We start from the raw sequence: 50,601 nt of genomic DNA on the forward strand, positions 1-50,601 counted from the left end.
GCTGGGGTTTTAGGGCCGAAGTCCTATTCGGCGCCTAGTGCACCACCCCCGCCCCCGCGCGCGGGAGTGGGGTTGGGGTGAGGGGAAGCTCTAAGCAAGCAATCCCGCACTAAACACCCAAATCAGAACGTAAACCGCACCCGCCCATACCAATAAGCACCATTGCTGCCAATCGGCGACAACACGTCATACGGCAGGTTGCCGAAGTAGTAGATGTCTTCGTTCGACTTGTCCGGGTAGTTGTCGGTGAGGTTCTGCCCGCCGATCGCCACGCTCCACTGCGGCGTGATGCGGTACTCGACTTCCGCATCCAACTGCCATTCGGCCTGGTAGGTCTGGGTCGGGACGTAGCCGCCACCAAAATCGAACACGCGCTTGGCGCTGCCATGACGGCTGACGCGGCTGCTCAGCGACCAGCTGTCATTGGCCCAGCTGGCGGCGAACTGCGCGCGGGTGCGCGGTGCGGCGTCGGTCAGCGTATTGCTCTCCTCCACGCCGAACAGCACGTAGTCCGGGTTCAGTGCCAGCAGCTGCGAAGGCGTGGCGACGACGTTCTTCAATTCGGTCTTGGCGTAGCTCCAAGTGCCGGTCAACAGCAGCTCGCCGTCACCCAGCGACTGCCGCCAGTTGCCGACGAACTCGGCGCCGCGGGTGCGGGTATCTGCGGCGTTGACGAAGTAATGCGCGCTTTCCAGCCCACCGATGCCGAACTGCTGCTGTACGAAATCGGTCAATGCATCGCCGGTGATGCTTTCCGACAGCGCGATACGGTCATCGATATCGATCTGGAACAGGTCCAGCGACAGGTCGAAGTGGCTGCCGATCTGGCTGGTGAAGCCGAGGCTGTAGTTGATCGACTTTTCCGGCTTCAGGTCAGTAGCGCCCAAGGCACGTGCGATCGGATTGTTCACCGACAGCAGACGGCCCTGCACCAGCTGGCCACCGGCGGTGTAACCGGTCGAGGTGGACTCGTAGCCGATCTGGCTCAGCGACGGCGCGTGGAAGTTGTTGGAGACCGAACCACGCAGCGCGAATGCCGGTGCGAAGGCATAGCGCGCACCGATCTTGCCGGTCAGTTCGCCGCCGAAATCTTCGTAATGCTCATAGCGGGCGGCGATATCGGTGGAGAACTTCTCGCCGAAGGTCGAGGACAGGCTGGTGTAGGCACTGATCACATCGCGCGACAGATCGGCCTCGTCCTGCGGGGTCAGGCCACCGCCGGCCTGCGAGCCGGTCGGGCGGTCGGTATACGGGCCGGCGGCATAGCTGGCCGGGTCGCCGGCGCCGGTTTCATAGCGCTCGTGACGGCCTTCGATGCCGAAGCCAAGGCTGTGGGTGTCATTGCTGCGTACGAAGAGGCGGCCGAAATCGAGGTTGGCCACGGTCTGCGTGAAGCTGAAATCGGCGGTCTTGAAGCTGGTCGGGCTGGTCGGTCCGAGCGAGGCGTTGAGTGAGTTGCGCAGGCGATAGGTGAACTCGTTGCGGCCGTGGTCAAGGCTGGCGTCGTAGTTCCAGTCGCCCAGCTCGCCGCGAGCACCGGCCACCAGCTGCACATCCAGGTTCTCGCCTTCGGAGATCGGGCGGTAGCCGTTCGGGTACAGCTCCTTCCAGTTGGCCTCGCCATCAGGGTAACGGAAGTAATTGGCGCCTTCGGTATCGCGCTGGTTGTAGGTGCCGAAGGCGTAGGCCTTGGAGGCGGCGCCGAACGGGATTTCGGCATTGAACCAGGCGTTGAGGTCCTTGCTGGCGCCATCGCCAAGTGAGTAATTGCGCTTGCCGGCCAGGGCCAGATTGTCCGGGGTCTGCGCTTCCCACGGCGGGATCTGGTCGAAGCCGGCACGGTTGGTGGCTTCGCGGTTTTTCAGTTCCAGGCCGACGCGCAGGAAGCCGCCGTCGTCGGTCAGCGCGGTGCCGACCTTGGCGCTGAAGAAGCTGGTCTGGCCATCGGTCAGGGTGCGGTCGATCGGCTTCAGGTCGGTGTGGTGCGCGCCGAAGCTGGCCTCAATGGCGCCGCCTTCCGGCGCGTCGTCGAGGATCACGTTGATCACGCCGGCCACCGCATCGGAGCCATACAGCGCGCCGGCGCCGTCACGCAGCACCTCGATGCGCTTGATTGCGCTGACCGGGATGGCATTGAAGTCGACCGGCGTGGTGCCCTTGCCGATCTTGCTGTCGGTATTGACCAGGGCGCTGTTATGGCGGCGCTTGCCGTTGATCAGCACCAGCACATGGTCGGGTGACAGGCCGCGCAGCTGGGCGGCGCGGATGTGGTCGGCACCGCCGGAGTTGGACTGGCGCGGGAAGTTGAACGAGGGCAGCAGCGCCTGCAGCGCGCTGCCCAGCTCACCGTTGACCACGCCGGCCTTGCGGATGTCCTCGGCGCTGAGCACGTCCACCGGCGAGGTGGACTCCAGCACGGTGCGGTCCACGGCGCGGGTGCCGGTGACGATCACCGTATCCAGATTGGTCGCCTGCTGGGCGTCCTGGGCAAAAGCGGGGGAAGACAGCGCCAGCGCGATGGCCAGGCCGAGCGGGGCCGAGGTGGGGCGGGACATGGGAACTCCAGAAACTGTGGGGAAAGCGGGACGTGGGGAGGTGCGGATGGTGGAAAGGTTTCAGGTAACACTTACATCCATCCGGATGAAGCGATATATTATCTTCGCGTTAACGGCGGCCGCGATGCAAGTCCTGCTGGCAATTGGCTGATAACCAAACGCGATATCCCCTGCGGTGCCTTGGATGCCACCGTGTCGTTCCTGTCCGGAGGTTTTCCATGAAGTTGCACGCTGTCCTGTTGCCCCTGTTGTTTGCCGTTGCCGCAAGTGCCCACGCCGCTCCGCCTGCAGCCGAAACCGCGCCCAGCGCCCAGCTGCACGGTGATGCCGCGCGACCGGCCGAAGCCGGTGGCTGGGTGCGCAGCGAGCTGTACTTCGGCGTTGGCGAGGAAACTGGCCCGTCGGCACGTGAGCAGACCGATGTGATCAGCGATGCGCAGTGGCGCGCCTTCCTCGACAAGGAAGTCACCCCGCGATTCCCCGATGGCCTGACCGTGTTCGATGCCTACGGCCAGTGGTTGTTCCGCGGTGCCCCGGAGCCTAACCGGCTGCGCACCAAGGTACTGGTGATCCTGCATGAGGACAGCCCGCAGCGCCGCAACGACATCGAAGCCATCCGCCTGGCGTGGAAGCAGGCAACCAGGCACCAGTCGGTGCTGTGGTCGCGGCAGCCGGTCGAGGTTTCGTTCTGATCCGCACTGGATCGGCTAGCCTGCGGGCAGCCTCCAACCGCAGATGAGCTTCTCGATGATGTCCCTGATATCCACGTCCCGCTGCCGTTTTGCCACGCGCGGCTTGCTGATTGCAGCGGTTTCGCTGCTGGCAGCGCCGGCATTCGCGGCAGATGACAGCGAGATCCGCTTCGAGGTCGCTGCCGGCGTCAGCGCGCATGCGCGCTTGCTCGGCGACGGCAGCGTGGAGGTGGGCACCAGCCGCTCACCGGCCCGGCAGGTGCTGCCTGCGTCCACGAACGAGGAAGGCGGCGGCACGCGGCTGGGTCACGCCGACTACAACTTCGACGGTTACCAGGATCTGGACACCAGTGCGACGCTGGGCCAGGTCAACGAATCGGTCACGGTTTACCTGTACGAGCCGGGCAGTGGCCAGTTCCGCGCATTGGCCGCACCCGAGGGCCCGGAAATCAGCTGCGAAGGCTTCTGGTCGCTGACCCCGGACCCGGCCACACGCACCTTGAGCAGCAGCTGCCGCAGTGGGCCCATGTGGTACAGCGATATCTACCGCTTTGCGGGCGACAAGGTCTACCTGTACCGCTCGATGCGCAACGCCTTCCTCGACACCGAAGCGCTCGCGCAGGTGTTGGCGCTGGCCGAAGTGGAAGATGCGGAGATCCTCACGGTGTGGAGCACCTGGGATGCCGCAGGCAAGCGGCTCGAGACCGCCATCTGGAATGCCTTCGATCCGCCGCTGAAGGACGCCCCGATGCCGGGCCGCAGCGCATCGGTGGTGCCGGACAAGCTGCTGCTGTACAGCCGGGCCGGTGACACCTCGACCAAGCGCTACCTGCTCAAGGGCGACCGCGTCGAGCTGCTGGACGAAGCCGACGGCTGGTTGCAGCTGCGCTACCGCAATCCCAGCCGTGGCCCGGTGCTGGGCTGGGTGAAACTGCCCACGAACGAATGATCTGTTCCACTCGCACGCATTTTCCCGGCGTTACCATCGCTCCGCATTCCTGACGATATCCCCCATGAATTCTTCTGCATCCGCATCCCGCCCACGTTGGTTCGTCGCCGGCGATCTCAATGGCTTCTTTGGCCTGGTGGTCGACAACCTGTCGATCCTCGGCTTCATCGCGATGGCGCTGGTCGGCATCTTCCAGTTCCCGGCCGATGTGGTGTTCGGCCGCATGTTCCCGGGCACCGCCTTCGGCGTGTTGATCGGCAACCTGATGTATACCGTGATGGCGCGCCGCCTGGCTGCCCGCACTGGCCGCGATGATGTCACCGCGATGCCGCTGGGGCTGGACGCGCCTACCAGCATCGGCATGGCGCTGCTGGTGCTGGGCCCGGCCTTCGTCGGCTTCAAGCAGCTCGGCATGGACCCGCAGGCCGCGGCGATGGCGACCTGGAAGCTGGGCATGGCCTCGCTGGTGGTGATGGGCCTGCTCAAGCTGGTGCTGTCCTTCGTCGGCGATGCGGTTACCCGCCACGTGCCGCGTGCGGCGCTGCTCGGCTCCATCGGTGGTGCAGCGCTGACCCTGCTCGGCTTCCTGCCGCTGATCGAGAGCATGCGCCAGCCGTTGGTCGGTCTGGTCACGCTGGGTGTGTTGCTTTATGTGTTGGTTGCGCGTGGCGTGGTGCCGCTGCGTTTGCCGGGCGTGCTGTTCGCGCTGCTGGTTGGTGTGGTGCTGTATTACGGGCTGGGTGCGGCGGGCGCACTGACCGGCTTCCAGTGGCCGCCGGCCATCTCCTTCGCCGTGGCCTTGCCGCTGCCGACGCTGGGCTTCGTCGAAGGCCTGCCGTTGACCGTGCCGTACCTGTCGCTGCTGCTGCCTTTCGGCCTGCTGATGGTGGTGGGCGGTATCAACGTAGCGGAGAGCGCACGCGCCGCCGGTGACGACTACCGCACCCGCGACATCCTGCTGGTCGAGGCCATTGCCACGCTGATCGCCGGCGTCTGCGGCGGTGTCGCACAGACCACGCCGTACATCGGCCAGCCGGCCTACAAGCGTCTGGGGGCACGCACCGGCTACACGCTGCTGACCGGCCTGTTCATCGGCATCGGCGGCATGCTCGGCGTGGTTGCGGGGTTGGTGCAGTGGCTGCCGGTGGCGGTGCTGGCACCAATCATCGTCTTCGTCGGCCTGGACATCACCGTACAGGCCTTCCAGCAGACCAAACGTGAGCATGCGATCGCGGTCGCGTTGGCCTTCCTGCCGGCCATTGCCTACCTGATCAACATCAAGTTCGGCACCTGGGTGGCGCCGGATGCGGCCGCAGCACTGTATGCGGCGGTCGACGGCCACGGCCTGTCGGATGTGGCCACGCTGCAGCTGCTGGGCAATGGTTTCATCATCTCCGCGATGATCTGGGCGGCAGCACTGGTGGCCTTGATCGAGCGGCGCGCTGGCGTGGCGGTAAGCCTGCTGTTCGTGGCTGCCGCGTTGAGTGCGTTCGGCGTGATCCATTCCACCGATCCGCGCGGCGGCATCTACCTGCCGTGGCAGCTGGACGGCCTGCGCCAGGCCATCACCTTGCAGGTGAGCGCTGCCTACGCTGTGCTGGCGGTCGTGATCGGCCTGATGTCGCTGCAGAAACAGCGTTGATGCATGAGGCTTGAACCGCAGGGGAACCCGGCGGGATAAACAGGGTCACACCATCACATGCAATAAAGGTGCAAGTGATGCAGAAGCGCAAAGCAGTGTGGCCCTGGGCCGTGGTTGGCGTCGTCGCGGTTGGCGGCATTGGCTGGTGGTTGTTCCGTGATGACGTGGCGCAGCTGCGGCAGGCAACGCCAACCATTGCTCCGCTGGTGGATAGCCCAGCTACACCGGCCATCCAACCGCCGGCTACGTCCGAACCAGTGGCCGAGCCGAAATATCCGCTTGAGGTGGCTGCCGACCCGGCCTTGCCGGCCCTGGCCGACAGTGATGCCTCCGGCTGGCAGGCCTTGAACGGTTTGTTCCCCGCAGATGCCTTGGCCGTGCTGCTGCGCGAGCAGCTGATCCCGCGCGTGGTGGTGCACGTGGACAACCTGACGCAGCCCAGCCTGCCAGGGGCGGCGATGGCCGTGCGGCCGTTGCCAGGCGCGCTGCAGGTGGAGCAGGGCGGTGCTGGAGGTGAGCAGTTGGCAGCCGCCAATGCCGCGCGCTACGCGCCTTACGTGGATGCCTTTACCCGTGCCGATGCAGGCGCGGTCGCGGCTGCTTACAAGCGCTTCTATCCCTTGCTGCAGCAGGCCTACCGCGATATCGGCCACCCCGACGGCCATTTCAACGACAGGCTGGTGGCGGTGATCGACCATCTGTTGCAGACCCCCGAGCCGGCCCGCCCGCTGGCGGTGGAGCCTGACGGCAAGGGCCGCTATCGCTTCGTCGACCCGGCCCTGCAGTCGCTGTCGATCGGGCAGAAAGCCCTGCTGCGCATGGATGCCAGCCAGCAACAGGCGGTGAAGCAGCAGCTGCGGGCGCTGCGCGCGGCGATCACGCGCGGCTGAGCCGCGCTGCCGCTTGCGTTGGATCAAGGTTGCGGTGACGGCAGCTGGTGATACTGGAGCGGGATTGCGATTTCAGCTGAACAAGGGCGGTATTCACCCTTGAATCACGCCGTTGCAACCGCATCTGAACCAGTATCGCCAGCACTGCTGGCCTCCCAACTTTGAGGAAGAAGACCCATGCGGATGGACAAGCTCACCTCCAACTTCCAGAAGGCGCTGTCCGACGCGCAGTCCCTGGCGGTCGGTCGCGACAACAACATCATCGAACCGGTACATGTGCTCAGCGCGCTGCTCGATCAGCCCGGTGGCAGCAGCCGGCCCTTGCTGGCCCAGGCCGGCGTCAACGTGCCGGTGCTGCGCGAGCGGCTGACCGAGGCGCTCGATGCACTGCCCAAGGTGTCCGGCCAGGCCGGCAGCCTGTCGATGGGCAACGATCTCAATCGCCTGCTCAACAACACCGACAAACTGGCCCAGCAGCACAACGACCAGTTCATCGCCAGCGAGTGGTTCCTGCTGGCGGCAGTGGACGATGGCGGCCCGGCCGGCATGGCCCTGCGTGCGGCTGGTGCCGACAAGAACAAAGTGAAAGCCGCGATCGACAAGCTGCGCGGTGGAGAAACCGTGCAGAGCGAAAATGCCGAAGAGCAGCGCCAGGCGCTGGAAAAATACACCATCGACCTGACCGCACGTGCCGAGAGCGGCAAGCTCGACCCGGTGATTGGCCGCGACGAGGAGATCCGCCGTACCATCCAGGTGCTGCAGCGCCGTACCAAGAACAACCCGGTGTTGATCGGTGAACCCGGCGTGGGCAAGACCGCCATTGTCGAAGGCCTGGCCCAGCGCATCATCAACGACGAAGTGCCCGAGGGCCTGCGCGGCAAGCGCGTGCTCTCGCTGGACATGGGCGCGCTGATTGCCGGTGCCAAGTTCCGCGGCGAGTTCGAAGAGCGGCTGAAGGCCGTGCTCAATGACCTGTCCAAGAACGAAGGCCAGATCATCCTGTTCATCGACGAACTGCACACCATGGTCGGCGCCGGCAAGGGTGACGGTGCGATGGATGCGGGCAACATGCTCAAGCCCGCGCTTGCGCGTGGCGAACTGCATTGCATCGGCGCCACCACGCTGGACGAATACCGCCAGTACATCGAGAAGGATGCCGCGCTGGAGCGCCGCTTCCAGAAGGTATTTGTCGGTGAGCCGACGGTAGAGGACACCATCGCCATCCTGCGTGGCCTGAAGGAACGTTACGCGGTGCACCACGGTGTGGAGATCACCGACCCGGCCGTGGTTGCGGCGGCGACCTTGTCGAACCGCTACATCACCGACCGGCAGCTGCCGGACAAGGCCATCGACCTGATGGACGAGGCCGCCTCGCGCATCCGCATGGAGATCGACTCCAAGCCGGAGGAGCTTGATCGTCTGGAACGCCGTCTGATCCAGCTCAAGATCCAGCGCGAAATGCTGAAGAAAGAGAAGGACGACGCCTCGCGCAAGCGCCTGGCCGATCTGGAAGCCGACATCGACACACTGGAGCGTGAGTTCTCCGACCTCAACGAAATCTGGAAGTCGGAGAAGGCCGCGCTGCAGGGCGCGACCAAGATCAAGGAGCAGGTCGAGAAGGCAAAACTTGATCTGGAAGCCGCACAGCGCCGCCAGGATTTCGCAAAGATGAGCGAGATCCAATACGGCCTGCTGCCGAACCTGGAGAAGCAGCTGCAAGCCGCGCAGGAGATGGAGCGCAAGGATTTCAAGCTGGTGCAGGACAAGGTCACCGACGAGGAAATCGCCGAGGTCGTCTCGCGCTGGACTGGTATCCCTGTCAGCAAGATGCTCGAAGGCGAGCGCGACAAGCTGCTGCGCATGGAAAACATGCTGCACAACCGCGTGGTTGGCCAGGAAGAAGCGATCCGCGTGGTCTCCGACGCGGTGCGGCGCTCGCGCGCCGGCCTGTCGGACCCGAATCGTCCGAGTGGCTCGTTCCTGTTCCTGGGCCCGACCGGCGTCGGCAAGACCGAGCTGACCAAGGCGCTGGCCGACTTCCTGTTCGATTCGCCCGACGCGATGGTGCGCATCGACATGAGTGAGTTCATGGAGAAGCACAGCGTGTCGCGCCTGATCGGTGCGCCCCCGGGTTATGTGGGCTACGAAGAAGGTGGCTACCTGACCGAGGCGGTGCGTCGTCGCCCGTACAGCGTGATCCTGCTGGACGAAGTGGAGAAGGCGCATCCGGATGTGTTCAACATCCTGCTGCAGGTGCTGGACGACGGTCGTCTGACCGACGGCCAGGGCCGCACCGTGGACTTCCGCAACACCGTCATCGTGATGACCTCGAACCTGGGTTCGCACCAGATCCAGGACATGAGCGGCGACGACAGCCCGGAAGCCTATACGCAGATGAAGGCGGCGGTGATGGGCGTGGTGCAGGCGCACTTCCGTCCGGAGTTCATCAACCGCCTGGACGACATCGTCGTGTTCCACCCGCTGGACAAGCAGCAGATCAAGCAGATCGCACGCATCCAGATGCGTGGACTGGAGAAGCGCCTGGGCGAGCGTGGTTTGCGCCTGGAGGTGTCGGATTCGGCCTTCGATGTGCTGGGCAATGTCGGCTTCGACCCGATCTATGGCGCGCGCCCCTTGAAGCGTGCGATCCAGGCCCAGCTGGAAAATCCGCTGGCGCAGAAGATCCTGGCCGGCGAGTTCGCCAGCGGCGACACCATCAAGGTGGAAGCTGGCGGTGGCGGCCAGTTGCAGTTTGGCAAGAGCTGAAAGCCGGAGCCAACGCTTCAAAAGCTTTAAGAGCTGCCCTCACCCCAACCCCTCTCCCGCACGCGGGAGAGGGGCTAGTGCAGGGGCAGCTGACGCGATCCGAGCCCCTCTCCCGTTTACGGGAGAGGGGTTGGGGTGAGGGGAAGCTTCCAGCTAGGGATGCGGGCTTTTTGAAAATGCATCAGCACATAACGCCCCCTCACAAGTAACCCCTGCAACCGTCCACCGGTTGCCATCCATCCTCGGCTATCGTCAGCGGTCACTCCTTAGCGAGCACTCCGATGACCGATCCGCAGTGGAAGCCTGAAACCATCGCCGTGCACGGCGGCTATTCCCCCGATCCGACCACCCGCGCAGTCGCGGTGCCGATCTACCAGACCGTTGCCTACGCCTTCGACGACACCCAGCACGGTGCTGATCTGTTCGACCTCAAGGTCCAGGGCAATATCTATACCCGCATCATGAATCCCACCACCGATGTGCTGGAAAAGCGCATCGCGGCCTTGGAAGGCGGCATCGGTGCGTTGGCGCTGGCCTCGGGCCAGGCCGCGATCACCTACGCCATCCAGACCATTGCCGAGGCCGGCGACAATATCCTGGCTTCCAGCGCGCTGTACGGCGGCACCTACAACCTGTTCGCGCATACGCTGCCGCAGTTTGGCATCCAGACCCGCTTTGCCGATTACCGCGATCCGCAGGCCTTCGCAGCCTTGATCGACGAGCGCACCAAGGCGGTGTTCGTCGAATCCATCGGCAACCCGCGCGGCAACGTCACCGATATCGAAGCCATCGCCAAGATCGCGCATGCGCATGGTGTGCCGGTGATCGTCGACAACACTGTCGCCACGCCGTACCTGCAGCGTTCCTTCGATTTCGGCGCGGATATCGTGGTGCATTCCTTGACCAAGTATCTCGGCGGCCACGGCACCAGCCTTGGCGGTGCCATCGTCGATTCCGGTCGCTTCCCGTGGGCCGAGCACAAGGAACGCTTCCCGCGCCTCAATACGCCGGATGTGAGTTACCACGGCGTGGTCTATACCGAAGCACTGGGCCCGGCGGCCTTCATTGGCCGTGCCCGCGTGGTGCCGTTGCGCAACATGGGCGCGGCGATTTCACCGTTCAACGCGTTCCAGATCCTGCAGGGCATCGAGACGCTGGCGCTGCGCATGGACCGGATCAACAGCAATACGCTGGCGGTGGCCAATTACCTGCAGAAGCACGCGAAGGTCGCGTGGGTGAACTACGCTGCATTGCCTGATCATCCGGAGCATGCGCTGGTGCAGAAGTACCTGCGCGGGCAGGGCTCTGGCGTGCTGACGTTTGGCCTGCCGGGTGGGCGTGAGGCCGGGGCGCGCTTCCTGGATGCGCTGCAGCTGTTCACGCGGCTGGTGAATCTTGGTGATGCCAAGTCCTTGGCGACGCATCCGGCGTCCACCACGCATCGGCAGTTGGATGCGGCGGAATTGGAGAAGGCCGGGGTGACGCTGGATACCGTGCGCCTGTCGGTGGGCATCGAACATATCGATGACTTGCTGGCGGATCTGGAGCAGGCCTTGGCTGGGGCTTGAGATGCGGCTCGGACGCTGCAGAGGAAAGTCAGGAGCTGGGTCTGCTTGCTAGAAGCTGCCCTCACCCCAACCCCTCTCCCGCGCGCGGGAGAGGGGCTAGTGGACTACGAGCGCCAGCAATGCGAGCCCCTCTCCCGTTTACGGGAGAGGGGTTGGGGTGAGGGGGAGCTTCTAGCGCAAGAAACTCACCAGGCAACCGTAAACCGCTGGCCAACATGCTTCGGCGCGTCCAGCTCATCCACCACCGCCACTGCCAGATCCGCTGCACTGATCGTGCCCGGGCCGTCGCCGGTGCTCAGCGGGGTCTCGCCGCCAACCCGGTACGTGCCGGTGCGCTCGGTCGCGCTGCCCGGATGGAAGGCAACCGGCGGGCTCAGCTGGGTCCAGTCCAACGACGTCTCGTTGCGCAGCTCGGTCAGCGCATCACGCGCCGCGCTGGCGCCGGGATAGATCGCGGCCGGGAAGCTGGGCGAGTCCACAAGCTGGCTGCCGTCCGCTGCGTACAGGCTGCCGGCACCGCCAATCACGATGTAACGCTTCACGCCTGCAGCCTTGGTGCCGGCGACGATTGCACGGGTGCCTTGAAGGAACTCATTGTACAGGTCCGGGTTGGCCCAGCCTGCGTTGTAGGCGCTGATCACGGCATCGGTACCGGCAACGGCGGCGTGCACTTCATCGGCATTGCGCACATCGGCCTTGGTCACCTGCAAGTGCGGGCGGGCTTCCAGCTTGGCCGGGTCGCGGACCAGCGCGGTCACGTCATGGCCGCGGGCCAGCAGTTCGTCGAGTACGGCCTTGCCGACAAAGCCGGTGGCACCGATCAGGGCAACTTTCATGGGAACGTCCTTGGGGTGGGGAATGACGCCAGTGTCCCCCCAAGTCGGCGTCGGCGGCAGTCGCAAAAAATCACAATCACCTTGAAGCTGTGCTTCACAATGGCGGCACGGAGGTGGCCGATGGACAGTGTCAAACGGATGGCCTTGTTCGCCCAGGTGGTGCAGCACGGTTCGATGAGTGCGGCGGCGCGGGCGCTGGGCATGAGTACCTCGGCGGTCAGTCAGCAGGTACGCGCGTTGGAGCAGGACGCTGGTGTGGCCCTGTTGCACCGCTCGACGCGGCGTCTGGCGCTGACCGATGTAGGCAGCCGCTACTACGCCGCCTGTGCGCGCCTGCTGGATGCAGCGGGCGAGGCGGAGGCCGAACTGTCGGCCGCCCGGCAGGCGCCCAGCGGTGAGCTGCGGTTGTCTGCGCCGCTGGGCATGGCCGCGCACATCGGCCCAGCCTTGGGCGGCTGGCTGCAGGACAACCCACAGCTGCGCCTGCACCTGTTCTTCGACGATGGTTGGACCGATCTGCTGCAGGCGCGCATTGATCTTGCGCTGCGCTTCGGCCAGTTGCCGGACAGTGACTGGATGGCGCAACGCCTGGGCAGCCTGCAGCGCTGGCCGTGCGCGGCGCCGGCCTGGCTGCAGCGGCACGGCGTTCCCGACGATCCGCTACAGGTGCCGGCGGCGGAATGGTTGGGCATGCCGCAGGTGCCCGGCCTGGTCTGGCGACTTCGCGAAAGCAGCGAGGAGCGCCTGGTGCCTGCGCACCCGCGTATCGCCAGCCAGAACCAACCGGCGGTACTGCGCCTGTGCGAAGCCGGATTGGGAGTGGCGGTGCTGACCAGTCTGGATGCGGCGCCGCTGCTGGAATCCGGCAGCCTGCAGCGCTTGTTGCCGGAGTGGGAGGTGCCGCCGTTGCCGGTGTGGGCGGTCACTCCGCATCGGCAGACCCAGCCGGCCAAGGTGCGCCAGGCCATCGTGTTGCTGCAGGATCATCTGGCGGGTCTGCCCGGTGCGGATGCCGGGTTTGCGCAAGATCGGAAACGCCGCCGCTGAGCAGGCGCGCTGCAATAGCTCCACCAGCCAACGGAGATGCCGCAATGAAAGCCAATGTCGCGCAGTTGCCACGCCTGGACCGGGTCATCGCTTGCCTGCAGCAAAGCATCGATGTTGGCGGGCCATTGCCGGATCTGGATGCACTGGCGGCCATTGCCCATTACTCGCCGTTCCACTTCCACCGCGTGTATCGCGCGCTGACTGGCGAAACCATTGGCCGCACCGTGCAGCGGCTGCGCGTGGTCAAGGCCTTGCAGCGCCTGGCGCATAGCGATGCCAGTGTCACCGAGATCGCGCTGTTGGCGGGCTACGACACCCCGCAAGCCCTGGCGCGGGTGCTGCGCGAAACCGTGGATGCCAGCGCCAGCGAGCTGCGGGAAGATCCCAGGCGTTTGGCCGCCAGTATCGAGCAGCTGTCACGGCCATTGCCGCCAGCCGAAAAGCCCGCCCCGCTGAGTGTGGAAGTCGTCACCCTGGAACCCTTCGAAGTGGTGGCACTGCGCGCGCGCGGGGCCTTCGATGACCTGGATGGCGTGTTCGGCGAACTGTTCGGCTGGGCCGCGGAGCAGGGCCTGGTCGAGCAGCTGCAGCAGCTGATCGGCGTGCCGCTGGGCGATCACCGCGAGCTGCCCGCCGAGGAGCTGCTGTTCGATTGCGCGCTTGCGCTGGATGCGGAACTGCCGGCGTTGCCGGAATCGCTGCAGCGCCTGGTTCTTGGCGGCGGCCGCGTGGCGCGGCTGCGCCACGTCGGCAGCTACTCGCTGCTGGAAGATGCCACCGACCAGCTGCTGCGTGACTGGTTGCCGGGCAGCGGTCATGCTCTGCGCGATGCACCGCTGCATTACCACTTCCTCGACGACCCGGAAGAGGTCCCCGAGGCCATCCTGCGTGCCGATATCTACGTGCCGCTGGCCGCCGGCTGAGGCATGCCCGGGCGCAGGCTGCGGTAGGGCGGGGTGGACATGATCATCTCCGCCAGCGAATAGGCCAGCTCGCGCTCGGCCATCACCGTGCCATCGGCGCCGTGGTCGAGCAGGTGCTTGACCTCGGCATCGCTGTGGGCGCGCGCGAGCAGGGTCAGGTTGGGGTTGATGGCGCGCAGCTTGGCCAGCACTTCACCCGATTCCAGTGGCTGCGGAATCGCCAGCACTGCAATCGTCGCGCGCTCGGGATGCGCCTCGGCCAGCACCTTGTCCGAGGCGGCACTGCCACGAATGCCGGGAATACCGGCAGCGTGCGCACGTTCCACATGCTCGCGGTTGTCATCGATCACCAAAACCGGCACACCGCGGTCACGCAGCACCTGCGCCAGCTCGCTGCCAACCCGGCCATAGCCGACCACGATGGCGTGGTCCTGCAGGTCCAGCGACGGGCCTGGCGGGATGTCCGGCACTTCCGGCACCGGCGTGGTTTCCTTGTGGCGCGCCTGCCAGCGGTCGAGCAGGCCGAACACCACCGGATTGAGCATGATCGACACCAGCGCGCCGGCCAGTACCAGCGATTGCCCGGCCGGCGGCAGGATCTTCAATGCCACACCGAGGCCGGCAATGATGAAGGCAAACTCGCCGATCTGTGCCAGCGAGGCGGAAATGGTCAGCGCGGTGCTCTTGGAATGGCCGAAGGCGCGCACGATGAAGAAGGCCGCGGCCGACTTGCCGACCATGATGATCAGCACCGTCGCCAGCACCTGCCATGGGTGCTCGACGATGATCATCGGGTTGAACAACATGCCCACGGAGACAAAGAACAGCACCGCGAACGCATCGCGCAGCGGCAGTGAATCGTGTGCGGCCTTGTGGCTGAGCTCGGACTCGTTAAGCATCATGCCGGCGAAGAACGCACCCAGCGCGAACGACACGCCGAACAAGGCAGCAGCGCCGAACGCCACACCCAGGGCAATCGCCAGCACGCACAGGGTGAACAGTTCGCGCGAACCAGTGCCGGCCACTTTCTCCAGCACCCACGGAATGACGCGGCGGCCGACCACCAGCATCACCGCTACGAACAGGCCCAACTGCACGAAGGTCCAGCCAATCGAAGCCAGCAGCCCGCCGATGGACAGCTCCTTGCCGTTGGCCTCGGGGCCGAACACGTCGGCGATCACCGGCATCATCACCAGTGCCAGCACACAGGCCAGGTCCTCCACGATCAACCAGCCGACCGCGATCTTGCCGCGCGTGGTTTCCAGCAGGCGGCGTTCTTCCATTGCCCGCAGCAGCACCACGGTGGAGGCGGTGGCCAGTGAGAAACCGAAGATCACGCCATGCAGCACCGGCCAGCCCATCAGCGTGGCCACGCCCCAGCCGAGCAGGGTGGCGACCAGGATCTGGCCAATCGCGCCGGGGATGGCGATGGCCTTGACCGCCATCAAGTCCTTTAGCGAGAAGTGCAGGCCTACCCCGAACATCAGCAGCATCACGCCGATCTCGGCCAGCTGGTTGGCCAGCGCCTGGTCGGCGACAAAGCCCGGCGTGAACGGCCCCACGATGACACCGGCCACCAGATAGCCCACCAGCGGCGACAGCCGCAGTTTGTTGGCCAGGGCACCAAGGACGAAGGCCAGGCCCAAACCGATGGCAATCATGTTGATCAGGGCGGTGTCATGGTGCATCAGGGCTCGCTGGGTCGGGTGGGGGTGGTTTGATTCTAAAGGGGCTGGTGGCTTGGGTGCGGGGAAATATATGAAAAATCTGGGTTTTTATGTCCCAAGGAATTGGATCGGTGGGATTTGGGGCTGGCCAGATCAAGCGCGAAGGCAAGGGCACCCCTCCCCGGGGGCGCCCCCGCGGCGGGGGGCGCGGGGGGGGCGGGGGGGGGGGGCGGGGGGGTGGGGGGGGGGGGGGGGGGGGAGGAGCCGCCGAGCCGGGGGGGGGAGTGGGGGCGGGCCAGATCACGCGCGAAGGCCAGGGCACCCCTCCCCGACCCTCCCCTTGCCTGCCGCAAAGGGAGGGGGCGGTCCGCGCGAACGGTTGGATTGCCAGCTTTGCCGTTAACTCCCTCCCTTTGCCGCAGGCAAGGGGAGGGTCGGGGAGGGGTAACGCCTTGCTCCAGCTCAGTAAAGATGCCGCGGTCTCCCGGGGCATCTTCCTTCAGGACCCGCGGCAGGTCCCAGAACAGCTGGCGTTGCTCGCGATGCTTTTGTCGCTTGTGCCGGGGAAACCATGCCGCCTTGCGGCCCATACCAGGGCCAGGGTCGCCACCAGCAACCCCAGTAGAGCGGGAGCAAATGCGCCGACGCCCCAGCGCCCGAGCAGTGCGCCGCCGATGATGCCGCCGCCGGCGATTGCCGCGTTCCAGGCGGTGACCAACATGGATTGAGCGACATCGGCGGCGTCTCCGGCAGTCTTTGCCAGCGCCGTCTGGAACAGGGTTGCGGCGCCGCCGAAAGCAAGCCCCCACACTGCCACTGCCGCGTGGACCACCAGTGGTGCCTCATTGGACAGTCCCAGTGCCAACGCGGCCGCGCCGAACAGTACGGTGCTGGCAAGCGTCAAGCGGCGCAGGTGCTGGTCGACCAGCACACCGACGATCCAGATGCCCAACAGTGAGGTCATGCCGAACACCAGCAGCACCAGGTCGGTGCGCTCGCCCAGGCCGGCGGCAGTCATGAATGGCGCGATGTAGGTATAGAGGATGTTGTGTGCCAGGACGAAGCCCAGCACCACCAACAGCACCGGGCGCACGCCGGCAATGGAGAGCACCTGCCGCAATGGCATGCGCTGGTTCGCCGGCTGGCCGGCGAAGTCCGGCACCTTGAACCGTACCCATAGCATCAGCACCAGCGCCAACAGGCTCATCGCGCCAAAGCAGATCCGCCAGCCCAGCAGGTTGCCGAACAAGGTGCCGGCTGGCACGCCCAGCGACAATGCCAGTGGCGTGCCGACCATCGCGATGGCAATCGCCTTGCCTTGTTGATGTGCCGGCACCATGCGCGCTGCATAGCCTGCCAACAGGGCCCACAGCAGGCCGGCGGAAACACCTGCGAGGAAGCGCGCCAGCATTGTCAGCGCGTAGCTGCTGGAGAAGGTGGTGACGGTATTGGCGATGGCGAAGCCGGCGATCGCCGCCAGCAGCAATGGGCGACGGCGCATGCCTTGGGTCGCGCTGGTCAGTGGAATCGCCGCCAGCAGCGAGCCGATGGCGTAGATCGTCACGGTCTGCCCGATCCATGCTTCGGACACGCCGAGCCCAACTGCCATCTGTGGCAGCAGACCGGCCGGCAGTGCTTCGGTGAGGATGGTGATGAAGCCGGCCATCGCCAGCGCCAGCAATGCGCCAAATGGCAGGCGTGCAGAGTTTGCGGCACACATCAACGCGACTCCACTGCAGCATAAACCGCATCGCGCAGATCAGTGACGAAGCGACCGGACATGCCTTCGTACAAGGTGTTGGTGAAGGCCACCACACTCAGGCCCTGTGTTCGGTCCACGAACCAAGAATGGCCGTAGGCACCGCCCCAGCGCCAGGTGCCAGGTGATTCCGGTGTAGCAGCCAGCGCCGGGTCGCGCAGCACCGAGAAGCCGAGGCCGAAGCCGAAGCCCGGTGCGCTGGGCAGTTCCAGGCCGTTGGTCTGGTCGCGGCCCATTTCAGCGATCAGTTCGTCGGGCAACATGTTGTCGCCACCAATGCGCAGTGTTTCCAGCAGGCGCAACAGATCGCCGGCGGTGCCTGCCATGCCGGCGCCCGCAGACGGGAAGGCCTGCGCGTCGAAGATACGTGCCGGGCTGTAGGTGATGCCGATGGCGCCATCGAAGGGCGAAACAATCTCACCTTCGGCCAGCAGGTGTGGCTGCGGGGCGTCGCTTACATAGGCCATTGCCACGCGTTGCGGGTCGGCGGCGACGAAGCCGGTATCGCCCATGCCCAGCGGACCGGTCAGCAACTGCTGCACGGCCTGCTGCAGCGGTGTGCCATGGATGCGTTCGATCAAGGCACCCAGCACATCGGTTGCCAGCGAGTAGCCCCAGGCGCTGCCGGGCTCGTATGACAGCGGTACTTCGGCGATGCGACGCAGGTTGTCCTGCAGGCTGATGGCGGAGGCATCCATGCCATCGGAGACGCCGGCCCGTGCATACGGACCGTCCGCATCGGCTTCGAAAAAGCGGTAGCCCAGACCGGCGGTATGGCTCAGCAGCTGCCGCGCGCTGATTCGTGCCGGGCGGCCGTCGGCCAATCGCGGCTGGAATTCCGGCAGCCAGCGTTCGATGCCGGCATCCAGCTCGAGTTTGCCCTGTGCCACCAACACCATGGCCGCAGCGGAAACGATGGGCTTGCTGACCGAAGCCAGCCGGAACACGGTGTCCACGCGCATCGGGCGCGCGCTGGCACGGTCGGCGAGGCCGCTGGCCTGGCGGTGGATCAGCGCACCATTACGGGCGACCAGCACCACGGCACCGACCAGGCGTTGTTCGTCCAGTGCCTGCTGCACGACGGTCTGGATGGAAGCCAAAACCGGGTCAGGCACGGCACTTGAAGGTTGGGGGAACGCGGGGGTCGTCATTGCGGCTGGCTCGAAGAAAAGGGCAGGCGGTGACGATAGGAATCCCCCGATTGAAGAAAAAGCAGGCTGCAGTTCCGTGATGCGCGGAATAAACTGTCCGCAATCAAACGGGCGGCGGATCATGGACAGCCTCAATGGCTTCGTGGTGTTTGTGCAGGTGGCCGAGACGCGCAGCTTCGTCGCGGCCGGGCGTGAGCTCGGGGTGTCGGCCTCGGCGATCGGCAAGAGCGTGGCGCGGCTGGAAGAGAAGCTGGGTGTGCGCCTGTTCCATCGCAGCACCCGCAGCGTGACCCTCACCGCCGAAGGCACGCTGTTCCTGGAACGCAGCCGCCGCATCCTGGCCGAGATTGATGCCGCCGAGCTGGAGCTCTCGCAGGCCAGCGCGGCGCCACGCGGACGCCTGCGGGTGAGCCTGCCGTTGGTGAGCTCGCTGATGCTGCCGGTGCTGGGGGAGTTCATGCGTGCGTATCCACAGATCGAGCTGGACCTGGACTTCACCGACCGCATGGTCGATGTCATCGAGGAAGGCTTCGATGCGGTGGTGCGTACCGGCGAACCAGCCGACTCACGTCTGTCGGCGCGTCGCCTGGGCAGCTTCCATATGCGGCTGGTTGCTTCGCCGGAGTACCTGGCACGTTCTGGTGTGCCCCGGGCGCCAGCCGATCTGGAGCAGCACAGTTGCCTGCACTATCGCTTCCCCAACAGCGGCAAGCTGGAGGCCTGGGCGCTGCGGCGCGCAGCGGGCGAGGCCGAGCTGCAACTGCCGACTTCGATGATCTGCAACAACATCGAGACGCGCGTGTGCTTCGCATTGCGCGGGCTGGGGATTGCCTACCTGCCGGATTTCGCCATCCGCGAACCGCTGGCTGCTGGGCTGCTGCAGCCGCTCCTGGTTGATCAAGTGGGCGGGGACGGTGTTTTCAACGTGTTGTGGCCGGCCAGCAAGTACCCGTCGCCGAAGGTGCGGGCACTGGTGGACTTCCTCTGCGCGAAGGTGTTTCCGCAAGCTGCTTGAGGCTGTCGTCCGCGCGCATCGAGTTGCCGTCTGGCAACGTCCCGACGGCACAAAGAAAAATGCCCCGGTTTCCCAGGGCATCTTCCTTTCACGACATCAAACCGGGCACAACATCAAACCGGTATTACCAGGTGTAGCTGATACGGCCATAGACGTAGGCGCCGTTGAAACCATACGGGGAGTAGTTGCTGTACGGCAGCATGCCCCAGGTCGAGTTCTGCAGGTCGGCGGTGCGGTCCGGATACTGGTCCAGCAGGTTGTCCGCACCCAGGGTCAGCTTCCAGTTTTCGCTGGGCTTGAAGCTGGCCGAGGCATCCACTACCCAGCTGGCGTCATAGGTCTGGTCGCGGGCAGCAGTGGCCGAGTTGCGCACGGTGAAGCTGCCATAGCGGGTCGCCGACAGACCCAGCTCCCAGCGGTCCGAGCGCCAGGTGCCGCTGACGATGGCCTTGTCACGCGGGAAGCTGTCCTCGATGCGGCCGATCTCGTCGCGGCCGATCAGCGACTGGGTGATGCCCAGGCTGCCGAACACCGCCGGCGAGGCGATGAACTTCTTCACCTCGGTCTCGTTGTAGCTGTAGGCCGCGGTCAGTTCCAGGCTGCTGGCAGCAAACGGGATGGTGTAGCTGGACACCGCATCGACACCGCGGGTGCGGGTGTCCACGCCATTGGTGAAGTAGGAGAACGCGGTGACCTGCGGCAGCCCCAGCCCGGCCAACAGCGCGTTGGCGGCGGCATTGGTGGTGATGTTGGTGGACAGCACGATGCGGTCGTCGATATCGATCTGGTAGGCATCGACGGTCAGGTAAAGGCGATCAACCGGCTGCAGTACCAGGCCAAGGCTATAGGACGTGGAGCTTTCGGCCTTGAGCGGGCTGGCACCCAGCGCCTGTGCGGCAGCGCTGGTGGTCGGGAAGGTGCCGCGGTCGACGAAGCTGCCGTTGATGATGGTGCTGGTGACTGCCTGGTAGCTCTGCTGGGCCAGCGAAGGTGCGCGGAAGCCACTGGACGCGGTGGCGCGCAGCGCAACCTTGTCGGTGAAGGCGTAGCGCGCCGACAGCTTGCCGGAGAACTTGTCGCCGAAGTCCGAGTAGTCCTCGTAGCGACCGGTCAGGCCGGCGGAGAACTTCTCGGTCAGGTCGGCTTCGAGCCCGGCATAGACAGCGTAGTTGTGGCGATCGTTGTGCACTTCGTTGGTCGGGGTGAAACCACCGAAGCCCTGCGCGCCGCTACCGGTATAGGAGTTCAGCTCACCGGCGTTCTGCTCCCACTTCTCACGGCGGTACTCACCACCGAAGGACAGCGTGACCGGGTAGGCCAGGCCCCAATCCAGCGACTTGGTGATGTCGGCGTTGAAGATGTCCTGCTGGTACTTCAGGGTGCCGTCGTAGAACGAGGTCGGGCTGTTGACGCCCAGGCTGTAGTTGATGCTGTTGCGGGTGTGGAAATCCAGGGTGTTTTCACCGTGGTTGACGCTGACGTCCCAGGTCCAGCCGCTCTCGGTATTGCCCTTGACGCCAGCTACCAGCGAGCGGTCCTTGGAGTACTGGTTGATCTGCGGCACGAAGCCGTCCGGGTAGACCTGCGCCAGCAGCGCGGTCTGCCCGCTGTGGTTGGGCGAGCGGTAGAACGCGAACGAAGTGATGTCGCGGTTGCTCAGCAGGGCGCTGGCGTAGGCGCTGACGTTGTCGCTGAAGTTGAAGCTGGCGTTGGCCGAGGCAGCGGTGGCATCCACGCGCGGGTCGCCGACCACGAAGGTCTTTTCACCGATGGACGGGAAGTTGCCGGTATTCGGGGTGGTGCCCTGATAAGGGCCTGCGCGGTTGCTTTCGTCCTGCTGGCTGACCTGGCCGGCGAAATGCACGCTGCCACGGCCATCGGCGAAGCTGACGCCGGTGTCGCCGGAGAGCTGGTACTTGTTGCCGTCACCGGCCGAGTACTGGCCGTAATCCACCGCCAGGCTGCCGCCCTTGCCGCTGCCCTTGAGCACGATGTTGACCACGCCGGCGATGGCATCGGAGCCGTACTGGGCCGAGGCGCCGTCGCGCAGTACTTCGACGCGTTCGATGGCGGCGATCGGAATCGCGTTGATGTCCACCGCGGAGGAGCCACGGCCGATGCTGCCGTTGACGTTGATCATCGCCGAGGTGTGGCGGCGCTTGCCGTTGACCAGCACCAGCACCTGGTCAGGCGACAGCCCGCGCAGCTGCGCCGGGCGGATGCCGCTGGTGCCGTCGGTCAGGGCCGGGCGCGGGAAGTTCAGCGAGGGCAGGGCGCGCGACAGCGCGGTGGCCAACTCGCCGGTGCCGGTGGACTGCAGGGCTTCCGGGGTGATGATGTCGATCGGTGACTGCGACTCGGCCACGGTGCGGTCGGCCACGCGGGTACCGGTAACGATCACGGTATCCAGGGTATTGGCGCTGGACTGGGCCAGGGCGGGGAGGGCCGGTGCGCCAAGGGCGATGGCAATGGCGACGGCGAGGGTGCTGGACTTGCGGTTCATCAGGTTGCAGCTCCGGTATTGAGTGGCGGCATCGGCGGCGCGTGGGGTTCGCGGCTGTTGCGGTGCGCCATCAACGAATTAATGGAATTTTTACCTCGTGTCAAACCGGACGGTTCAGCTAAATTGTTGCTTTTGAAAGCTTTTTCAGTTCAGCAAGGGCGATTTGGCTATGCGAGTACTTGGCCCTTGTCAGGCAACGCCGTTCAGGCGCGTGCGATATCAGGACGTGAGTCAAGTATTGGTTAACGTTAGAATCACGTCGCAGGAATGCTGCTCACATGCTCATTCCTTTTCGTTATAACGGACCCATTCATGATTTCCCTTCGTAATTTCGCCCTTCGCCGGGGCGAGCGCCTGCTGTTGTCCAACGTAGACCTCACCCTGCATGCCGGCTATCGCGTAGGCGTGGTGGGCCGTAATGGCGCAGGTAAATCCAGCCTGTTTGCGGCCGTGCGCGGTGAGCTGGAAGCCGACAAGGGCGACGTGTCGCTGCCCGGCAAGATCCGTATCGCCGACGTGGCCCAGGAAACCCCGGCGCTGCCCGACCGCGCCATCGACTTCGTGCTTGGCGGTGATGACGTGGTCGCCGCGGTGCTGCAGGAAGAAGCCGCAGCGGCTGAGCGCGAGGATTGGGAAGCGGTTGCCAACGCGCACCAGAAGATGGCCGAACTGGGCGCCTATGACGCCGAGGCGCGCGCTGGCAAGCTGCTGCATGGCCTGGGCTTCCCGGCTGAGACGCATGATCGTCCGGTGTCGGCGTTCTCCGGTGGCTGGCGCGCACGCTTGAACCTTGCCCGCGCGCTGATGATGCCCAGCGACCTGTTGCTGCTCGACGAACCGACCAACCACCTGGATCTGGACGCGGTGTACTGGCTGGAGCAATGGCTGCTGAAGTATCCGGGCACCTTGCTGCTGATCTCGCATGACCGCGAGTTCCTGGACAACGTGGCTACCCACACCCTGCATCTGCACGGCGGCGGTGCCAAGCTGTATCCGGGCGGCTATACCGATTTCGAGCGCCAACGTGCCGAGCACCTGCGCCAGCAGCAGATCGCGCACGAGAAGGAACAGGCCGAGCGCGCGCATCTGCAGAGCTTCATCGACCGCTTCAAGGCGCAGGCCAGCAAGGCCACCCAGGCGCAGAGCCGGATGAAGCGCCTGGCCAAGATGGCCGGTACCGAGGCGGTGCGCGCCGAGCGCGAGTTCCGCATCGAGTTCTCGCCGCCGGCCAAGCTGCCGTTCTCGCTGATCCGCCTCAACGACGTTACCGCCGGTTACGGCCCGGACGCGGTGATCCTGGACAACGTCGGCTTCGGCCTGGAAGCCGGCCAGCGCGTCGGTCTGCTCGGGCCGAACGGTGCGGGTAAAACCACGCTGGTGAAATCACTCGTCGGCGACCTGCCATTGCTTGGCGGTGACCGCATGGCCCATCCAGACCTGCAGATCGGTTACTTCGCCCAGCACACGGTGGAATCGCTGCACGCCGGCATGACGCCGATGGATCACTTCCGCGAAATCTCGCCGGATGGCGTCAACCAGTCGTTCCGCGACTTCCTCGGCAAGTGGAACTTCCCGGGTGACCGCGCGTTCGAGACCGTGGATGGTTTCTCCGGTGGCGAGCGTGCGCGTCTGGCGCTGGCCCTGATCGCCTGGCAACAGCCGAACGTGCTGCTGCTCGACGAACCGACCAACCACCTTGACCTGGAAATGCGCGAAGCATTGGCCGAGGCGCTGGCGCTGTTCGAAGGTGCGATCGTGATGGTGTCGCATGACCGCCATCTGATCGGACTGGTCTGCGATACGTTCTGGCGTGTCGCCGACGGTGTGGTCGAGCCGTTTGCCGGTGACCTGGACGAGTACGCGCAGTGGCTGCGTACCCGCGCCAGCGCGCAGGGTTCACGCAACAAGAGTGATCGCCAGGAAAAGCCTGCAGCTGCACCGGTTGCGCAGGTTGCCCCGGCCAAGCCGGCTTCCAACAAGAAGCCGGTCAACCCGCACAAGCTGGAAGCAGCCGAGAAGAAGGTCGAGCAGTTGGGTGCAGCGCTGGCTGAGGTGGATGCGCAGCTGGCCGATTCCGGCAACTACGCCGACGCGGCCAAGATGGCCAAGCTGGGCGGCGAGCGCGAAGTGCTGGTGCAGCAGCTGGAGCAGGCTGAGGCGGCGTGGATGGAGATGTTGGAGGACTGAGCCCGGGCTCAGTCTTGCTTGTGGGAGCGGCGTCAGCCGCGAAGCTGGCAATGCCTGAAATGCCACTGTAGAGCCGAGCCATGCTCGGCTGAGGCTTTACCGGTAACGCTCCTGCCGAGCATGGCTCGGCACTACTAAAGCTCCTGCCGAGCATGGCTCGGCACTACAGGTGACGCCTCTGCCGAGCATGGCTCGGCACTACAGGTGACGCCTCTGCCGAGCATGGCTCGGCACTACAGGTCCAATTGTCCCTGCGCCTGCAACCATAGCCGGAAGCGTCGCAGCGGCTCGCGCTCCTGTCGCGAGCGCAATCGCGTCAGCCAATACCTGCCCAACGACAAGGTCTGTGCGAAGGGCTGCAGCAGTCGTCCTTCGGCCAGGTCCTGCTCGAACATGCGCAGTGGCAGCAGCGCCACGCCGGCACCCGCGGCTGCGGCACTGGCCAGGGTTAAGGATGAATCGAACACTGCACCACGCGCTTCCACACCGCTGACACCCGCTTGCTGCAACCAGCGCGGCCATTCGTCGTTGCGGTAGGAACGCAGCAGCGCCACGTTGCCAAGATCACGCGGTTTCCGCAGTTTCCGCGCCACCGCCGGCGCGCACAGCGGCGCGAACAAGGTGTCGACGATCGGCGTGCAATCCTGCCCCTGCCAGTCGCCATCGCCGAAGCGGATCGCCAGATCCAATCCTTCCCCAGCCAGATCGATGCGGTTGTTGTGGGTCTGCACCCGCAGCTCGATATCCGGATGCGCAGCCTCGAAGTCAGGCAGCCGCGGCAACAGCCAGCCGGTCGCGAAGGTGCCGACCACCCCCACGGTCAGCACCTCGCGGAAACGGCCACCGGTGAAACGGTCCAGCGCGATCGCCATGCGGTCGAAACTCTCGGTGAGCACCGGATACAACGCCGCACCCTCGTCGGTGAGGGCCACGCCGCGCGGCAGCCGATGGAACAGGCTGACCTGCAGGCGGTCCTCCAATCCACGGATCTGGTGACTCAAGGCGGCCTGGCTGACGCAAAGCTCCAGCGCGGCGCGGGTGAAGTTCAGATGGCGTGCGGCGGCTTCGAAGGCGCGCAGGGCGTTGAGCGGCAACTGGGGTCGGATCATGGCGGAGTCATGACGAAACTTGATGGTCGGTCGCATTATTCCGCGTCCCGTGACCGAATTTTCGCCTTAGCTGCAAATTTAACTAATGGCTTGCGATGATTATTCGCGATGGTCGCAGGCCGCAGCGGCGGGCAAGATCAGCCCGATCACGCCAAAGGAGAGTTCCCATGCTTGCTCGTCGTCAGTTCCTCACGCTTGGCGGTGCCGCCTTGGCCAGCGCCTTGATACCGGCCGCGTTTGCGCGCGCTGGTGGCGCTGCAATCACGGTGCCGGTGGCAGTCAGTGACGCTGACTTCGCCGCACTTGAGAAAGCCAGTGGCGGCCGGCTGGGGGTCTGCCTCTGGAACCCGGCCAGTGGCGCCCGCTACGGACACCGCATCGACGAACGCTTCCCGATGTGCAGCACGGTCAAGTTTCCCTTGGCCGCAGCGGTCCTGCGCCGCGCGGATGCCGGCCAGTTGTCGCTGGACCAGCGCGTGCCGGTGCGGGCGAGCGACATCCTCGACCATTCGCCGTTCACCGAGCGCCACGTCGGCAAGAGCATGACCGTGCGCGATCTGTGCCGGGCGACGATGATCGTCAGTGACAACGCGGCGGCGAACCTGTTGCTGCCGCTGGTTGGCGGCCCGGCCGGGCTTACCGCCTTCCTGCGCGAGCACGGTGACCGCGTCACCGTGAGTGCGCGCAATGAGCCCGAGCTCAACCGGTTTGCCACCGGTGACCCGCGCGATACGACCAGCCCAGCGGCGATGGCCGGCAACCTGCAGCGCTTCCTGCTTGGCGACGTGCTCGGCGAGGCCTCGCGCCAGCAACTGGCCGATTGGCTGATCGACAACCAGACCGGCGATGCACGCCTGCGCGCAGGTCTGCCACAGGACTGGCGGGTAGGCGACAAGACCGGCAGCAACGGCAGCGACACCAGCAACGACATTGCCGTACTGTGGCCGTTGGCCGGTGGCACACCATGGCTGCTGAGCAGCTACCTGCAGGGTTCTGCACTGGATGATGACGGCAGGAATGGCATCCTGCGCCAGGTAGGGGAGCTGGCTGGCGCCCGCCTGCGCTGACGGCTCCACCGTTGGCGCGGTGGTGGCCGGTGGGCGTGACCCCGCGTAACCGGTCACAGGAAACAGGCGTCATGAGCAAGGAAGTAATCTATCTGTTGTTGATTTTCGCGTTGCTGGTCATCCCGCGCGCGTTGCAGCGTTTCAATATTCCCGCGCCATTGACCTGCCTGGTGTTCGGCATCAGCGCGATGCTGTGGCTGGGTGACGGATCGCACGATCCGGTGGTCAACCTGCTGGCCACCCTGGGTATTTCCTCGTTGTTCCTGTTTGCTGGCCTGGAAGTGGATCTGGCCGACCTGCGCAAGGGCATGTGGCCGCTGCTGACTCATCTGCTGATCCGCAGCGCCACGCTCACCGGCGTCGCCTGGTTGGCATGGCATTACGCCGGCTTGCCCTGGCAGGCGGCGGCCTTGCTGGCGCTGGCACTGCTCACGCCCTCCACCGGCTTCATCATGGATTCGCTGTCCCAGCTCGGCCTGGATGATGCCGAGCGGTTCTGGGTCAGCAGCAAGGCCATTGCCGGCGAGTTGTTGGCGCTGGCTGCGTTGTTCGTGGTGTTGCAGGCCGGCGATCCGGTGCATATGGCACTGTCGAGCATGGCCTTGCTGGCGATGATGGTCGGCCTGCCGTTGCTGTTCATCGGGCTCGGCCGCTGGGTGGCGCCGCACGCACCGGGCTCGGAGTTCTCGCTGCTGGTGATGGTCGGCATGCTGGCGGCCTACATCACCTATGCATTGGGCGTGTACTACCTGGTGGGTGCGTTCATCGCCGGCCTGGTCGCGCGCCTGCTGCAGCAGCGCATGCCGTCGCTGGCCTCGCATGAGAACCTGCATGCGCTGCGTCTGTTCGCATCGTTCTTCGTACCGTTCTATTTCTTCAACTCGGGTACCAAGGTGCCAGCCGAAGCGCTGAGCTTCGAAGCGTTGGGTCTTGGCCTGCTCATCACCCTGGTGGTGCTGCCGCTGCGTATCGCGGTGATCTGGCTGCAGCGGCGGGTGCTGTTCGGTGAGAGTTTCCGCACCAGCCTGCGGGTGGCGCTGGCGCTGTCGCCGACACTCATCTTCACCCTGGTGCTGGCGGCGATCATGCGCGAGCGCTTTGCGATCTCGCCGGTGTTGTTTGGTGCGCTGCTGTTGTATGCCGCGCTGACCACACTGTTGCCATCGCTGGTGTTCCGGCGGCCGATGGACGTGGATCCGCTCAGCAATGAAGCTGCCGAAACTGCGGATGCAGAGATCGTAAGAGAGGCCGTGCTTGATTCGGACTCGCCTTCAGCCCCCAACTCTTACGTACCGGAGCGTTGAGCGCCGCTTATCATTCCCAGGGCAACGTCGGCTTCGCAATGAAGCGGGCGGCTGGCACAGGGGGTATAGGTGGATCGGGATAGTTGGCAACAGGTGCGCGAGCTGTTCGACGCAGTGTGTGAACTGCATCCGTCGCAATGGCGGAGCGAACTCGCGCGGCTGAGCGCTGATCCCGCCGTCGTGGCCGAAACACTGGAGCTGCTCGAAGCGCAGACCAGCGAGCTCGGCCGTGCGCTCGAGCCGATGCAGCAGTTGATGGTCGCGGCGATTCCTTCCGAATTGAGTGAAGGCGATGTCATCGGGCCTTGGCGCCTGTACGAACGGCTGGCCAGCGGCGGCATGGGGATGGTGTTCCGTGCCGAGCGTGCTGATGGCCTGTATGCGCAGGAGGTGGCGATCAAGGTGCTGCAGGGCAAGCCCGGTGCACGTGTCGCTGAGCGCCTGGCCGCCGAGCGGCGCATTCTGGCCAGCCTGCAGCATCCCAACATCGCCCGCCTGTACGACGGTGGTACTACCCCGGGCGGGCATCCCTATCTGGTGATGGAATATGTGCGTGGTGAGCCGCTGGATGTTTACTGCGCGCGCCACCAGCTTGACCTGCGCCAGCGCCTGCAGCTGTTCCTGAAAGTGTGCAGCGCGGTGCAGGCCGCACACGCGCGGCTGGTACTGCATTGCGACCTGAAGCCGTCCAATATCCTGGTACGTGAGGATGGCGAACCGGTGTTGTTGGACTTCGGTGTGTCTCGCGTGCTGGGCGACGAGGCCAACGACCCGGCTGCGCAGTTCTTTACGCCTGCATACGCGGCGCCAGAGCTGCAGTCAGGAAGCCTGGTGGGTGTCAGCAGTGATGTCTTCAGCCTGGCTGCGGTATTGAGCGAGCTGTTGGCAGGCAAGCGCGGCAGGCGCGGCGCAGGTGACAGCGCTGCCGCGGTGGCGGCGCCCAGCGGGTTGGCAGGAAGCGATTGTCGCTGGGCGCGATCCTTGCGCGGTGATCTGGACGCCATCGTGGTGCGGGCGGGGGCCTTGGCGCCCGGGCAGCGCTATCCGTCGGTGGAGGCGATGGCCGCGGACGTGCAGCGCTATCTGCAGCATCGGCCGGTGCAGGCACGCAATGGTGGCCGGTTCTATCGCGGTGGGCGTTGGCTGCGACGCAACTGGAAGGGGGCTGCCTTGCTGTTGCTGGTGCTGCTGCTTGCAGCCTGGTTTGTGTGGCGCCTGGCCGCCGAACGCGCCGCCGCCGAGCGCGAGGCAACGATCGCCGAGCAGGTCAGCGGGTTCCTCGTGGAAATGTTCCAGGCGGCCGATCCACGCGAGAAAGGCGTGCGCGGCGGTGAGGACATCAGTGCACGCGAAGTGCTGGATCGGGCAGCATCGCGCATCGACGAGGATCTGGATGCATCGCCGGAAGTACAGGCGCGCTTGAAGGGCGTGATCGGCCTGGCTTACCGCAATGCGGGTGATCTGCGTCGTGCCGACCCGATGATGCTGCAGGCCGCCGAAGCGCTGGCCGCCGCTGGTGGCGACAAGAACCTGGACGAAGCCGCGCGCCTGTTCAACCTGCTGGCGGGAACCTATGCCAACAACCGCAAGGGCGTGGAAGGTGCCGCCATGGCGCGGCGGGCGCTGGCGCTGCTGGGCAGGCAGCCAGCAGACAGCTTCCGTGTTGCCCAGTCCTACAATTCGTTGGGACTGTCGTTGTTGTCCGAGCAGCGCTATGACGATGCCGAGGCTGCTTTCAAGCAGGCACTGCAGCGTCACCAGGCCGGCAAACGCGAGCAGTACATCGGCGTGACATTGGACAACCTGGGCATGATGTACCGGCGCAAGGGCGATCTGGTCGCCTCGGCCGCGGCGTTCGACCAGTCAACGCCGATGTTCCTGCGCAGCCTGGGGGAGATGTCGTATGACTACTGGGCCAGCAATACCGAACGTAACTTGATGGTGATGGATCGCGGTGAGCTGGATGTGGCCATCGCCGCGTTCGAGGCCAATCTGGCGCGCGCACCAACGATATTCGGACAGCGCAGCGTCTATGTGATCAGCGAGAACAACCGCCTGGCGCAGGCACTGATACGCAAAGGCGACCATGCGCGTGCACGGCCCTATGTCGAAACCGCCCTGCGGCTGTCAGCCCAGGTGCTGGGCAAGGACAGTTACAACTATTCGGTCGTCACCGAAACCGCCGCGCAGCTTGCCCAGGCGCAGGGCGAGAGCGCCGCCGCCGAAACCAGTTACCGCGAGGCGTTGGCGGTACGCACGGCGGCGATTGGCGGCGACCATCCGGACAGCCTGGATCTGGAACTGCAGCTTGGGCTGCTGTTGGCAGCCCAAGGCAATGCTGACGGCGATGCAATGGTGCAGCGGGCGCATGACCTGTGGCTGCCGCGTATCCCAGCCGGCAGCGCCAACGGTATTCGTCTGCAGCAGGGCTGGGCCGAATGGCTGATCGCCAAGCACCGACTGGATGAGGCTGCGCAGACCTTGGAAACCGTGCAGCCGCTGCTGCTCGATAGTCCTTATTCGGCGGTGCGCCAACAGGTATTGGGTGCGCGTCTGGCTGAGCAGCGCGGCAATCGCAGCGAAGCCGTGCAGTATTGGCAGGCCGCCGTCGCCGCCGCCGAGCCCTTGTACGGCAAGACATCGGCGGTGACCTTGCAGTGGCGCGGTGCCCTGCAGGCGGCGCGAGATCATGTACAAGGCGGTGGCGCGTTGCCTTGAACGGGCGCGTAGGCGAGGATCGGGGCATGAAAACCTTCTCCTTCTCGAATCTGATCTGCGTTCTGGCCCTGGCCGGCACTGCCGTCCTTCCTGTTCCGGCAATCGCTGCCAGCACCTCCCCAAAGGCAACGGCAGCGGTCGCGCCGGCCGACCAGTTCCTCGCCGATCTGGCGCGCTACTGCGGGCAGGCCTTTGCTGGCCGCATCATCGCCAACCAGCCGCAGTCCAGTGCGCCGGACCCATTCGATGGCAAGACCCTGGTGATGCATGTGCGTGGCTGTGACAGTCCGCGGCAGGAACTGCGGGTGCCGTTCCATGTGGGTGATGACCATTCACGCACCTGGGTGATCAGCCGTACCGATAGCGGCCTGCGCTTGAAGCACGACCACCGTCATGCCGATGGCAGCGCGGATGCGGTGACCATGTACGGCGGTGATGCCGTCCAGGCCGGCAGCGCGGGGCGGCAGGAGTTTCCGGTCGATGCCCAATCGGTGGCGATGTTCACCGCAAATGGCATGACCGCCTCGCTGCGCAACACCTGGGCGATGGAGCTGGAGCCGGGCAAGCGCTTCGTCTACGAGCTGGCGCGCCCGGATGGGCGTTTGTTCCAGGTCGAGTTTGACCTTGGCACGCCGGTGGAACTGCCGCCGGCGCCTTGGGGCAGCGAGGCCTGACATAAGGAGGGCGCCGTTGCCGGCGCCCTCTGATCCTTCGGGCGGGAAACTCAGCGGGCGCCGAAGCGGGCGCGGCAACCGCCGTTGACCCAGATGCTGTTGCCGTTGAAGCCCCAGTTGCGGCCTTCCACGCAGCGCGTATCCGAGGCCTGCTGGACGATGACCGGGCGCCCCTGGCGGCGATCCCAGGCGCAGGTGTTCAGGCGGTTGCTGTTGCTGTGGCAATCCACGAAGTAGTTGTTGCCACCCCAGCCGCCGCCATTGCCCCAGCCGCCACCACGGCCTTCGGCGAATTCACCACGGCAGCCGCCATTGACCCAGACCGTGCCATTGCTGCTGCCCCAGTTGCGGCCTTCCACGCAGCGCGTATCGGAAACCTGGCGGACCAGCACCGCGCTGCGCCAGCCGGTATTGCAGACCACATGACGGTTGCTGTTGCTGTCGCAGCGGATGGTCTGGTTGCCGTTTCCGTGGCCCGGGCCGCCGCCCCAGCCGCCACCGCGACCTTCGGCAAATTCGGCGCGGCAACCACCGCTGACCCAGACACTGCCGTTGTTGCTGCCCCAGTTGCGGCCTTCGGTGCAGCGGGTGTCGGAGACCTGGCGGACCAGCACTGCGCTGCGCCAGCCGGTGTTGCAGACCTGCTGGCGGTTGTTGTTGCTGTCGCAGCGGATGGTGCGGCCGTTGTTGTTGCCGGCGCCGCCGCCCCAGCCGCCGCCGCGGCCTTCGGCGAATTCGGCGCGGCAGCCGCCGTTGACCCAGACGCTGCCGTTGTTGCTGCCCCAGTTGCGACCTTCGATGCAGCGCGTATCGGAAACCTGGCGGACCAGTACCGCGCTGCGCCAGCCGGTGTTGCAGACCTGTTGGCGATTGCTGTTGCTGTCGCAGCGGATGGTGTTGCCCTGGCCGCCCGGATAGCCGGATTGGGCCGAAGCGGGGGACGGGCTCATCGCCAGCCCAAGCAGGGCAGCCAGGCCGGCGAGCAGGAGGGGACGGTTCATGGCGGCTTCCCTGTTCAGGTTGGGTGGCCGAACTATAGGCGCAGTCCCACTTAAGGCCGCGTGACTGATCGCCGGATTTGCTCCTGCACCCGCTGAGCGCCAAAATACGGGGCTACCCGGCACCGTTTCGTACCGGGCCCCCTGCGGAGCTTTCCATGCGTACCCATTTCTGCGGCCTGGTCGACGAGACCCTGATCGGCCAAACCGTGACCCTCGCCGGCTGGACCGACGTTGCCCGTAACCTCGGCGGTGTCTGCTTCATCGATCTGCGCGACCACGAAGGCATCGTCCAGGTCACCGTCGAGCCCGACAACGCCGAAGTGTTCGCCGTCGCCGCCAGCCTCGGTTACGAGGACGTGTTGCAGGTCGAAGGCGTGGTGCGTGCGCGTCATGCGGTCAACGACAAGATCCGCAGCGGCAAGGTGGAAGTGATCGCCACCCGCATCAGCATCCTCAACAAGGCCGCGCCGCTGCCGTTCCATGCGCACGAGAACCCGGGCGAGGAAACCCGCCTGAAGTACCGTTACCTGGACCTGCGTCGCCCGGAAATGCAGCGCATGCAGCGCACCCGCATCAAGCTGGTGCAGGCGCTGCGCCGCCATCTGGATGCACGCAACTTCCAGGACATCGAAACCCCGATCCTGACCAAGGCCACCCCGGAAGGCGCGCGCGACTTCCTGGTGCCGGCACGCATGCACCCGGGCGAGTTCTACGCCCTGCCGCAGAGCCCGCAGCTGTTCAAGCAGATCCTGATGGTGGCCGGCTTCGACCGCTACTACCAGATTGCCCGCTGTTTCCGCGATGAAGCCCTGCGTGCCGACCGCCAGCTGGAATTCACCCAGCTGGACATGGAGTTCGCCTTCGTGCGCGAGCGCGACGTGCAGGATTTCGTCGAGGACATGATCCGCTCGATCTTCAAGGAAGTGGTTGACGTCGACCTCGACGCCAGCTTCCCGCGCATGACCTGGGCCGAGGCGATGCGTCGCTACGGTTCGGACAAGCCGGACCTGCGCATCGCGCTGGAGCTGGTGGACGTGGCCGAGCTGGTCAAGGCCAGCGAGTTCCCGGTGTTCACCGCTGCCGCCAATGACGCCGACGGCCGCGTGGCCGCGCTGCGCATTCCCGGCGGTGCCAGCCTCAGCCGCAAGCAGATCGACGAATATGCCGCCCATGCCGCCAAATACGGCGCCAAGGGCCTGGCTTACATCAAGATTGCCGAGAACGGCGAGATCAGCTCGCCGATCCAGAAGTTCTTCGCCGAAGACGCCTTCGCTGCGCTGCTCAAGCAGGTTGGTGCCGGCAATGGCGACATCGTGTTCTTCGGTGCAGGCGGTTACAACAAGGTCTCCGACTTCATGGGTGCGCTGCGCCTGAAGGCCGGCAAGGACTTCAACCTGGTTGCCGACGGCTGGGCACCGCTGTGGGTCACCGACTTCCCGATGTTCGAGTGGGACGAGGAAGAGCAGCGTTACGTTGCCCTGCATCACCCCTTCACCGCACCGGCGGTGGACGATGTGGCCGAGTTGCGCGCACACGCCAAGACCGCTGTTTCGCGCGGTTATGACATGGTGCTCAACGGCAACGAGATCGGTGGCGGTTCCATCCGTATCCATCGCCCGGAAATGCAGAGCGCGGTGTTCGAGCTGCTCGGCATCGGTGCCGAAGAGGCGCGCGCCAAGTTCGGCTTCCTGCTGGATGCGCTGAACTTCGGTGCCCCGCCGCACGGTGGCATCGCTTTCGGTATCGACCGCATTGCCGCGCTGATGGCCGGTACCGAGTCCATCCGCGACGTGATCCCGTTCCCGAAGACCACCGGCGCACAGTGCCTGATGACCGATGCGCCGTCGCCGATCGCCGACGCGCAGCTGGCCGAAGTGCACGTGCAGGTGCGTCCGCGCGCCGACAAGGCCTGAGCCTTGGCAGCGAACGCCAGCATCCGTCGCGCCACGCCCGATGATGCTGGCGTGTTGTGTGCACTGGCCGAACGTACCTTCGTGGAGACGTTCGGCCACCTGTACCCAGCGCAGGACCTGGCCGATTACCTGGCCACGGCGTACCCGGTCGAACTACAGCGGCAACAGCTGCAGTCCGGAGATTACGCGGCGTGGTTGCTGGACGTGGCAGGCGAGGCCGTTGGCTTCGCCTTTGCCGGTCCCTGCGGTTTACCGCACGCGGATGCCAGCGCAGCCGACGGCGAGCTGAAACGCCTGTACGTGCTGGGCCAGTACCAGGGCGGCGGTCGTGGCGGCCTGTTGTTCGATGCGGCCCTGCAGTGGCTGCAGACGCCGGGGCGTACGTTGTGGATTGGCGTGTGGTCGGAGAATTTCGGCGCGCAACGCTTCTATGCACGGCATGGCTTCGAGCACGTCGGGGCCTATGAATTCCCGGTCGGCAGCGTGCGCGACAATGAGTTCATCCTGCGGCGGCTTGCTGGCTGATTGACGCTCGGCAATGCCGATTTCAGGCGTCGCCGGGAGTGCGCTCTGCCGAGCATGGCTCGGCACTACAGTTGTGTGCCTGCATTTGTGGGAGCGGCGTTAGCCGCGACGCTGGTAATCCAGCAGTTTGCCGATAGCCTCTCTGCATGCATCAAAGTGTGCGCTGCATCGCTGCGGCCATGCTTGGCCGCTGCGTCTACACAGGAAAGGGGGGCTGCGTGCGCATACGCGCGTCCTCCCGAACACCGGACCTGATCGCTGCGCCTTGTTGCTGCGGCCACGGTGCGGAATGTCTGGGCGTGGATACGGACGGCAATACTGGCGTTGGATGCCGGTGCCGGCAAGGCGAAGCAAACATGAGAAAGCAATTTGACGAGGCTCAGGTGATCGGCTTCCTGCGCGAGCTTGATGCCGGCCAAACCCTGCAGGTGCTCTGCAGGAAGCATGGTTTCAGTGATGCGTCGCGTGTGCTGTTGCGGCGTACCTGCGCTGGCCTGCGCGTGCCCCGCGCAAGCCACCTGCGGCGCTTGCAGCTGGAGAACCAGCGGCTCAAGGGTTTGTTGCGCCTGCAGGTGCTGGAGCGCGAGCGGATCAGGCAGGCCTTGCTTCAGCCATTGTGAGGCGTCACAGCGCGCCGCAGGAAGCCCGCGGCGCGCGGCGATCAACGGCTGAGCTCGGTCTCGCCTGCGGCATTGGTATGTGCCGAAACCTTGTGCAAGGCGCTCAAGGCTTCAACGAAGCCGCTGCTGTCATTGCTGCGGAACACCCCGGAAACGCGCAGTTCCCCCAGCGCTGCATCCTTGATCCGCAACGGACTGCCGCCATAGCGGTTGAACTCGTCTACCGCCGCCCGCAGTGGCATGTCTGCAAACACCAGCTGGCCCTCGATCCATGCCGGTGCGCTGCCGCCGTGGGAGCTCTGTACCTGTGGAGCCTTGCCGGCGGCCATGTGCGCGCGCTGCCCGGGAGTAAGCGTGGCCACGGCTGCGGCATGGTCGTCGGCCGCGGCGGCGCGCAGCTGTACCTTGCCTTCGAACAGGGTTACATCAAGGCCATCGTCCAGGCGATACACCTCGAACTGGGTGCCGACCGCACGCACGCTGCCTTGTGCTGTATCCACGGTCAGTGGGCGCGCGGTGTCGGCGGCAACCTTGAAGAAGGCGCGGCCCTGGTCCAGGGCGATGCGACGCTGCTGCCTGCTGTAGCGCACGCGCAGCGTGGTGCCGGTATCGAGATCAACCTGCGTGCCATCGTCGAGGGTGATGCTGCGCTGCTCGCCGATCGCGCTGGCATAGCGTTGTTCGCTGATTGGGGCCGGGGCAAGGACGCGCCAGCCAATGACAACCGCAGTCAACGCCGCCGCGCAGGCCGCCAGCCATTGCAGGCGGCGCGGCCTGCGCTGCAGCTGCGGCTGGGTTCGCGCCGGAACTGCTGCAGGGATCGCCGCCAGCCGCTGGCTGATCTCGGGCGCGGCGGAGAAATCGCCCAGCATCGTCCACATGCGCTCGACGCGCTCGTAGGCAAGCCGATGCGCGGGCTCGGCATCCAGCCAGAGCTGGTGTTCGGCCAGCTCATCTTCACTCACTTCGTCGGCGTGCAGGCGTGCAAGCCAGGCCGCAGCCTGGGTGCGGATGGGATCAGCGTCTGCAACGACTTCAAGCTTGGTTTCTTTCATGGCTGCTCCAAACGCGTGCCGAAGTGCAGCAGGGCGCGCATCATCTGTTTCTCCACGGCACTGACACTGATGCCCAGTTGGCTGGCGATGGCGGCATAGGTCATGCCTTCATAGCGATGCAGCAGGAATACCTGCTGGCAGCGCGGTGGTAAATCATCCAGCACCTTCAAGAACAGCTGCAGGCGTTCGCGGTCCTGGTAGACGCGCTCACCACATACGGTTTCGGTGGGCCAGCCCTCGGTGTTCTCATCGATGGGTACATGTTGTCCAACATGGCGGGTACGGTCGCGACGGTAACGGTCGCGCAGCAGGTTGCCCGCAATCGTCATCAAATAGGCCTCGACGTTGTTGACCTTGTCCGCCTGCGGATCGCGCATCATCCGCACCAGGGTTTCCTGGGTGAGATCTTCCGCGTCTTCCACCGTACCCAGGTGGTTCCTGAAGTAGCGCATCAGGCGTGGACGGTACTGTTGCGCCATGGCGCCCGTGTCCCGGAGGCTGTCGGGCGGGGGCTGGATGGGCGGCAGGGCGGCGGTCATTGGCAGGCGTTGACAGTCTGGGGCGACACGCGCAGCTTGGGCCAGTGCCAGTGATTCTGCCAGATGAGGGGTTTTGCGCTTGCTGCGTCTGTACAGGGGGTTGCCGGTTTGGTGCCAGTCCGGTTGTCACTGGGAGAGGGGATGATTGCCAGCGCAGGTCGCGGAAATCAGCGGGTGCGGGACGGTCGGCGTGGCATGTTGCGCTGGCTGTTGCTATGCCTTGTCCTGGTGATCGTGCCTGCTTGGGCACAGGGCAGTTCCGTCATCCGCGATTACCAGCAGCCACGGCAGCCCTTGCAGCAGGCGTTGGCGCAACTGGCAACCAGCTCGGGGCTGCAGATACTGATGGCGCCGCAGATGCTCGCTGGCAGGACCGCACCTGCGTTGAACGGGCGCTACAGCGTCGCCCAGGCACTGCAGCAACTGCTCGCTGGCAGCGGCCTGAGCTATCGGCTGACCAGCAGCGGGGTCATTACCATTGTCCAGGCGGCGACAGCGCCGGCAGCCGAAGCGCCCAAGCCAACGCAGCCGGCGACGATGCCGGCGGTGGCCAGTTCCCTGGCCTCGCTGCAGGTCACCGGCTCGCGGATACGCCGCAGCGCGTTTGAAGGCCCGGCACCGGTAACCATCATCACTGCCGAGCAGATGCAACGCGATGGCCATTTCACCTTGGCAGATGCGCTGGCCGTGAATGGCATGAGCAACTATGGCGCCGAGTCGCTGGACGGCGGCGGGCGCTTTTCGGCGAACGCGCAGCCCTTGAACCTGCGCGGCCTGGGCCCGGGCAGGGTACTGATCCTCGTCGATGGCCGGCGGTTGCCGGACTACCCGTTTCCCTCGAACGGACGCAGCAATTTCCAGAGCCTGGGTGGCATTCCCCTGGCCAGCGTGGAGCGTGTCGAGCTGATGACCGGTGGCGCCTCGGCCATCTACGGGGCCGATGCGATTGCCGGGGTGGTCAATATCGTGCTCAAACAACCGCGCAGCGGTTCGCAGGCCAGGGTGCGCACCGGCACCAGCAGCCAGGGCGGTGGTGATCGCTTTGATCTGCAGTGGTCCGCCGGGCATGGCGGCGAGAACTGGGGGCTGAGTTACGCCGTGCAATACTCGGCTGCCGAGTTGCTGCGCGGCGCGCAACGCGACCTGCAACGTCCAACGGACGGCACTGCAGGCGTGCCAGTGAATCCCGAACTTGGACTGGGCTTCATGCGCGAGGGCGGTGCCGCGCAAACGCTGGCGCCGCTGCCGCGCGATGTCTGCTCGCGCTGGCAGGGTGAGTTCGTCGACTGGGACTTCGTCGCGCCAGCCAACGCGCCATCGGCGCTGCAGGGGCACGGCTGCGGAACCTGGCGCAACGCTGGCTACACCTCGCTGATGGACGGTGTGCGGGAGTTGTCCGGGCAGCTGCATGCACAGTGGACGTTGTCACCGCACACGCAGGCATGGGCGGGCTTGCAGCTGTGGAATGCGCGCAGTGAGCTGGCCAGCGGCTTTGAAACCATCACCGGGCCGCATCTGGCCAGTACCGGCAAGGTCAGCCAAGTCTATGACCCACGCTTGGGATACCTCGCGCCACGACGCGTGCTTACCCCGCAGGAAGTAGGCGGGCCGGACGCAATGAACGATCACTACAGTGAGCGGATGTGGGATCTGGCGCTGGGGCTGCAAGGTCGTTACGGGCAGCGCCTGGACTGGAGCCTGACGGTGGGACGTTCGGATTATCGGGTGCAGCGTGATCGACGGCGTTTGCTGGGCCAGAAGGTCAATGACTTTTTCTTTGTTCCCGCGATCGGGGTGACCAATGATGGCGTCATCATCCAGCCATTGAACCTGCAGCATTGGTATCGGCCGATCACGCCTGACGAATACATGGCCATGTCCGGCAATGTGCATTACGACGCGCTTACCCGGGTGGATGAGGTGTCCTATGTTGTCTCCGGTGGGATCGCTGATCTGCCTGCGGGCAGCCTGGCAATGGCACTGGTGGCGGAAGCCAGTCGACAGCGCTACCGGCTGCGCAACACGCCATCGGTACTGCCCCTGCAGATGGACACCTATAACCTTACCGGCAGCGTGGGCGAGGGGACGCGCGATCGCTACGCGCTGGGCGCAGAGCTGAGCGTTCCGCTGACGACGGCGATCAAGGGCAGTCTGGCCGGCCGCGTGGACAGGTACGACGACGCGGTCGCAGTCGCCACCGCGCGCACCTGGAGTGCGGGGCTGGAATGGCGGCCTGCACACAATCTGCTGTTGCGTGCCAGCCACGCGACCAGCTTCAAGATGCCGGACATGCACTGGGTGTTCACCGATGGCGGCGGCAGTTTTGGCAGCGCCATCGATGCAAGGCGCTGCATCGTTGCCGGTGCCAATCCCGGCTGCGCTGGTTATGCATCGGAGTTTCTGACCCGGACCTATCGCAACCCTGAGCTGGGTGCGGAGACCGGCACCTCGACCACGGTCGGTGTTGTCTGGGATGCCAGCGATGCCTTGTCGATCAGTGCCGACTATTGGGATGTCAGCAATGAAGGCGGCATTGGCCGCATCTCGCCCGCGCTGCTGCTGCGTGATGAAGCCGAGTGCGCCACCGGCCTGCGCCCGGATGGGCGCCCGAGCATGGTGGATCCACGCTCCTGGGAGTGTCGCAAGGCACGTTCGCGGGTAGTGCGTAGTGGCGAGCAGGGCGATGGCCGCATCCTCATGGTCGAGTCGACGGCGGCCAACCAGTCCGAGCAACGCATCCGCGGCATCGACACGGTAGTGGATTGGCGTTTCAGCAACGGCATCGGTGACTTCACCCTGCACATGGCCTGGACGCACACGTTCTGGGCCCAGCGCCGGGTGCGCTCGCCCGGTACCCTGCACGAGGAATGGCGCGAGACGCAGTGGGAGTCGGGTGAAAACCTGGCATTCCGCAGCAACCTGCGTACCAGTCTGGGTTGGCAGGGACAGAGTGGCTGGTCAGCCAATCTGTCCGGCATCCGCTACGGCCGCTTGCCGCGTGTTGATGGCCAAGGCCGGATCAAGCCACTGCTGCTGTGGGATGCCAATGCCGGAAAACAGATCAGCAAGCGCGCAACGGCGACCTTGTTCATCAACAATCTATTCAATTCAGCGCCGCCGCGTGACAGCAGCAATGACGAATTTCCGTACTACTACGACGAGGTCTACAGCGCGGTAGGGCGGCAGCTGGCCGTGCAGCTGGATTACAACTTCGACTGAAGGCAGGGGCGTTGCCCGTTGTGGTGGGCCGGGGCGATGACGGAAACTGCGCGCATGTCATGGCAGAACTCCCCGCGTCCCCGTGTGCTGATCCTGCACGGCATCTGGAACACCCGCTCCTGGCTGTTGCCATTGGCCTGGCGGCTGCGCACGCAGGGCTTCGCAGTGGATACGTTTGGCTACGCCAGCGTGTTCGGCGGACCCGAACAGGCGGTGCCGCAGTTGGTGCAACGTTTGCGCACGGAAGGGCAGGTATCGCTGGTCGGGCACAGCCTGGGTGGTCTGGTCGCGCTGGAGGCGTTGCGGCAGGCGCCGAGCCTGGAGGTGCCGCGGGTGGTCTGCCTGGGCTCACCGCTATGCGGCAGCGGCACCGCCCGTTCAATGGCCGAGCATGGTTGGGTGGCGGCCTTGGGGCGTAGTGGCGACCTGTTGTTGCACGGTTTGCCGGATTGGCAGGGAAAGGCCGAGGTCGGCCTGATCGCCGGCTCGGTGGCGCATGGGCTGGGGGCGATGATGGGCGCGCTGGATGGCGAATCCGATGGCACCGTGGGCCTGGCCGAAACCCGTCTGCCGGGCCTGGCCGATCACTGCGTGGTGCCGGTCAGCCACAGCGGACTGGTGCTGTCGCCCGAGGTGGCCACGCTGACCGCCGGCTTCCTGCGTCATGGGCGCTTTCCGACGGTTGCCGCCGTAACCGGCTGATGACGGGGGCTGGGCGGGGGATCAGGTAGAATTACCGTCCTGTTCCTGACAGATGTACGGTATTCCCATGGGTCGAGGTCCTTCCATCGAAGGTCGCAAAAACGCGAATGACGCGAAGCGCGGCAAGATTTTCACCAAAATCATCCGGGAGATCAGCGTTGCTGCCCGTGGTGGCGGAGGCGACCCAAACAACAACCCGCGCCTGCGCGTGGCGATGGACAAGGGCTTGGCCGCGAACATGACCAAGGATGTCATCGAGCGCGCGATCAAGAAGGCCACCGGTGAGTTGGAAGGCGTCGAGTACGAGGAAGTGCGCTACGAGGGCTATGCCCCGGGCGGCATCGCCGTGATCGTCGACTGCCTGACCGACAACCGCGTGCGCACCGTGGCCGACGTCCGCCATGCTTTCAGCAAGTGCGGCGGCAACATGGGCACCGAAGGCTCGGTGTCGTTCATGTTCAAGCGGCTGGGCGTGCTGAGCTTTGCACCGGGTGCGGATGAAGAGGCCATCACCGAGGCGGCGATCGAGGCTGGTGCCGACGATATCGCGGTCTATCCGGAAGATGGCTCCATCGACGTGATCACCGCGCCGGAAGCCTTCCAGTCGGTGAAGGACGCGATGACAGCCGCCAAGCTGGTGCCGGACCACAGTGAAATCACCTTCCGTGCCGACAACGACGTCGCCGTCGATGCCGATACCGCCGTGCAGGTGAAGAAGCTGCTGGACATGCTTGAAGACCTGGACGATGTGCAGGACGTGTATTCCAACGTCGACCAGGCAGGCCTGGAGCGGGTCTGAGGACCCGCCCGGTCCCACCGGGTGAGACGGCGTCCGGCCATGCTGGGCGCCGTTTTTTACTGATAGAGGCAGCATGACCCGCATCCTTGGCATTGATCCCGGCTCGCAACGCACCGGCGTCGGCATCATCGACATCGACGCCAACGGCCGCGCCCGCCATGTTCATCACGCGCCACTGGTGTTGTTGGGAGCGGCGGATTTCCCGCAGCGCTTGCGCTTGCTGGCGCATGGGCTGCATGCCTTGATCGAGGAATTCCAGCCGCAGGAAGTGGCGATCGAGAAGGTGTTCATGGCCAAGAATGCCGATTCGGCCTTGAAGCTGGGCCAGGCGCGTGGGGCGGCGGTGTGTGCGGTGGTGATGCGCGACCTGCCGGTCAGCGAATACGCCGCCACCGAGATCAAGCTGGCCGTGGTTGGCCGCGGCGGCGCGGAAAAGCAGCAGGTGCAGCACATGGTGGGTTTGATGTTGAACCTGCAGGGCAAATTACAGGCAGACGCCGCCGATGCATTGGCGGTGGCCATCACGCATGCACATGTCCGCGCCACGGCCAACCGGCTGGGGGTGGATGTGCGCCAGGCTTGGAGTCGCAAATGAGGTTTTTCGCATGATCGGTCGCCTGCGCGGCATCCTCGCCTACAAGGCCCCGCCGTGGCTGGTGATCGACGTCAATGGCGTCGGTTATGAGTTGGAGGCGCCGATGAGCACCTTCTATGACCTGCCCGATGTCGGTCGCGAGGTCATCCTGTTCACCCATTACGCGCAGAAGGAAGACAGCGTCTCGCTGTACGGCTTCCTGCGTGAGGGCGAGCGCCGGCTGTTCCGCGACGTGCAGAAGGTGTCGGGCATCGGCGCCAAGATCGCGCTGGCGGTGCTGTCCGGGGCCAGCGTCGACGAGTTCGCGCGGCTGATCCAGACCGGCGATGTCACTGCGTTGACCCGTATTCCCGGTATAGGCAAGAAGACCGCCGAGCGCATGGTGGTCGAACTGCGTGACCGCGCAGCCAATTTCACCGGTGGCGGCGCACCCATTGCCGGCCAGCTGGGCACCGATGCGGTGTCCGAGGCGACAGTGGCGTTGCAGCAACTGGGCTATAAACCGGCAGAGGCGGCCAAGATGGCGCGCGATGCCGGTGCCGAGGGCGATGATGTCGCCACGGTCATCCGTAAAGCGCTGCAGGCAGCCCTGCGTTAACCCCTTCGGCAGCATGACGCCAACCCGAGATCGCCATGTCCCACGCTCCTTCCACGTCTGAATCCTCCACTCAAGGCCATGGCCACGGTCACGGCGGCGCTGCCGGCGGCCTGGCACTGGTTGTCGGCGCCATCGGCGTGGTGTTCGGCGATATCGGCACCAGCCCGCTGTACACCCTGAAGGAAGCATTCTCGCCGCACTACGGGCTCAACAGTGACCACGACACCGTGCTGGGCGTGCTGTCGTTGGCGTTCTGGGCGCTGAACATGGTGGTCACGCTCAAGTACGTGACCATCATCATGCGCGCCGACAACGACGGCGAGGGCGGCATCATGGCGCTGATGGCGCTGGCCCAGCGCACCCTGCGCAATGGCTCGCGGTCAGCCTATGTGGTCGGCATCCTCGGTATTTTCGGCGCCTCGCTGTTCTTTGGTGATGGGGTGATCACCCCGGCGATTTCGGTGCTGGGCGCGGTCGAGGGCCTGGAAGTCGCGGCGCCGGGGTTGGGGCATTTCGTGGTGCCGATCACCCTGGTGGTGCTGGCGGCGGTGTTCGCCGCGCAGCGCTTCGGTACCGAGAAGGTGGGCAAGGTGTTCGGCCCGGTGATGACCATCTGGTTCCTGTCACTGGCCGCGATCGGCATCTGGAACGTGATCGCCGCGCCTGAGGTACTCAAGGCCTTCAACCCGCTGTGGGCGGCGCGCTTCTTCATGGAGCATGGCTGGCACGGCGTCTTCATTCTCGGCGCGGTGGTGCTGGCGGTGACCGGTGGCGAGGCCTTGTATGCGGACATGGGCCACTTCGGTGCGCCGCCAATCCGCCATGCCTGGTATTTCTTCGTGCTGCCGTGCCTGGTGTTGAACTACCTGGGGCAGGGCGCGCTGGTGCTGCAGCGTCCCGACGCGGTGGCAAATCCGTTCTTCGAGGCGGTGCCGGGTTGGGCGCTGATTCCGATGATCCTGCTGGCGACGGCTGCGGCGGTGATCGCCAGCCAGTCGGTGATCACCGGCGCGTTCTCGGTATCGCGGCAGGCCATGCAGCTGGGTTACATCCCGCGCATGCGCATCCTGCATACCTCGCACGACACCATCGGCCAGATCTATATCCCGGGCATCAACTGGGGCCTGGCGGTGATGGTGTTCGGGCTGGTGCTGGCCTTCCGCAGCTCCAGCAACCTGGCGGTGGCCTACGGCATCTCGGTGTCGGGCACGATGCTGATCGACACCTTGCTGTTGGCGCTGGTGGCCCGCGTGCTGTGGCCACGGGCGCGCCACGCCATCATTGCCTTGTGCGTGGTGTTCCTGGTGATCGACCTGGGCTTCGTGATCGCCAACGGCGCAAAGCTGCTGCAGGGCGCCTGGTTCCCGCTGGTGCTTGGCCTGGTGCTGTTCACGATGATGCGCACCTGGCGCCGTGGTCGTGAGCTGCTGCGTGATGAGATCCGCAAGGACGGTATCCGTCTGGACACATTCTTGCCTGGCCTGATGCTGGCACCGCCAGTACGGGTACCGGGTACGGCGGTGTTCCTGACCGCCGATCCAAGCGTGGTCCCGCATGCGCTGATGCACAACCTCAAGCACAACAAGGTGCTGCACGAGCGCAATGTGTTCCTGCACGTGGAAACCCTGCCGATGCCATATGCGGCCGAAGGCCAGCGCCTGCGCATCGATTCGGTGGGTGATGAGTTCTACCGTGTCCATGTGCGCTACGGTTTCATGGAAACCCCGGATATTCCTTTGGCGCTGATGCGCTCCTGCGACCATGGCGGCATCTATTTCGACCCGATGGATACCACCTTCTTCGCCAGCCGCGAGACCATCGTGGCCAGTGCCAACCGTGGCATGCCGATCTGGCGCGACAAGCTGTTCGCCTTCATGCATCGCAACGCGGCGCCTGCCACTGGCTTCTTCCGTATTCCGGGCAACCGGTTGGTGGAATTGGGCGCGCAGGTGGAAATCTGATCGGATGCGACGTGCTTGGCGCATAATTGCGAAATGACTGACGACCGCATCATCGGCGCCGGCGCGACCCGCGAGGACGACGCCGCCGACGCCAGCATCCGCCCGCGCAGCCTGGCCGATTATCTCGGCCAGGCACCGGTGCGCGAGCAGATGGATATCTATATCCAGGCCGCCAAGGCCCGCCGCGAGGCGCTGGACCATGTGCTGATCTTCGGCCCGCCCGGGCTGGGCAAGACCACGCTGAGCCACGTGATCGCCAACGAGCTGGGTGTGGCGCTGCGTGTCACTTCCGGCCCGGTGATCGAGAAAGCCGGCGATCTGGCCGCGCTGCTGACCAATCTGCAGCCGCATGACGTCTTGTTCATCGACGAAATCCACCGTCTTTCGCCAGTGGTGGAGGAAGTGCTGTACCCGGCGATGGAAGACTTCCAGATCGACATCATGATCGGCGACGGCCCGGCCGCGCGCTCGATCAAGCTGGATCTGCCGCCGTTTACCCTGATTGGCGCCACCACCCGCGCCGGGCTGCTGACCGCGCCGCTGCGCGACCGCTTCGGCATCGTGCAGCGGCTGGAGTTCTATTCGGCCGAGGAGCTGACCCGCATCGTGCGGCGTTCGGCAGGCATCCTTGGCATTGATTGCAGCGCCGAAGGTGCCGGCGAGATCGCCCGCCGTTCGCGTGGCACCCCGCGTATCGCCAACCGGCTGCTGCGACGCGTGCGTGACTATGCCCAGGTCAAGGCCGGTGGGCATATCGACCAGGCGGTGGCGCAGGCGGCGATGCAGATGCTCAAGGTCGATCCGGAAGGCTTCGATGAGCTGGATCGGCGCATGCTGCGCACCCTGGTGGAATATTTCGATGGCGGCCCGGTCGGGGTCGAGTCGATGGCCGCAGCCCTTTCCGAGGAGCGTGGCACCCTGGAAGACGTGGTCGAACCGTTCCTGATCCAGCAGGGTTTCCTGGTGCGCACCGCCCGCGGGCGCATGGCCACCAGCAAGGCCTACCGCCATCTGGGCCTCAAACCCAAGGCGGCACCGGCGCCTGCGGACCTGTTCGCGGAGCAACGCGATGACGAATGAGTCTCGGTTCAGTTGGCCGACACGCATTTACTGGGAAGATACCGACGCTGGCGGCGTGGTGTACCACGCCCGCTACGTGGCCTTCATGGAGAGGGCAAGGACCGAATGGATGCGCGCCCTCGGCTATGGTCAGGAAACCATGCGTTGCGGTGACGGCCAGGTATTCGTGGTCCGTGCCATGAACCTGGATTTCCTGAAGCCGGCCAAGCTGGACGATGCGCTGACCACCACGGTGGAACTGCTGCAATGCCGGCGGGCCAGCCTGCTGATGGCGCAGGCGGTGATGCGCGATGACCAGGTGCTGGCGACGGCGCAGGTCCGCCTTGCCGCTGTCGGTGCCCGCGACTTCCGTCCGCAGGCGCTTGATGACACGCTTTACGCAGTACTGAAACCCCTTCAAACACAACCCGCTTAAGCAACACTGAGGAAGATCGGATGATCGCTTTGCTTCTGGCCCTGCAGGCCACCGTGACCGAGGTCCTGCCGGCCGACGTCAGCGCCGCCGCTGCGCAGACCGTGGCGCAGGCCAGCCATGGCGGCGGCATCAACTACCTGGACCTGATGCTCAAGGCCAGTATCCCGGTCAAGCTGATCGTGCTGCTGTTGCTGGCAGGTTCGTTCATCAGCTGGGTGATCATTTTCCGCAAGGCACGCGTGTTCAAGGCCGCCGACAACGAGGCCAGCGAGTTCGAGAACCGCTTCTGGTCTGGCGCCGATCTGGGCAAGTTGTACGCCTCGGCCACCGACCGCAACCGTCAGGTTGATGGTCTGGAAGCCATTTTCGAAGCCGGTTTCCGCGAATATTCGCGCCTGCAGGGCCGCCGCGCTTTCGACGGCCGTACCCAGCTGGAAGGCGCGCAGCGCGCCATGCGCACCACCTACGCCCGTGAAGTGGATGGGTTGGAGCGCAACTTGGAATTGCTGGCCAATATTGGTTCCACTGCCCCGTACGTGGGTCTGGTCGGCACCGTGTTCGGCATCATGGTGACCATGCACGACATGATCAGCAGCGGTGAGCAGGCCGGTATCGCCTCGGTTGCCCCGGGTATTTCCGAAGCCCTGTTCGCCACCGCGATCGGCCTGTTCGTGGCCATCCCGGCGGTGTGGGCCTATAACCGCTTCACCACCCGCGTCGAGCGGTTGTCGGTGCGCTATGAAACCTTCGCCGAGGAGTTCAGCTCCATCCTGCAGCGCCAGCAGAGCGGCAGCGACGAGTAAGTGCGCCAGCGCCTTCCTCTGACCGCAGGAGCCCATCTATGACCGCCGCCATTCCCCGCCGCAAGCGCCGCAAGCTCAAGTCCGAGATCAACGTCGTGCCGTATATCGACGTGATGCTCGTGCTGCTGATCATCTTCATGGTGACAGCGCCGCTGCTGACCCTCAGTTTCGAGGTCGACCTGCCCAGTTCCACCGCCAAGGCGCTGGAGAGCAAGCAGGACCCGATCGTGGTCTCGGTGCGCGCCGACGGCCAGATGAGCCTGAAGCTGCCCGAAGCCAAGGACCCGCAGGCCATGGACGCTGGCGCGCTGCAGGCGCAATTGAGCGCATTGGCCTCGCAGGACAAGGCGCTTCGCGTGATCGTGGCCGCCGACAAGAGCGTGGCCTATGAGAAGGTCATGGACGCCATGGATGTGATCAAGGCCGCGAAGATCGAAAAGGTGGGTCTGGCGACCGATGCACGCTGACGCACTGCCACCACCGCACGACAACCGCAACGAGTGGGGCCTGCCGGTCGTACTGGCGTTGCTGGTGCACCTGTTGGTCGCGGCGATTTTCATCATCGCCTGGGTGTGGTCGCCTTCCCGCAGCACCGAGGCCGCCGCTGGTGACCCGGCGCTTGAGGCCAACATGCAGCTGTCCGCCGCCGAGGCTTCGGCCGCGCGGCAGGCCCTGCGTGCCTCGGAAAAACTGCCGGATCTGCCCGAGCCGGTGGAAGAAGCCCAGCCCGAGCCGGTGCCGGAAGACACCGTGCCGCCGCCGCAGCCCATCCCCGAGCCCAAGCCGCAGGACGCGCCCACCCCGCAGCAGCACAACGCCCAGGAGCGCATTGCCCAGCCGGACACGGTCGACCAGGAGCGCGTCAGTGCCTTGGCCATTTCCCAGGAGAAGGCCAAGCAGGAGCAGGAGGCCAAGCGCCGCCAGGAGCAGATCGACCTGACCGAACGCAAGCGCGTGGAAGAGGCCGAGCAGAAGCTGCGCCTGGCCAAGCAGCAGGAAGAGGCCGATCGCAAGAAGCTCGCCGACCAGCAGCGCCAGGCCAACGAGAACCAGGCCGAGCAGGAGCGCCAGCAGAAGATCGCCGAGATCCGCCGCAAGCGTGAGCAGGCCGAGCGCGAAGCCAAATTGGCCGAGCAGCGCCTGCGCCAGGTGGCCGATGCCCGCGCCCGTGCGCAGGCGGCGTCGACCAGCAGTGGTACCAGCGGGCCGAGCACGCCGTCGCCGGGGCAGGGCGGCACCAGCAATGACCTGACCGCCAAATATGCTGCTGCCATCCAGCAGGCCGTGGTTGCGCAGTGGAACCGGCCGGACAATGTCGCCAATGGCACGCGTTGCCGGATCCTGATCAAGCAGCTGCCGGGCGGCGAGGTGATGAGTGCCGAGGTGCAATCGGGTTGCGCCATGGACGCGGCAGCGCGTGATTCCATCGAGCGTGCCGTGCTGAGGGCGCAGCCGCTGCCCTTCCGTGGCTATGAGACGGTGTTCCGGCGCGAGCTGATGTTTACATTCACCGCCCAGAACTGAGCGATGGCTGTTCCGGGCATCCGGTTGGTTTCATTGGAAATTTATAATTTGGGGCGGTGGCTGGCGGATTTCACATGACTTTCGTTCACGATTGCGAAAATGTTCATCTGCGTGCTGCTATCCCTCTCTTATTCATTCGTACTGCTGAGCGCCTCATGAAGAATCTGTCACGCTGGCTGGTCGCCCTCACCGTTCTGCTGCTGCCTTTTGTGGCCGCGGCACAGCAGGGGGCTTTGGAAATCGAAATCACCGGTGGCAACGCCTCGGCCACGCCGATCACGGTTGTGCCGATGGCCTACCAGGGGTCGGCCGGTGCGCCGCAGACCGACGTGGCTGCGGTGGTGCGCGCCGACCTGGACCGTTCCGGCCAGTTCCGCAACCTGCCCGAAGCGCAGATTGTCGAACGCCCCAGCCGCGGCAGCGAGGTGCAATACCCGACCTGGCGCGCGCTCAAGCAGGATTTCCTGGTCGTCGGTCGGGTGCAGGACGCCGGTGCCGGCGCTTACCGCGTGGAATACGAACTGTTCGACGTGGCCAAGGGCGAGCGCCTGCTCGGCCTGGCGATGACCGCACGTTCCAGCGCCATGCGTGATGTCGCCCACCAGATGGCCGATGCGATCTACGAGAAGATCACCGGTGTGCGTGGTGCCTTCTGGACCCGAATCGCCTACATCACTGCCAGCGGCAGTGGCGCCAACATGCGCTATGCGCTGATGGTGGCCGATTCCGACGGCTACAGCCCGCAGACCATCGTGCGCTCGGCCGAGCCGCTGCTGTCGCCGAGCTGGAGTCCGGACGGTCGCAAGCTGGCCTATGTCAGCTTCGAGCGCGGCAACTCCTCCATCTACGTGCAGGACATCGCCACCGGTGGCCGTGAGCTGCTGACCAGCTTCCGCGGCATCAACAGCGCGCCCTCGTTCTCACCGGACGGCCGTCGCCTGGCCCTGGCCCTGTCGCGCAGCGGCAACCCGGAGATCTACGTGATGGACCTGGGCAGCAAGCAGCTGACCCAGCTGACCAACCACTTCGGCATCGACACCGAGCCGACCTGGGCCGCCGATGGCAGCTCGGTCTACTTCACCTCCGATCGCGGCGGACGCCCGCAGATCTACCAGGTGCCGGCCACCGGCGGCAGCGCCAGCCGCGTGACCTTCCAGGGCAACTACAATGCCAAGGCCAGCGTCTCCTTCGATGGCAAGAAGATTGCCGTCGCCCAGGGCGCGGGCAGCAGCTACAAGATCGCGGTGATGGACAGCAGCCTGGGGGCGGCGCGCTGGAGCACGCTGTCGCCGGGTTCGTTGGACGAATCGCCCAGTTTTGCGCCCAATGCGAGCATGGTGCTGTACGCCGCTCGTGAAGGTGGGCGTGGTGTGTTGTATGAAGTATCCGCCGACGGCCGGGTGCGCCAGCGCTTGGTGCTGGCCGATGGCGACGTGCGTGAGCCAGCATGGGGTCCGTACCGCACTGCGCGTTGATAAAATGTTAATCTCTTCCCGCATTAATCCCCAACATTGGCCAGGAGCCACTAGGTATAGCCATGAACAAGTCAACTCGTGTTTTGCTCGTTTCGCTGCTGTCGGTAGCCGCGCTCGCTGGCTGCTCGAAGAAGGTCAAGGAACAGCCGGCACAGCCGCCGGTTGATACCGGTTCGACCACCCAGCCGACCGGCCCGTCCACCTCTGGCCTGTACGGCCCGGGCGACCTGGATACCGACGCCTGCCTGCGTCAGCGCGTTGTCTACTTCGACCTGGACCAGGATTCGGTCAAGCCGGAATTCCAGGCCATCATGGCTTGCCACGCCAAGTACCTGCGTGACCGTCCGTCCTCGCGCATCACCCTGCAGGGCAACACCGACGAACGCGGCAGCCGCGCTTACAACCAGGCCCTAGGCGAGCGTCGTGGCAATGGCGTGAACTCGGCTCTGCAGGCCAACGGTGGTTCGGCTTCGCAGCTGACCGTCGTGTCCTACGGCGAAGAGCGTCCGGTCTGCACCGATTCGAACGAGTCCTGCTGGTCGCAGAACCGTCGCGTCGAAATCGTCTACACCGCGCAGTAATCGATGCGCATCAGTCTCAAACTGATGCTCGTGGTCGCGGGGGGGGGGGGGGGGGGGGGGGCCGCCGCGGGGGGCCGCCGCCCGCGCCGGCCCGGGCCGGGCCGGGGGGGGGGGGCGGGGGGGGGGGGTGGGGGGGCCGGGCGCGGCCGGGCGGGGCCGTGGGCGGAGGGACGG

At 65.3% G+C, this 50,601-nt stretch carries 40 protein-coding genes; 30 read left to right on the forward strand and 10 right to left on the reverse strand.

Annotated features, from left to right (window positions below):
- Positions 1-122 precede the first annotated feature (122 nt).
- On the reverse strand, positions 123-2,555 hold the full coding sequence (locus AC1VWL_RS09900; protein ID WP_482986560.1) for a TonB-dependent receptor plug domain-containing protein: 2,433 nt from the start codon (positions 2,553-2,555) through the stop codon (positions 123-125).
- Positions 2,556-2,773: 218 nt separating this feature from the next.
- Here AC1VWL_RS09900 and AC1VWL_RS09905 point away from each other — a divergent pair, with 218 nt between their 5' ends.
- From AC1VWL_RS09905 to AC1VWL_RS09930, 6 genes are all read left to right on the forward strand, one after another.
- The gene (locus AC1VWL_RS09905; RefSeq protein WP_482986561.1) at positions 2,774-3,247 is read left to right on the forward strand and encodes a DUF3574 domain-containing protein; all 474 of its coding nucleotides are present in this window, start codon (positions 2,774-2,776) and stop codon (positions 3,245-3,247) included.
- Positions 3,248-3,302: 55 nt separating this feature from the next.
- Positions 3,303-4,196 (forward strand): XAC2610-related protein, encoded by an 894-nt coding sequence (locus AC1VWL_RS09910; protein WP_482986562.1) that lies wholly within the window; start codon positions 3,303-3,305, stop codon positions 4,194-4,196.
- Positions 4,197-4,260: 64 nt separating this feature from the next.
- The gene (locus AC1VWL_RS09915; protein ID WP_482986563.1) at positions 4,261-5,838 is read left to right on the forward strand and encodes a hypothetical protein; all 1,578 of its coding nucleotides are present in this window, start codon (positions 4,261-4,263) and stop codon (positions 5,836-5,838) included.
- Between the two features lie 77 nt (positions 5,839-5,915).
- Positions 5,916-6,728: a DUF3014 domain-containing protein gene (locus AC1VWL_RS09920; RefSeq protein ID WP_482986564.1), complete on the forward strand. Its 813-nt coding sequence runs from the start codon at positions 5,916-5,918 to the stop codon at positions 6,726-6,728.
- 177 nt (positions 6,729-6,905) lie between these two features.
- Entirely contained in the window at positions 6,906-9,494 is a 2,589-nt protein-coding gene (gene clpB / locus AC1VWL_RS09925; protein WP_482986565.1) for an ATP-dependent chaperone ClpB, read from the forward strand.
- A 281-nt stretch (positions 9,495-9,775) separates the two neighbouring features.
- A complete protein-coding gene (locus AC1VWL_RS09930) occupies positions 9,776-11,062 on the forward strand; it encodes an O-acetylhomoserine aminocarboxypropyltransferase/cysteine synthase family protein (protein ID WP_481533548.1) in 1,287 nt (428 codons plus the stop codon).
- Positions 11,063-11,247: 185 nt separating this feature from the next.
- Here AC1VWL_RS09930 and AC1VWL_RS09935 read toward each other — a convergent pair whose 3' ends face one another.
- Positions 11,248-11,898, reverse strand: a complete 651-nt coding sequence (locus tag AC1VWL_RS09935) for an NAD(P)-dependent oxidoreductase (protein WP_482986566.1) — start codon at positions 11,896-11,898, stop codon at positions 11,248-11,250.
- Positions 11,899-12,018: 120 nt separating this feature from the next.
- On the opposite strand from AC1VWL_RS09935, the gene AC1VWL_RS09940 reads away from it, so the two are divergent.
- Positions 12,019-12,945 carry a LysR family transcriptional regulator gene (locus tag AC1VWL_RS09940; RefSeq protein ID WP_482986567.1) on the forward strand — a complete coding sequence of 309 codons (927 nt, stop codon included), beginning with the start codon at positions 12,019-12,021 and terminating at the stop codon, positions 12,943-12,945.
- Between the two features lie 44 nt (positions 12,946-12,989).
- Positions 12,990-13,868 (forward strand): AraC family transcriptional regulator, encoded by an 879-nt coding sequence (locus tag AC1VWL_RS09945; RefSeq protein WP_296252595.1) that lies wholly within the window; start codon positions 12,990-12,992, stop codon positions 13,866-13,868.
- On the opposite strand, the gene ybaL is transcribed toward AC1VWL_RS09945, so the two are convergent.
- The 3 genes from ybaL to AC1VWL_RS09960 form a co-directional block, all read right to left on the reverse strand.
- A complete protein-coding gene (ybaL, locus tag AC1VWL_RS09950) occupies positions 13,844-15,556 on the reverse strand; it encodes a YbaL family putative K(+) efflux transporter (RefSeq protein ID WP_482986568.1) in 1,713 nt (570 codons plus the stop codon). The two genes, AC1VWL_RS09945 and ybaL, sit on opposite strands and share 25 nt — an antisense overlap.
- A 478-nt stretch (positions 15,557-16,034) precedes the next feature.
- Positions 16,035-17,255 (reverse strand): MFS transporter, encoded by a 1,221-nt coding sequence (locus AC1VWL_RS09955; protein WP_482986569.1) that lies wholly within the window; start codon positions 17,253-17,255, stop codon positions 16,035-16,037.
- The gene (locus AC1VWL_RS09960; RefSeq protein WP_482986570.1) at positions 17,255-18,445 is read right to left on the reverse strand and encodes a serine hydrolase domain-containing protein; all 1,191 of its coding nucleotides are present in this window, start codon (positions 18,443-18,445) and stop codon (positions 17,255-17,257) included. The genes AC1VWL_RS09955 and AC1VWL_RS09960 overlap by 1 nt, the downstream gene beginning before the upstream one ends.
- Before the next feature lie 121 nt (positions 18,446-18,566).
- Here AC1VWL_RS09960 and AC1VWL_RS09965 point away from each other — a divergent pair, with 121 nt between their 5' ends.
- Positions 18,567-19,460, forward strand: a complete 894-nt coding sequence (locus tag AC1VWL_RS09965; RefSeq protein ID WP_482986571.1) for a LysR family transcriptional regulator — start codon at positions 18,567-18,569, stop codon at positions 19,458-19,460.
- Positions 19,461-19,584: 124 nt separating this feature from the next.
- Here AC1VWL_RS09965 and AC1VWL_RS09970 read toward each other — a convergent pair whose 3' ends face one another.
- Entirely contained in the window at positions 19,585-21,963 is a 2,379-nt protein-coding gene (locus tag AC1VWL_RS09970; protein WP_481533541.1) for a TonB-dependent receptor plug domain-containing protein, read from the reverse strand.
- 312 nt (positions 21,964-22,275) lie between these two features.
- Here AC1VWL_RS09970 and AC1VWL_RS09975 point away from each other — a divergent pair, with 312 nt between their 5' ends.
- Complete coding sequence (locus AC1VWL_RS09975) at positions 22,276-24,150, forward strand: ABC-F family ATP-binding cassette domain-containing protein (protein ID WP_482986572.1); 1,875 nt, start codon at positions 22,276-22,278, stop codon at positions 24,148-24,150.
- 233 nt (positions 24,151-24,383) lie between these two features.
- Here AC1VWL_RS09975 and AC1VWL_RS09980 read toward each other — a convergent pair whose 3' ends face one another.
- Positions 24,384-25,259 (reverse strand): LysR family transcriptional regulator, encoded by an 876-nt coding sequence (locus tag AC1VWL_RS09980; RefSeq protein WP_482986573.1) that lies wholly within the window; start codon positions 25,257-25,259, stop codon positions 24,384-24,386.
- A 167-nt stretch (positions 25,260-25,426) separates the two neighbouring features.
- Here AC1VWL_RS09980 and blaCESS point away from each other — a divergent pair, with 167 nt between their 5' ends.
- From blaCESS to AC1VWL_RS10000, 4 genes are all read left to right on the forward strand, one after another.
- Positions 25,427-26,326, forward strand: a complete 900-nt coding sequence (gene blaCESS, locus AC1VWL_RS09985) for a CESS family extended-spectrum class A beta-lactamase (protein ID WP_482986574.1) — start codon at positions 25,427-25,429, stop codon at positions 26,324-26,326.
- Positions 26,327-26,397: 71 nt separating this feature from the next.
- Positions 26,398-27,630 carry a cation:proton antiporter gene (locus AC1VWL_RS09990; RefSeq protein WP_482986575.1) on the forward strand — a complete coding sequence of 411 codons (1,233 nt, stop codon included), beginning with the start codon at positions 26,398-26,400 and terminating at the stop codon, positions 27,628-27,630.
- Between the two features lie 69 nt (positions 27,631-27,699).
- Positions 27,700-30,348 (forward strand): serine/threonine-protein kinase, encoded by a 2,649-nt coding sequence (locus AC1VWL_RS09995; RefSeq protein ID WP_482986576.1) that lies wholly within the window; start codon positions 27,700-27,702, stop codon positions 30,346-30,348.
- Between the two features lie 26 nt (positions 30,349-30,374).
- A complete protein-coding gene (locus tag AC1VWL_RS10000) occupies positions 30,375-31,022 on the forward strand; it encodes a hypothetical protein (protein WP_482986577.1) in 648 nt (215 codons plus the stop codon).
- 50 nt (positions 31,023-31,072) lie between these two features.
- Here the strand turns inward: AC1VWL_RS10000 and AC1VWL_RS10005 are convergent, their stop codons facing one another.
- Complete coding sequence (locus AC1VWL_RS10005; RefSeq protein WP_482986578.1) at positions 31,073-32,023, reverse strand: DUF3011 domain-containing protein; 951 nt, start codon at positions 32,021-32,023, stop codon at positions 31,073-31,075.
- 155 nt (positions 32,024-32,178) lie between these two features.
- Between AC1VWL_RS10005 and aspS the strand changes: the two genes are divergently transcribed.
- The 3 genes from aspS to AC1VWL_RS10020 all read left to right on the forward strand — a co-directional run bounded on the left by aspS (position 32,179) and on the right by AC1VWL_RS10020 (position 35,081).
- Positions 32,179-33,936 (forward strand): aspartate--tRNA ligase, encoded by a 1,758-nt coding sequence (gene aspS / locus AC1VWL_RS10010; RefSeq protein ID WP_482986579.1) that lies wholly within the window; start codon positions 32,179-32,181, stop codon positions 33,934-33,936.
- Positions 33,937-33,939: 3 nt separating this feature from the next.
- A complete protein-coding gene (locus AC1VWL_RS10015; RefSeq protein ID WP_482986580.1) occupies positions 33,940-34,461 on the forward strand; it encodes a GNAT family N-acetyltransferase in 522 nt (173 codons plus the stop codon).
- Between the two features lie 356 nt (positions 34,462-34,817).
- Entirely contained in the window at positions 34,818-35,081 is a 264-nt protein-coding gene (locus tag AC1VWL_RS10020; protein WP_482986581.1) for a transposase, read from the forward strand.
- 41 nt (positions 35,082-35,122) lie between these two features.
- Here AC1VWL_RS10020 and AC1VWL_RS10025 read toward each other — a convergent pair whose 3' ends face one another.
- Positions 35,123-36,136: a FecR family protein gene (locus tag AC1VWL_RS10025; RefSeq protein WP_482986582.1), complete on the reverse strand. Its 1,014-nt coding sequence runs from the start codon at positions 36,134-36,136 to the stop codon at positions 35,123-35,125.
- A complete protein-coding gene (locus tag AC1VWL_RS10030; RefSeq protein ID WP_282269170.1) occupies positions 36,133-36,615 on the reverse strand; it encodes an RNA polymerase sigma factor in 483 nt (160 codons plus the stop codon). The genes AC1VWL_RS10025 and AC1VWL_RS10030 overlap by 4 nt, the downstream gene beginning before the upstream one ends.
- A gap of 255 nt (positions 36,616-36,870) precedes the next feature.
- Here AC1VWL_RS10030 and AC1VWL_RS10035 point away from each other — a divergent pair, with 255 nt between their 5' ends.
- The 13 genes from AC1VWL_RS10035 (at position 36,871) to pal (ending at position 50,427) form a co-directional block, all read left to right on the forward strand.
- On the forward strand, positions 36,871-39,894 hold the full coding sequence (locus AC1VWL_RS10035) for a TonB-dependent receptor domain-containing protein (RefSeq protein WP_482986583.1): 3,024 nt from the start codon (positions 36,871-36,873) through the stop codon (positions 39,892-39,894).
- Between the two features lie 54 nt (positions 39,895-39,948).
- A complete protein-coding gene (locus AC1VWL_RS10040; RefSeq protein WP_482986584.1) occupies positions 39,949-40,596 on the forward strand; it encodes an esterase/lipase family protein in 648 nt (215 codons plus the stop codon).
- Positions 40,597-40,663: 67 nt separating this feature from the next.
- Positions 40,664-41,395, forward strand: coding sequence for a YebC/PmpR family DNA-binding transcriptional regulator (locus AC1VWL_RS10045; RefSeq protein WP_296251750.1), 732 nt, complete (start codon positions 40,664-40,666; stop codon positions 41,393-41,395).
- A gap of 73 nt (positions 41,396-41,468) precedes the next feature.
- Positions 41,469-41,990: a crossover junction endodeoxyribonuclease RuvC gene (gene ruvC / locus AC1VWL_RS10050; protein WP_282269162.1), complete on the forward strand. Its 522-nt coding sequence runs from the start codon at positions 41,469-41,471 to the stop codon at positions 41,988-41,990.
- Positions 41,991-42,000: 10 nt separating this feature from the next.
- On the forward strand, positions 42,001-42,588 hold the full coding sequence (ruvA, locus tag AC1VWL_RS10055) for a Holliday junction branch migration protein RuvA (RefSeq protein ID WP_282269160.1): 588 nt from the start codon (positions 42,001-42,003) through the stop codon (positions 42,586-42,588).
- Between the two features lie 35 nt (positions 42,589-42,623).
- On the forward strand, positions 42,624-44,549 hold the full coding sequence (locus AC1VWL_RS10060; RefSeq protein WP_482986585.1) for a potassium transporter Kup: 1,926 nt from the start codon (positions 42,624-42,626) through the stop codon (positions 44,547-44,549).
- 33 nt (positions 44,550-44,582) lie between these two features.
- A complete protein-coding gene (gene ruvB, locus AC1VWL_RS10065) occupies positions 44,583-45,629 on the forward strand; it encodes a Holliday junction branch migration DNA helicase RuvB (protein WP_481533528.1) in 1,047 nt (348 codons plus the stop codon).
- The gene (gene ybgC / locus AC1VWL_RS10070) at positions 45,619-46,044 is read left to right on the forward strand and encodes a tol-pal system-associated acyl-CoA thioesterase (protein WP_282269154.1); all 426 of its coding nucleotides are present in this window, start codon (positions 45,619-45,621) and stop codon (positions 46,042-46,044) included. The genes ruvB and ybgC overlap by 11 nt, the downstream gene beginning before the upstream one ends.
- A gap of 20 nt (positions 46,045-46,064) precedes the next feature.
- Positions 46,065-46,847: a protein TolQ gene (tolQ, locus tag AC1VWL_RS10075; protein WP_296251744.1), complete on the forward strand. Its 783-nt coding sequence runs from the start codon at positions 46,065-46,067 to the stop codon at positions 46,845-46,847.
- 38 nt (positions 46,848-46,885) lie between these two features.
- The gene (gene tolR / locus AC1VWL_RS10080; RefSeq protein ID WP_296251742.1) at positions 46,886-47,314 is read left to right on the forward strand and encodes a protein TolR; all 429 of its coding nucleotides are present in this window, start codon (positions 46,886-46,888) and stop codon (positions 47,312-47,314) included.
- On the forward strand, positions 47,304-48,371 hold the full coding sequence (gene tolA, locus AC1VWL_RS10085) for a cell envelope integrity protein TolA (protein ID WP_482986586.1): 1,068 nt from the start codon (positions 47,304-47,306) through the stop codon (positions 48,369-48,371). Before tolR ends, tolA begins: the two co-directional genes overlap by 11 nt.
- Before the next feature lie 155 nt (positions 48,372-48,526).
- Positions 48,527-49,846, forward strand: a complete 1,320-nt coding sequence (gene tolB / locus AC1VWL_RS10090; RefSeq protein WP_481533526.1) for a Tol-Pal system beta propeller repeat protein TolB — start codon at positions 48,527-48,529, stop codon at positions 49,844-49,846.
- 62 nt (positions 49,847-49,908) lie between these two features.
- Positions 49,909-50,427, forward strand: a complete 519-nt coding sequence (gene pal, locus AC1VWL_RS10095; RefSeq protein ID WP_282269147.1) for a peptidoglycan-associated lipoprotein Pal — start codon at positions 49,909-49,911, stop codon at positions 50,425-50,427.
- The last annotated feature ends 174 nt before the right edge of the window (positions 50,428-50,601 follow it).

It is taken from the genome of Stenotrophomonas sp. STEN063 (assembly GCF_056854515.1).

Excerpts from the sequence above, each read along its gene's own strand:
- AC1VWL_RS09900 (WP_482986560.1), bottom strand. The coding sequence starts at position 2,555 with ATGTCCCGCCCCACCTCGGCCCCGCTCGGCCTGGCCATCGCGCTGGCG.
- AC1VWL_RS09905 (WP_482986561.1), top strand. The coding sequence starts at position 2,774 with ATGAAGTTGCACGCTGTCCTGTTGCCCCTGTTGTTTGCCGTTGCCGCA.
- AC1VWL_RS09910 (WP_482986562.1), top strand. The coding sequence starts at position 3,303 with ATGATGTCCCTGATATCCACGTCCCGCTGCCGTTTTGCCACGCGCGGC.
- AC1VWL_RS09915 (WP_482986563.1), top strand. The coding sequence starts at position 4,261 with ATGAATTCTTCTGCATCCGCATCCCGCCCACGTTGGTTCGTCGCCGGC.
- AC1VWL_RS09920 (WP_482986564.1), top strand. The coding sequence starts at position 5,916 with ATGCAGAAGCGCAAAGCAGTGTGGCCCTGGGCCGTGGTTGGCGTCGTC.
- clpB (WP_482986565.1), top strand. The coding sequence starts at position 6,906 with ATGCGGATGGACAAGCTCACCTCCAACTTCCAGAAGGCGCTGTCCGAC.
- AC1VWL_RS09930 (WP_481533548.1), top strand. The coding sequence starts at position 9,776 with ATGACCGATCCGCAGTGGAAGCCTGAAACCATCGCCGTGCACGGCGGC.
- AC1VWL_RS09935 (WP_482986566.1), bottom strand. The coding sequence starts at position 11,898 with ATGAAAGTTGCCCTGATCGGTGCCACCGGCTTTGTCGGCAAGGCCGTA.
- AC1VWL_RS09940 (WP_482986567.1), top strand. The coding sequence starts at position 12,019 with ATGGACAGTGTCAAACGGATGGCCTTGTTCGCCCAGGTGGTGCAGCAC.
- AC1VWL_RS09945 (WP_296252595.1), top strand. The coding sequence starts at position 12,990 with ATGAAAGCCAATGTCGCGCAGTTGCCACGCCTGGACCGGGTCATCGCT.
- ybaL (WP_482986568.1), bottom strand. The coding sequence starts at position 15,556 with ATGCACCATGACACCGCCCTGATCAACATGATTGCCATCGGTTTGGGC.
- AC1VWL_RS09955 (WP_482986569.1), bottom strand. The coding sequence starts at position 17,255 with ATGTGTGCCGCAAACTCTGCACGCCTGCCATTTGGCGCATTGCTGGCG.
- AC1VWL_RS09960 (WP_482986570.1), bottom strand. The coding sequence starts at position 18,445 with ATGACGACCCCCGCGTTCCCCCAACCTTCAAGTGCCGTGCCTGACCCG.
- AC1VWL_RS09965 (WP_482986571.1), top strand. The coding sequence starts at position 18,567 with ATGGACAGCCTCAATGGCTTCGTGGTGTTTGTGCAGGTGGCCGAGACG.
- AC1VWL_RS09970 (WP_481533541.1), bottom strand. The coding sequence starts at position 21,963 with ATGAACCGCAAGTCCAGCACCCTCGCCGTCGCCATTGCCATCGCCCTT.
- AC1VWL_RS09975 (WP_482986572.1), top strand. The coding sequence starts at position 22,276 with ATGATTTCCCTTCGTAATTTCGCCCTTCGCCGGGGCGAGCGCCTGCTG.
- AC1VWL_RS09980 (WP_482986573.1), bottom strand. The coding sequence starts at position 25,259 with ATGATCCGACCCCAGTTGCCGCTCAACGCCCTGCGCGCCTTCGAAGCC.
- blaCESS (WP_482986574.1), top strand. The coding sequence starts at position 25,427 with ATGCTTGCTCGTCGTCAGTTCCTCACGCTTGGCGGTGCCGCCTTGGCC.
- AC1VWL_RS09990 (WP_482986575.1), top strand. The coding sequence starts at position 26,398 with ATGAGCAAGGAAGTAATCTATCTGTTGTTGATTTTCGCGTTGCTGGTC.
- AC1VWL_RS10000 (WP_482986577.1), top strand. The coding sequence starts at position 30,375 with ATGAAAACCTTCTCCTTCTCGAATCTGATCTGCGTTCTGGCCCTGGCC.
- AC1VWL_RS10005 (WP_482986578.1), bottom strand. The coding sequence starts at position 32,023 with ATGAACCGTCCCCTCCTGCTCGCCGGCCTGGCTGCCCTGCTTGGGCTG.
- aspS (WP_482986579.1), top strand. The coding sequence starts at position 32,179 with ATGCGTACCCATTTCTGCGGCCTGGTCGACGAGACCCTGATCGGCCAA.
- AC1VWL_RS10020 (WP_482986581.1), top strand. The coding sequence starts at position 34,818 with ATGAGAAAGCAATTTGACGAGGCTCAGGTGATCGGCTTCCTGCGCGAG.
- AC1VWL_RS10025 (WP_482986582.1), bottom strand. The coding sequence starts at position 36,136 with ATGAAAGAAACCAAGCTTGAAGTCGTTGCAGACGCTGATCCCATCCGC.
- AC1VWL_RS10030 (WP_282269170.1), bottom strand. The coding sequence starts at position 36,615 with ATGGCGCAACAGTACCGTCCACGCCTGATGCGCTACTTCAGGAACCAC.
- AC1VWL_RS10035 (WP_482986583.1), top strand. The coding sequence starts at position 36,871 with ATGTTGCGCTGGCTGTTGCTATGCCTTGTCCTGGTGATCGTGCCTGCT.
- AC1VWL_RS10040 (WP_482986584.1), top strand. The coding sequence starts at position 39,949 with ATGTCATGGCAGAACTCCCCGCGTCCCCGTGTGCTGATCCTGCACGGC.
- AC1VWL_RS10045 (WP_296251750.1), top strand. The coding sequence starts at position 40,664 with ATGGGTCGAGGTCCTTCCATCGAAGGTCGCAAAAACGCGAATGACGCG.
- ruvC (WP_282269162.1), top strand. The coding sequence starts at position 41,469 with ATGACCCGCATCCTTGGCATTGATCCCGGCTCGCAACGCACCGGCGTC.
- ruvA (WP_282269160.1), top strand. The coding sequence starts at position 42,001 with ATGATCGGTCGCCTGCGCGGCATCCTCGCCTACAAGGCCCCGCCGTGG.
- AC1VWL_RS10060 (WP_482986585.1), top strand. The coding sequence starts at position 42,624 with ATGTCCCACGCTCCTTCCACGTCTGAATCCTCCACTCAAGGCCATGGC.
- ruvB (WP_481533528.1), top strand. The coding sequence starts at position 44,583 with ATGACTGACGACCGCATCATCGGCGCCGGCGCGACCCGCGAGGACGAC.
- ybgC (WP_282269154.1), top strand. The coding sequence starts at position 45,619 with ATGACGAATGAGTCTCGGTTCAGTTGGCCGACACGCATTTACTGGGAA.
- tolQ (WP_296251744.1), top strand. The coding sequence starts at position 46,065 with ATGATCGCTTTGCTTCTGGCCCTGCAGGCCACCGTGACCGAGGTCCTG.
- tolR (WP_296251742.1), top strand. The coding sequence starts at position 46,886 with ATGACCGCCGCCATTCCCCGCCGCAAGCGCCGCAAGCTCAAGTCCGAG.
- tolA (WP_482986586.1), top strand. The coding sequence starts at position 47,304 with ATGCACGCTGACGCACTGCCACCACCGCACGACAACCGCAACGAGTGG.
- tolB (WP_481533526.1), top strand. The coding sequence starts at position 48,527 with ATGAAGAATCTGTCACGCTGGCTGGTCGCCCTCACCGTTCTGCTGCTG.
- pal (WP_282269147.1), top strand. The coding sequence starts at position 49,909 with ATGAACAAGTCAACTCGTGTTTTGCTCGTTTCGCTGCTGTCGGTAGCC.